The organism is Rhizobium ruizarguesonis (assembly GCF_017357285.1).
Lineage (GTDB): Bacteria > Pseudomonadota > Alphaproteobacteria > Rhizobiales > Rhizobiaceae > Rhizobium > Rhizobium ruizarguesonis.
The window spans coordinates 114307-171229 of the sequence record NZ_CP071679.1 but is presented as its reverse complement, the minus strand read 5'-3'; the positions used below and the strand labels follow the sequence as shown (position 1 = coordinate 171229).

At 60.2% G+C, this 56923-nt stretch carries 56 protein-coding genes (2 of these 56 running past the window's edge); 22 read left to right on the top strand and 34 right to left on the bottom strand.

Going from position 1 to position 56923, the window contains the following annotated elements; genetic code table 11:
* The 18 genes from J3P73_RS25370 to oiaX form a co-directional block, all read right to left on the bottom strand.
* Positions 1–101 carry the beginning of an IS66 family transposase gene (locus J3P73_RS25370; RefSeq protein WP_130761576.1) on the bottom strand. 1573 nt of this gene lie to the left of the window's left edge, so 101 of the gene's 1674 nt are visible here — the first part of the coding sequence; it begins with the start codon at positions 99–101; its stop codon lies beyond the left edge, outside the window.
* Positions 102–303: 202 nt separating this feature from the next.
* Positions 304–813: a GNAT family N-acetyltransferase gene (locus tag J3P73_RS25365; RefSeq protein ID WP_024322024.1), complete on the bottom strand. Its 510-nt coding sequence runs from the start codon at positions 811–813 to the stop codon at positions 304–306.
* Between the two features lie 121 nt (positions 814–934).
* On the bottom strand, positions 935–2005 hold the full coding sequence (locus tag J3P73_RS25360) for an ABC transporter ATP-binding protein (RefSeq protein WP_024322025.1): 1071 nt from the start codon (positions 2003–2005) through the stop codon (positions 935–937).
* Between the two features lie 20 nt (positions 2006–2025).
* The gene (locus J3P73_RS25355) at positions 2026–3546 is read right to left on the bottom strand and encodes a DUF5060 domain-containing protein (protein WP_130676669.1); all 1521 of its coding nucleotides are present in this window, start codon (positions 3544–3546) and stop codon (positions 2026–2028) included.
* Between the two features lie 34 nt (positions 3547–3580).
* Positions 3581–4465, bottom strand: a complete 885-nt coding sequence (locus J3P73_RS25350; RefSeq protein WP_197728889.1) for a carbohydrate ABC transporter permease — start codon at positions 4463–4465, stop codon at positions 3581–3583.
* Positions 4462–5361, bottom strand: a complete 900-nt coding sequence (locus J3P73_RS25345; RefSeq protein ID WP_130687383.1) for a carbohydrate ABC transporter permease — start codon at positions 5359–5361, stop codon at positions 4462–4464. The genes J3P73_RS25350 and J3P73_RS25345 overlap by 4 nt, the downstream gene beginning before the upstream one ends.
* Positions 5362–5454: 93 nt before the next feature.
* Positions 5455–6708, bottom strand: a complete 1254-nt coding sequence (locus J3P73_RS25340) for an ABC transporter substrate-binding protein (RefSeq protein WP_024322029.1) — start codon at positions 6706–6708, stop codon at positions 5455–5457.
* A 70-nt stretch (positions 6709–6778) separates the two neighbouring features.
* Positions 6779–7423 carry a dihydroxyacetone kinase subunit DhaL gene (gene dhaL / locus J3P73_RS25335; protein ID WP_024322030.1) on the bottom strand — a complete coding sequence of 215 codons (645 nt, stop codon included), beginning with the start codon at positions 7421–7423 and terminating at the stop codon, positions 6779–6781.
* Between the two features lie 3 nt (positions 7424–7426).
* Positions 7427–8431, bottom strand: coding sequence for a dihydroxyacetone kinase subunit DhaK (locus J3P73_RS25330; RefSeq protein ID WP_024322031.1), 1005 nt, complete (start codon positions 8429–8431; stop codon positions 7427–7429).
* 57 nt (positions 8432–8488) lie between these two features.
* Complete coding sequence (gene apnL / locus J3P73_RS25325; protein WP_130687384.1) at positions 8489–10372, bottom strand: D-apionate lactonase; 1884 nt, start codon at positions 10370–10372, stop codon at positions 8489–8491.
* Positions 10369–11403 carry a Gfo/Idh/MocA family protein gene (locus J3P73_RS25320; RefSeq protein ID WP_027688147.1) on the bottom strand — a complete coding sequence of 345 codons (1035 nt, stop codon included), beginning with the start codon at positions 11401–11403 and terminating at the stop codon, positions 10369–10371. Before J3P73_RS25320 ends, apnL begins: the two co-directional genes overlap by 4 nt.
* A 1-nt stretch (position 11404) precedes the next feature.
* The gene (locus tag J3P73_RS25315; RefSeq protein WP_207580025.1) at positions 11405–12469 is read right to left on the bottom strand and encodes an ABC transporter permease; all 1065 of its coding nucleotides are present in this window, start codon (positions 12467–12469) and stop codon (positions 11405–11407) included.
* Complete coding sequence (locus tag J3P73_RS25310) at positions 12466–14016, bottom strand: sugar ABC transporter ATP-binding protein (protein WP_024322034.1); 1551 nt, start codon at positions 14014–14016, stop codon at positions 12466–12468. Before J3P73_RS25310 ends, J3P73_RS25315 begins: the two co-directional genes overlap by 4 nt.
* The gene (locus J3P73_RS25305; protein ID WP_024322035.1) at positions 14013–14657 is read right to left on the bottom strand and encodes a DUF2291 family protein; all 645 of its coding nucleotides are present in this window, start codon (positions 14655–14657) and stop codon (positions 14013–14015) included. The genes J3P73_RS25310 and J3P73_RS25305 overlap by 4 nt, the downstream gene beginning before the upstream one ends.
* 73 nt (positions 14658–14730) lie before the next feature.
* Positions 14731–15672: a D-ribose ABC transporter substrate-binding protein gene (locus tag J3P73_RS25300; RefSeq protein WP_024322036.1), complete on the bottom strand. Its 942-nt coding sequence runs from the start codon at positions 15670–15672 to the stop codon at positions 14731–14733.
* Between the two features lie 100 nt (positions 15673–15772).
* Positions 15773–16600 carry a phosphogluconate dehydrogenase C-terminal domain-containing protein gene (locus J3P73_RS25295; protein ID WP_130673637.1) on the bottom strand — a complete coding sequence of 276 codons (828 nt, stop codon included), beginning with the start codon at positions 16598–16600 and terminating at the stop codon, positions 15773–15775.
* 132 nt (positions 16601–16732) lie between these two features.
* Positions 16733–18070: a four-carbon acid sugar kinase family protein gene (locus J3P73_RS25290; RefSeq protein WP_029768176.1), complete on the bottom strand. Its 1338-nt coding sequence runs from the start codon at positions 18068–18070 to the stop codon at positions 16733–16735.
* Between the two features lie 5 nt (positions 18071–18075).
* Positions 18076–19332 (bottom strand): 3-oxo-isoapionate-4-phosphate decarboxylase OiaX, encoded by a 1257-nt coding sequence (oiaX, locus tag J3P73_RS25285; RefSeq protein WP_042940911.1) that lies wholly within the window; start codon positions 19330–19332, stop codon positions 18076–18078.
* Positions 19333–19510: 178 nt separating this feature from the next.
* On the opposite strand from oiaX, the gene J3P73_RS25280 reads away from it, so the two are divergent.
* The gene (locus tag J3P73_RS25280) at positions 19511–20215 is read left to right on the top strand and encodes a transcriptional regulator NanR (RefSeq protein ID WP_018068270.1); all 705 of its coding nucleotides are present in this window, start codon (positions 19511–19513) and stop codon (positions 20213–20215) included.
* Between the two features lie 39 nt (positions 20216–20254).
* Here the strand turns inward: J3P73_RS25280 and J3P73_RS25275 are convergent, their stop codons facing one another.
* The 3 genes from J3P73_RS25275 to J3P73_RS25265 form a co-directional block, all read right to left on the bottom strand.
* Entirely contained in the window at positions 20255–20962 is a 708-nt protein-coding gene (locus J3P73_RS25275) for a helix-turn-helix transcriptional regulator (RefSeq protein WP_018068271.1), read from the bottom strand.
* A 58-nt stretch (positions 20963–21020) separates the two neighbouring features.
* A complete protein-coding gene (locus tag J3P73_RS25270; protein ID WP_130687385.1) occupies positions 21021–21953 on the bottom strand; it encodes an NAD(P)-dependent alcohol dehydrogenase in 933 nt (310 codons plus the stop codon).
* Positions 21954–22015: 62 nt separating this feature from the next.
* Positions 22016–22399, bottom strand: coding sequence for a nuclear transport factor 2 family protein (locus J3P73_RS25265; protein ID WP_018068273.1), 384 nt, complete (start codon positions 22397–22399; stop codon positions 22016–22018).
* 266 nt (positions 22400–22665) lie between these two features.
* On the opposite strand from J3P73_RS25265, the gene J3P73_RS25260 reads away from it, so the two are divergent.
* From J3P73_RS25260 to J3P73_RS25220, 9 genes are all read left to right on the top strand, one after another.
* Entirely contained in the window at positions 22666–22971 is a 306-nt protein-coding gene (locus J3P73_RS25260; RefSeq protein ID WP_024322042.1) for a hypothetical protein, read from the top strand.
* Positions 22972–23161: 190 nt separating this feature from the next.
* Complete coding sequence (locus tag J3P73_RS25255; RefSeq protein WP_024322043.1) at positions 23162–23920, top strand: FadR/GntR family transcriptional regulator; 759 nt, start codon at positions 23162–23164, stop codon at positions 23918–23920.
* Between the two features lie 23 nt (positions 23921–23943).
* Complete coding sequence (locus J3P73_RS25250) at positions 23944–24918, top strand: sialic acid TRAP transporter substrate-binding protein SiaP (RefSeq protein ID WP_018068276.1); 975 nt, start codon at positions 23944–23946, stop codon at positions 24916–24918.
* A gap of 117 nt (positions 24919–25035) precedes the next feature.
* Positions 25036–25608, top strand: a complete 573-nt coding sequence (locus J3P73_RS25245) for a TRAP transporter small permease (protein WP_018068277.1) — start codon at positions 25036–25038, stop codon at positions 25606–25608.
* A gap of 4 nt (positions 25609–25612) precedes the next feature.
* Entirely contained in the window at positions 25613–27019 is a 1407-nt protein-coding gene (locus J3P73_RS25240) for a TRAP transporter large permease (RefSeq protein ID WP_024322044.1), read from the top strand.
* 10 nt (positions 27020–27029) lie between these two features.
* Positions 27030–28064: an L-idonate 5-dehydrogenase gene (locus J3P73_RS25235; protein ID WP_130665711.1), complete on the top strand. Its 1035-nt coding sequence runs from the start codon at positions 27030–27032 to the stop codon at positions 28062–28064.
* A 215-nt stretch (positions 28065–28279) separates the two neighbouring features.
* Entirely contained in the window at positions 28280–28987 is a 708-nt protein-coding gene (locus J3P73_RS25230; RefSeq protein ID WP_130673635.1) for a GntR family transcriptional regulator, read from the top strand.
* Between the two features lie 48 nt (positions 28988–29035).
* Positions 29036–29923, top strand: coding sequence for a dihydrodipicolinate synthase family protein (locus J3P73_RS25225; RefSeq protein ID WP_130687386.1), 888 nt, complete (start codon positions 29036–29038; stop codon positions 29921–29923).
* A gap of 1 nt (position 29924) precedes the next feature.
* Positions 29925–31277, top strand: a complete 1353-nt coding sequence (locus J3P73_RS25220; protein ID WP_130687387.1) for an NAD(P)/FAD-dependent oxidoreductase — start codon at positions 29925–29927, stop codon at positions 31275–31277.
* A 251-nt stretch (positions 31278–31528) separates the two neighbouring features.
* On the opposite strand, the gene J3P73_RS25215 is transcribed toward J3P73_RS25220, so the two are convergent.
* The 9 genes from J3P73_RS25215 to J3P73_RS25175 all read right to left on the bottom strand — a co-directional run bounded on the left by J3P73_RS25215 (position 31529) and on the right by J3P73_RS25175 (position 42084).
* A complete protein-coding gene (locus tag J3P73_RS25215) occupies positions 31529–33184 on the bottom strand; it encodes an alpha-keto acid decarboxylase family protein (RefSeq protein WP_130665715.1) in 1656 nt (551 codons plus the stop codon).
* 36 nt (positions 33185–33220) lie between these two features.
* Complete coding sequence (locus tag J3P73_RS25210) at positions 33221–34045, bottom strand: MBL fold metallo-hydrolase (protein ID WP_024322050.1); 825 nt, start codon at positions 34043–34045, stop codon at positions 33221–33223.
* Positions 34046–34173: 128 nt separating this feature from the next.
* Positions 34174–35202 carry a sugar phosphate isomerase/epimerase family protein gene (locus tag J3P73_RS25205; RefSeq protein WP_029768183.1) on the bottom strand — a complete coding sequence of 343 codons (1029 nt, stop codon included), beginning with the start codon at positions 35200–35202 and terminating at the stop codon, positions 34174–34176.
* A gap of 128 nt (positions 35203–35330) precedes the next feature.
* Positions 35331–36269, bottom strand: coding sequence for a myo-inosose-2 dehydratase (iolE, locus tag J3P73_RS25200; protein ID WP_130673634.1), 939 nt, complete (start codon positions 36267–36269; stop codon positions 35331–35333).
* A 39-nt stretch (positions 36270–36308) separates the two neighbouring features.
* A complete protein-coding gene (locus J3P73_RS25195) occupies positions 36309–36791 on the bottom strand; it encodes a hypothetical protein (protein ID WP_027688157.1) in 483 nt (160 codons plus the stop codon).
* Positions 36788–37906 (bottom strand): ferritin-like domain-containing protein, encoded by a 1119-nt coding sequence (locus J3P73_RS25190; protein WP_027688158.1) that lies wholly within the window; start codon positions 37904–37906, stop codon positions 36788–36790. Before J3P73_RS25190 ends, J3P73_RS25195 begins: the two co-directional genes overlap by 4 nt.
* Before the next feature lie 100 nt (positions 37907–38006).
* Entirely contained in the window at positions 38007–39878 is a 1872-nt protein-coding gene (locus J3P73_RS25185; RefSeq protein WP_130673633.1) for a GMC oxidoreductase, read from the bottom strand.
* 95 nt (positions 39879–39973) lie between these two features.
* Positions 39974–41404, bottom strand: a complete 1431-nt coding sequence (locus J3P73_RS25180; RefSeq protein WP_130673632.1) for a glycoside hydrolase family 15 protein — start codon at positions 41402–41404, stop codon at positions 39974–39976.
* 335 nt (positions 41405–41739) lie between these two features.
* A complete protein-coding gene (locus J3P73_RS25175; RefSeq protein WP_018068506.1) occupies positions 41740–42084 on the bottom strand; it encodes a helix-turn-helix domain-containing protein in 345 nt (114 codons plus the stop codon).
* A 181-nt stretch (positions 42085–42265) separates the two neighbouring features.
* Between J3P73_RS25175 and J3P73_RS25170 the strand changes: the two genes are divergently transcribed.
* Together J3P73_RS25170 and J3P73_RS25165 are read left to right on the top strand one after the other, a co-directional pair.
* Positions 42266–42904 carry an acyl-homoserine-lactone synthase gene (locus tag J3P73_RS25170; RefSeq protein ID WP_018068507.1) on the top strand — a complete coding sequence of 213 codons (639 nt, stop codon included), beginning with the start codon at positions 42266–42268 and terminating at the stop codon, positions 42902–42904.
* 163 nt (positions 42905–43067) lie between these two features.
* A complete protein-coding gene (locus tag J3P73_RS25165; protein WP_130673631.1) occupies positions 43068–43793 on the top strand; it encodes a helix-turn-helix transcriptional regulator in 726 nt (241 codons plus the stop codon).
* A gap of 16 nt (positions 43794–43809) precedes the next feature.
* Here J3P73_RS25165 and J3P73_RS25160 read toward each other — a convergent pair whose 3' ends face one another.
* Positions 43810–44274: an Lrp/AsnC family transcriptional regulator gene (locus J3P73_RS25160; RefSeq protein ID WP_003550368.1), complete on the bottom strand. Its 465-nt coding sequence runs from the start codon at positions 44272–44274 to the stop codon at positions 43810–43812.
* A 127-nt stretch (positions 44275–44401) separates the two neighbouring features.
* Between J3P73_RS25160 and alr the strand changes: the two genes are divergently transcribed.
* The 3 genes from alr (at position 44402) to J3P73_RS25145 (ending at position 47923) form a co-directional block, all read left to right on the top strand.
* Complete coding sequence (gene alr / locus J3P73_RS25155) at positions 44402–45535, top strand: alanine racemase (protein ID WP_130673630.1); 1134 nt, start codon at positions 44402–44404, stop codon at positions 45533–45535.
* A gap of 29 nt (positions 45536–45564) precedes the next feature.
* Positions 45565–46815: a D-amino acid dehydrogenase gene (locus J3P73_RS25150; RefSeq protein WP_027688162.1), complete on the top strand. Its 1251-nt coding sequence runs from the start codon at positions 45565–45567 to the stop codon at positions 46813–46815.
* Between the two features lie 85 nt (positions 46816–46900).
* Positions 46901–47923, top strand: coding sequence for a helix-turn-helix transcriptional regulator (locus tag J3P73_RS25145; protein ID WP_027688163.1), 1023 nt, complete (start codon positions 46901–46903; stop codon positions 47921–47923).
* Positions 47924–48007: 84 nt separating this feature from the next.
* Here the strand turns inward: J3P73_RS25145 and aptA are convergent, their stop codons facing one another.
* A complete protein-coding gene (aptA, locus tag J3P73_RS25140; RefSeq protein ID WP_024319842.1) occupies positions 48008–49342 on the bottom strand; it encodes an omega-aminotransferase AptA in 1335 nt (444 codons plus the stop codon).
* Between the two features lie 143 nt (positions 49343–49485).
* Here aptA and J3P73_RS25135 point away from each other — a divergent pair, with 143 nt between their 5' ends.
* Entirely contained in the window at positions 49486–50034 is a 549-nt protein-coding gene (locus J3P73_RS25135) for a cupin domain-containing protein (RefSeq protein WP_018068513.1), read from the top strand.
* Here J3P73_RS25135 and J3P73_RS25130 read toward each other — a convergent pair.
* Together J3P73_RS25130 and J3P73_RS25125 are read right to left on the bottom strand one after the other, a co-directional pair.
* Positions 50031–50852, bottom strand: a complete 822-nt coding sequence (locus tag J3P73_RS25130; RefSeq protein WP_174826994.1) for a pyrroline-5-carboxylate reductase — start codon at positions 50850–50852, stop codon at positions 50031–50033. The two genes, J3P73_RS25135 and J3P73_RS25130, sit on opposite strands and share 4 nt — an antisense overlap.
* Positions 50818–51537: a GntR family transcriptional regulator gene (locus J3P73_RS25125; RefSeq protein ID WP_024319840.1), complete on the bottom strand. Its 720-nt coding sequence runs from the start codon at positions 51535–51537 to the stop codon at positions 50818–50820. The genes J3P73_RS25130 and J3P73_RS25125 overlap by 35 nt, the downstream gene beginning before the upstream one ends.
* A gap of 199 nt (positions 51538–51736) precedes the next feature.
* On the opposite strand from J3P73_RS25125, the gene J3P73_RS25120 reads away from it, so the two are divergent.
* The 6 genes from J3P73_RS25120 to J3P73_RS25095 form a co-directional block, all read left to right on the top strand.
* On the top strand, positions 51737–52570 hold the full coding sequence (locus J3P73_RS25120) for a substrate-binding periplasmic protein (RefSeq protein WP_024319839.1): 834 nt from the start codon (positions 51737–51739) through the stop codon (positions 52568–52570).
* Between the two features lie 62 nt (positions 52571–52632).
* Complete coding sequence (locus J3P73_RS25115) at positions 52633–53415, top strand: amino acid ABC transporter ATP-binding protein (RefSeq protein WP_024319838.1); 783 nt, start codon at positions 52633–52635, stop codon at positions 53413–53415.
* Positions 53416–53442: 27 nt separating this feature from the next.
* Positions 53443–54105, top strand: a complete 663-nt coding sequence (locus J3P73_RS25110; protein WP_024319837.1) for an amino acid ABC transporter permease — start codon at positions 53443–53445, stop codon at positions 54103–54105.
* A gap of 9 nt (positions 54106–54114) precedes the next feature.
* Positions 54115–54780 carry an amino acid ABC transporter permease gene (locus J3P73_RS25105; RefSeq protein ID WP_024319836.1) on the top strand — a complete coding sequence of 222 codons (666 nt, stop codon included), beginning with the start codon at positions 54115–54117 and terminating at the stop codon, positions 54778–54780.
* 31 nt (positions 54781–54811) lie between these two features.
* On the top strand, positions 54812–55690 hold the full coding sequence (dapA, locus tag J3P73_RS25100) for a 4-hydroxy-tetrahydrodipicolinate synthase (protein WP_024319835.1): 879 nt from the start codon (positions 54812–54814) through the stop codon (positions 55688–55690).
* Positions 55691–55760: 70 nt separating this feature from the next.
* A protein-coding gene (locus tag J3P73_RS25095) for an NAD(P)/FAD-dependent oxidoreductase (protein ID WP_027688166.1) crosses the window boundary here: on the top strand, positions 55761–56923 show its 5' portion. The gene runs 76 nt beyond the window's last position; only the first 1163 of its 1239 coding nucleotides appear in the window; it begins with the start codon at positions 55761–55763; its stop codon lies beyond the right edge, outside the window.

Sequence of the window (56923 nt, the reverse complement as noted above, 5' to 3'; positions counted from 1 at the left end):
GCCCGATCGGCCCGCGCCACAAGTCCCGTCACCAATTCCCGCAGCGCCTTCAGCGACAGCGTATCAGCATGCTCGACCATGGGGAGGCGGCGCTTCGTCATAAAGGAAGTGAATCATGATTCACAAAAAATCGGAATCCCCCGTGCCACCAGATCTGCTCCAGTTACGTCGCCGCATCAAAGTGCGGCCTGCAAAGAGGCAGTATCGGCCTATTGGTGTCCCCGACAACAGGCGACGCTGCAGACGGCTGAACCGGTCCGGCCCTTGGAGCCCAAGCACTCCCACAGCACCATCGAACACGTTTCAGGCGTCGGGTATCGTGTGGTGCTTGGCGTCTACCCTGAAACGCTTCTTGATCCTATCGACGGGCGTCCCGTCCTGAAGCGGAACCTGGATTAGCCGATCATAGGTCTTGAAGCCCATCTTTGTGTAATAGCCAAGGCCGCTGACGTTGTCGGCCCGAATGGTGGCATTAATGAATTCGAGCCCGAATTCTTCCGCTGCGGCTCGGGTTGCGGGGAAGAGAGCGGTGCCGACGCCTGGGGTCCTTGGGGTCATGCGGGCAAAGGTCGCGATGTCGGCGAAGCCTTTCGGCGGATCGCCGTATAAGCTCAGGGACTGAAAACCGACGAGCGACTGATCGTGCTCCGCAACATGGCAGGTAAGAGGAAACTCGCCATCGATGAACCAGTCCGCAAACTCGGCAGCCGAAAGCGGCGTCTCGAGTGCGGTTGTTCCGCCAGCCCGGATGATCTCGTTCAGGAGACTGCTCAGCTCCTCCGCGTCAGCAGAGCCGGCCCTTCGAATGCGCATGTCTTCGCTACCTCATCCTCAACCAAAACCGTTTTGGCGAGACTCGAGAGTACAAGTCACCACTTCGTCTGCCAGGGCAAATTCCGGTTCCGCGTTCGACGGATCTGCTGACGCGCCTTATTCAGGCGTTCAGGCGCTGCTGCGTCTGCCGGTCGAAGAAGTGAACCTTGGCCGTTTCGAAAGAAAGCTTCACCGGCTGTTCCGGCACTAGTTCGACACGTTCGCGAACGACCCATGTCAGCTCCCTGCCTTCGAGCTCCACGGCGACATGGGTTTCCGATCCCGTGGGTTCGACCACCTTGACCACGGCATCCACACCGTTTTCGCCACCTAAGGTGATGTCTTCGGGACGAATACCCAGCGTCAACGGTCTGTTGGCGGAATTGGCCGGAGCCCGCGAAAGTGCTACGCGTGATCCACCCGGCAGCGACAATGCGGGGATGCCTGCGCCCTCAAGGGTTCCCTCGAGAAAGTTCATAGCGGGGGAGCCGAGGAAACCTGCGACAAAGATGTTGCGCGGTCGGTCGTAGAGTTCGAGCGGACTGCCGATCTGTTCGACGCGACCGCCGTGGAGCACGACGATCTTGTCAGCCATGGTCATGGCCTCGATCTGGTCGTGGGTGACATAAACGATCGTGGTCTTCAGGCGCTGGTGCAGAGCCTTGATCTCCGCTCTCATCTTCACGCGCAGTTTCGCATCCAGATTGGAGAGCGGTTCGTCGAAGAGAAAGACTTTCGGATCTCGAACGATGGCGCGGCCCATCGCGACGCGCTGCCGCTGTCCGCCCGACAGCTGAGCCGGCTTTCGATCGAGAAGCGGCTGCAATCCGAGAATTGCCGCAGCCTCACCGACCTTCTGTTCGATTTCCGGCCGCTTGACCCCGGCGAGCTCGAGCGCAAATCCCATGTTCTGGGAGACCGTCATCTGCGGGTACAACGCATAGTTCTGGAAGACCATCGCGATATCGCGATCCTTCGGCTGCAGATTGTTCACGACCCGGCCGTCGATGCTGATTTGACCGGCGGTAATATCCTCGAGCCCCGCAATCATGCGCAGCAATGTCGACTTGCCGCAGCCGGAGGGGCCGACGAGAATGGTAAACTCACCATCGGCGATCTCGACGTCGACACCATGAATGATGTCGACCGTGCCGAAGGATTTCTTGACGTTTCTGATGCTCAAGCCAGACATTTCGTACCCCTTGCCATCTTCTAGCGCTTCCTGCGCACGCGCAGCGCCTGATATGGCTTACGCGGAATTTTGACGCCGAAGGCCGCGTCCGGCTTGCCGCCGCGCACGACCGAGCCATGGCGTGTCGGATGTGGAATGGGCGCCTCCACCTTCTCGACCGGCGTGATCGTCATCTCCCATGTGTCGATGAGATCGACATCATAATCGTCGCCGTCGACCGGCAGGCCGGTGGACCAGATCACCGGCTGATGCTCGCCAAAATAGATCAGACGAAAATCGCCGTCGCCGTCGCGGGCGCCCGACACGCGGGACCAGGGCCATTCGCCGATGATGCCGAGCGGCTCGAGGCCGTGCTTGACATCGGCTTCCAGGAGGTCCCGGAGGAAGCCGATGCGTTTCCACGCTTCGCCGCGCAGTTCCCCGCCTTTGGCCCACCAGATCAGGTCCTCGGGATGGGAATAGGTTTCGCCATGGCCGGCATAGCCGCCGCGCGCCATCGTGATCCAGAAGCGGTGCACGAGCTCCTGCGCATTGAGATTGCCCCATGATTGCAGGATGTCACCCTCATATTCCGGCTCGTCGTTGACGACAGGCTTGCCATAGGCATCGCGCCATTCCTGTGTCCGCTTGACGTCAGGGTTTTGAATGCAGGTGTGCGTGACCCACGGCTTGCGATGATCGAAATTCGCAGTCACGTCGCCATTATGGATGGAGCGCAGGTGCTGGTATGGGTCGTTTTCCTCCAGGATGTGGAAGTAGCGATCCCATTGCTCCATCGGCTTCGTATCGATGAGGAAATCATATTCATTGGCAAGCGACCACCAGACGTTCCGGTAGGCGGCGAGACGAGCGGCCAGATATTCGACATAGCGAAAATCCTGTTCGGCCGACATGTCGGCATAGCCCCACCGATCGTAGGGATGGAAGATGATGATATCCGCTTCGATCCCAAGTTGGCAGAGCGCTGCGACCTGCTTCTCGAAGTGCTGGAACGAGGCGGGGCTCGGGCGGTCGAAGTCTTCCTTCCCGTCCGCTCCGCGTTCGAAGCAGGCGTACAGCGGCTCGTTGACGTTATAGGGATAATCCTTCGGGAACACGCCCATCCGGAGCTTGTTGAAGCGGGCCTTCTTGAGGGTTTCGAGGGTCTGCTTCTGCATTTCGAGCGGCTGGTGCGTCCAGGCGTAGCAGGTCGTCCCGAAGGAGAGGAACGGGGTGCCGTCCGCATAGGCGAAGTGGAATTTGTTGCGCACGCGCACCGGGCCGTGATTGCCGGCCGAGGGTCTGGCCGCAATCAGTGCGCCAGTCTTGCCGTCGAGTGCAGCAGTCTTGGAACGCGTCAGAAACGACCATTCGCCTTCGATGTCCGGCATGAAGCGGATACGGTAGGTCCCGTTGCCGTCATAAAAGCCCGGCACGCGGACTTCGCGGCTCTTATGGGTGAACACGGCATCGAATGCCACGTCGAGATAGGGATTGCCGCCGGAGGGTCCATCAAAGGAGGCCTCGAACACGCCCCATTTTTCGACTGTTGCATCAGACATAGAATATTCTCCTCATGGAATAGCTTTGTGGTCGCTAGCCTTTGACAGCACCGGAGGTCAGGCCAGAGACGAAGTAACGCTGGAACATGAGATAAACGATCGTCGCCGGCAGGACGGTCATCACGATGGCCGCATTGAGCTGGCCGTAATTGCTGGAGAACTGCCCCTGAAACGACATCAGGCCGAGCGGCAAGGTCCACATGTGCTGATCCTGGAGCAGCACCAGCGCCATGGCGAATTCGTTCCAGGTGGAAACGAAGTCGAGGATGAGCAGTGCGGCGAGCACGGGCAGGCACACAGGCAGAAATATCCGCCTGAAGATGACGAAGTGGCTCGCACCGTCGATCAGCGCTGCTTCCGACAGCTCCTTGGGAATGCTCTTGAAGAAGCCATGCAGGATGAAAACCTGATAGGGAACGCCGAAGGCGATGTAGGGAAGGATGACGCCGGGGTAGGTGTCGATGAGGCCGAGTGAATTCACCAGGGTAAAGAGCGGCGCAAGCATCACCTGGAAGGGGATCATCGTGCCGAACACGACGAGCAGCAGCAGGGCCTTGGTGATCTTCAGCTTGATCTTGGCAAGGGCATAGGCGGCCATCGCCGAAAGGAACAGCCCGAGCGGCACCTTGATGACCGTTATGATGACGCTGTTGAAGAAGGAGCTTGCGAAGTTGCCGCGGCTCCATGCAGCGCTGTAGTTTTCGAAAGCGAGGTCGGTTGGCGGCACGAAGGCGCCGGTGCCTGTCACAGCCGCCGGCGTCTTCAACGAGGTGAAGACGATGAAGACGAACGGCGCGACCCAGACGAGCGCCACGATAACAAGCGTGATCCAGAGGCCGATCAGAATGGGATCCCGCTTCATCGACGATGGTTCGACCTGCAAATGCACCGCGGTCTGGTCGGTCGGCACTGCTGTCACGATTCAACCTCCTCGTGCTTCTGGGTCCATTTGAGATAGGGAATGACGACGGCCATGGTGATCAGCAGCAGCACGACCGAAATCGCCGCTCCCCGTCCGAAATCGAAGATCTGCATGGCCTGCGTGAACGCCCAGAGCGCCAGCATCTGGGTAGATTGCGCCGGACCGCCGCCCGTCAGGCCATAGACGATGTCGAAAGCCTTCAGGGACGAGATGACGGAAAGAACGAGGACGATCGTGATTGTCGGGCGCAATGCCGGCAATGTCACATGCTTGAACACCTTCCAGCGGCCGGCGCCATCGATGCGGGCGGCCTCTACGAGTGTCTGAGAGACGTTCTGCAGGCCCGCCAGGAACAGGACCATCGAGAAGCCGACTGTCTGCCAGAGATAGGCGACGAAGACGGAATAAAGGGCGATATCCCTGTTGCCCAGCCAGTCCTTGATCCAGCCCTGCATGCCCCACGAGGTGAGCAACTGGCTGAAAAGACCGAAGAATGGGTCGTACATCCATTTCCACATGGTGGCGACGGCAATCGGCGCGATGATGACTGGCAGATAGAAGATGGCCCTGAGGCCATTGCGGCCGAATATCTTCTGGTTGAGGCTGAGCGCCAGCAGCAGTCCGACCATCGGGGGGAAGATCAGGCTCATCACGGTCCAGATCACGGTATTGCGGAAGGCCACCCAGAAGACCGGATCTTTGGTGAAAATCGCCGAATAGTTCGCAACGCCGACAAATTGCCGATTGGGATCGAGCCCGTTCCACTTCTGGAAGCTCAGGATGACGACATTGAGCATCGGATAGAGGGCGAAGACGGCATAGATTGCCAGGGCCGGCACGAGCAGGATGAGCGCTTGCACGCGCGGATCATGTGACGATTGTCGAAGTGACATGTTTTCCTCCTGGCGGTGCATTTGCTGCCAGCTCACGAAAGAATGTGCCAGCCGCACGACCCTGAGGTCGATCGGCTGGCGCCTCGGGAGGAATCAGGTTCTGCTGGCGATGAAGCTCTGCAGCTGCTTGGCCGCCTCGGCCGGCTCGGTGCTACCGGAAGCGACGTCATTGATAACGCGGAAATATTCCGTCGTGACATCGAGCGGGAACGCCTGGTCGCCGTTCATGTAGACCTTGCCGTATTTCTGGAAGATCCCCAGCCATTCCGCTTCGAGCGGCTTCTGGTTGGCATATTGTACGTTCTTGTTGACGGAGGTCGAGCTCAGCTGGCCGAGCAGGTCCTGCTGCACCTTCGTCGAGAGGAAATAGTCGAGAAACTTCGCCGCTACGTCAGGGCTCTTGCTCTTGGTGCTGATGTAATTGTACTCGGCAAAGCCATAGAGCCGGTCGGTGTTGGTCGGGAAGGGGAAAATGCCGTAGTCATCGAGATTGGCACCGGAGCCGTCGAGCTGGCTAACCAGCCAGTCGCCTTCGAGCATCATCGCCGCACGACCGGCGGTGAAGAGGCTGTAGGACTGTTTGTTGTCGATGCCCATGAATGGCTGCAGCGTATAGTCCTTCGTCCACTTGGCGAACTCCGCAAAGGATTCCGTCGCGCAGGGTTCCTTGGTCCAGTCCAGCGTCATCGCCTTCAGCGCATCGTGCTTTTCAGCACCGCACTTCGTTTCGAGGATGACGTCCATGAGGCGCATGACGTGCCAGTTGACCGTGCCGCCGAAGGTGAAGGCCGGAATGCCTGCAGCCTTCAGCTTATCGGCTGCGGCAAGGAATTCCTCGTAGGTCTTCGGCTCTTCCTTGATGCCGGCCTGTTCGAAAAGCTTCTTGTTGTAGTAGACGGCCTCACCCTTGAAGGTGAAGGGGACACCGTGCTTGCCGCCGGGATAAAGGTCGGCAAAAGCCGCTGCCGAGGGCAGCAATTCGTCGTTCCACTTATACTCGGCATAGTACTTGTCGAGCGGCAGGGACAGGCCGGCCTTCACATATTCGCCGCCGAGGCCGAGGCCCGCCCAGCTGAAGTAAATGTCTGGCCCCTTGTCGGAGCCTGCAGCGACACGCAGGGCGGTCTTGTGCTCGTCGACGGCGCGCTGGACGATCTCGACATGCGTTCCAGGATTTGCGGCTTCGAAATCTGTCGCCACCTTTTTCAGGGCCGTATTGGCGGCATTATTGTCGAAGTTGAGGGTCCAGAGTGTGATGTCTTCAGCAAGAACCGGCGTTGCCGATAGCGACGCCATGGCGATCGCAACGAGGCTCGCAGTCTTCAATTTCGCGGAAAGGGTCAGCATTACCGTCCTCCTCTTGTAAGCCGGGCCCCTTGTTGCAGATAGTCATCGACATGTCAACTGGTATGACGAGCTAACCATTGCGACGTTGAGCAAATTTGGCCATGGCGGCGATGATGATGACGGCGGACGCGGCGCCGGGATCGATGTGCCCGATCACGCGGCTCCCCAATCGCGAAGCCCGTCCCTTGGCCGCCGTCATATTGCTGGTCGCTTCACAGCCTGCCCGCGCTGCCCTCTCCGCTGCCTCGAAACATTGGGGGAGGGGCTTTCCCGACTGCCAGGCATCGAGTGCCGCGTCAGCCGCGGGCTTCCAGGCGTCAACCATCGTCTTTTCCCCGGGTTCGGCTTTTCCGCGTTCCTGGATTCCCTGTGCCATTGCCGCAAAGACGCTGAGGAAGTCGTCATCGCTCAATGTCTGCTTGTCTTTGGCGGCGGCTCCGGCGCGCATCAAGGCCGTGGCATATAACGGGCCGGACGAAGCGCCGACCGCATTCAGGAATGCCTTTGCCGCGACGTTGAATGCGGTTGTCGGGGCAATTCCGGCGGCAAGTTCGCCGACCGCTTTCGCCGCGGCCTGGCAGCCTGCATCCATGGCAAGGCCGTGATCCCCATCGCCGATGGCGCCGTCCAACGCGCAGAGATGGTCGCTCTCTGCCGCAATATCCTCGGCAATCCCAGCAAACATGCGCTGCAGGTCTTCGGTCGTAAACGTCATCGATTACCTCGCAAACATCGCGCAATCACAGGGGTGGTCGATCAATCGCTGAAGCTCGTCGTCAAGATGCATGACCGTGATCGACGCGCCGGCCATTTCGAGCGAGGTGCAGTAATTCCCAACGAGCGACGTATGGAGGATGAGCCCGGCATCGTCGAGCCGGGACTTCACGCGCCGCATCATGATGTAGAGTTCCATCATCGGGGTCGAACCCAGCGAATTTACGAGCACGGCGACACGATCGCCCCGGTCTGCTTTCATTTCGCGAAGAATGCTGTCCAGGAGTTCGTCGGTCACCGCGTCGGCCGGCCTCAGCGGCTCGCGCGCCACGCCAGGCTCCCCATGGATGCCCATTCCGATCTCCATCTCGCCTTCGCCGATCAGGAAGTTCGGCCGGAGGGTCTGGGGCAGCGAACAGGGGGAAAGCGCGACACCCATCGTATAAGTTCGCGCATTGGCATGGCGGGCGACACGCTCGACATCGTCAAAGGAATAGAGAAGATCGCAGGCTGCGCCGGCGGCCTTGAAGATGAAGACGTTGCCCGCCACGCCCCGCCGCCTGTCCCGCTGATCGGGAGGAGCAGACGCCACGTCATCCGTGGTCAGGACGGTTCGTACCTCGATCTCGTCAAGCGCAAGCATCTCGGCAGCCATGTCGAAGTTCATCACGTCGCCGGCATAATTGCCATACATGAACAGGACACCGGCGCCGCCGTCGACCGCCATGGCGCAGGCGACAATCGGATCGGGCGGCGGCGACGCGAAGACGTTGCCGATTGCGGCGGCGTCCGCCAGCCCCTTGCCGACAAAGCCCAGAAATGTCGGTTCGTGCCCGGATCCACCACCGATGACCAGTCCGACCTTGCCCTTGCGTGGCCCGTTTCTGGCAATGATCGCGCGGGGCATGTCCTCTACCGCGTAGAGATGGCGCGGATGCGCCGCCAGGATCCCCTGCAGCATCTCATCGACGGCATCCGCACCGGCATTGATAAGTTTCTTCGTCTTCACATCGATCCTCCCGAGAGCCGAGTTCCGATCGCATAGATGCAGTTGCACCGCTGGAGGTCAATCCGCCAGCGCGTCGTGCTCCAGCGGCAAGACGGCGACAGCCAATGGGGCAAGCAGCAGATCCCCGCTTGAGTCTTTCCCGGTCGGCCCGCATGCGCCGCAATCGACCTTTCGTTCTTCGCTCGTCAGATTGACGATGTAAAGCCTGGCGCCTGTAGCATCCCTTGCAACGAAAGACAGGACCTCGGAGGGAGAGGAGGAGACGCATTCCCGCCAGGTTGCACCAGCCAATTGACACAGTGTCCGGACAGTGTCGAACAGCGGACGACGTCCACCCTGTTCGGTCGGTTCCCCCGAACCGGCGATCAGACCGAACGGACCTGATAAGGCTGATAGCGTCAGGCATTCCAGATCGGCACCCAGCACTCGTATCGCATAACCGAGCGCGAAGGCCTGTCCGAAGCGTGCATTGTGGCGCGGGTCGCGATTGGCCATGGGGATGCGCCCGCCAGCCGGATTGTCCATCGTGCGGCTACCATAGGGGTTCTGCCGCATCGGGATCGTCGATGGGCCGATCCGGTAGGGTTTGTCGCCATAAATCGCCCGAACGGATCGCGTGATGAAGGGCAGCGCTTCCAATGTCTGCATGACACTGAGGTCGTCGGCCGCATGCACGATCGGATTGGTGCAGTGGCTGACGAAGTCGAGCTGTCCATCGGGTACGCGCTTCCGGTTGAGCTCGGTGAAATAGCTCAGCATGCCGCCGCCGATGCGAATGCCGGGAAAGGCGGCGTGGGCGGCAGCATAGACCTCATCCAGGGGCGGGCAATCCGGCCATTTGCTGCCGGGCGGCGTCGACTGCCGGTCGACGGATGGCGATATCATGATCGCATCCGGCCTGAATTCCGCCAGCCGCATCTGGCGGGCAATCTCGGCCGCCTCGCTTGACGGGGACGACCTGGAGGGAAGGGCGATCTCCAGCATCGAGCGGCCGCGATGGGCCGCGGCGATCGCAGCAAACCGCCTGAGCGCTTCGACGTCGTGCCCGGCACCGGGGTCGAAATGGAAGAGGAGTTCCTGGGGAGCAATCTCCGACAGAACGGACTTTGCCGACAGTGTCGCATCGGCCTCCTCGGGTGTAACGATCACGCCGATATCAGGCATGGTGCCGGTGCGCGCACCGAGTTCGAGTTTTATGGCGCCGCTTGACACCCCAGCTGGAGGATGCCGTGTCGCACCGCTGATATCCCTGATAACAAGCGACGTCTTTTGTCGAATGGGCTGATTGGCGGCAATCTGGTAGGGCCAGGGCAGAGCGAGCGGTCTGACATAGGTCTTATAGGATGCGTCCGACCAGTTCCTTTGATCTTCCATTTCAAAGGTGTCGCCCTCCATCCGGCATTCCGCCTGAACGCCAGGCATGACCGCGTGGGTGATGGCGCGCATCTCCTTGAACGGCTGCCAGGGCTCGATGACATCGGGAAACCGTGTCGCCACGATCTGTCCGTCGACATGCTCGACCGTCGCCGGTGAACCCGCCACAATGACAATCGGATGCAGGATGCAGAAACCGCAGCGGTTGGTCTCGAAGCCGGTTGGCGCGATAGCTTCGGCCTCGAAGTCGAGCCGATCCGGGCTTCCGACGATGCGAACATCGATGATGAGCTTCGTATCATCCGGTCCCTCGCAGCGGGCGAGATAGGCGACCTCGAAACGATCGTCACTCTGCTCGATCCGGAGATCGGCGATATCAGGGCTGTACGTCCCCCAGTCCCGGTCGCGGACAAGATAGGAAATCGCCCTCAGCACCTCGGTTCCATCGTAGCGGATGGTGCGGAGGTTGCCGTTGGCGAGATCGGCTTCCAATTTTCCGGCTCTCAGGCGAACCGGTGGCGGATCGACGAGATGGGTGCCGTAGAGCTTGAACGCATCGATCGTCATCGCAGCATCGCTCCGACATCGATCGTCTGTCCCCCGGCAGCACTGTCATAGGCGGCCTCGACCAGGGCAAAGGTCTTCAGATTGTCCACCCCTGACGTCGAATGTTCGGCGCCGCGCTCCAACTGGTCGACCCAATGCTGCTGGATCGCATAGACGCTCTCCTGGATATTGTGCCAGGGCCGCGAGGCCCATGACAGCAGCTTCGGCGATACGTCAGTGGTGGTGGTGCCCTTGACGTTGGTAATTTCGAGGCCGTAACCCTGGGTCAGGCGGATCGTGCCCTCAGAACCGTCGAGCTCGATCAAAGTCTCGGGGAACGGCTCCCTGGAAAGCCTGGTGGCGTAGCTGACGTCGACGACGGACGTGGCGCCGTTTTCATGATCGAGCAGAATGGTCGCGACATCCTCGCCCTTGATGGCGGGATTGACCCGCTTGGTGCGGGCCGTGAGCGATCGAACGTCGCCTAGGATATAGCGGGCGATATCGAGCGTATGGATGCCGAGGTCTTCAATGATGAACCGCTTGCCCTCGGCCAGATAGGGTTGGCCCGAGAAGACGTCGTAGGCCGAACGGAAGGAGAAGCGGCCCCAGAAGGGCGTGCCGATGGCATCCGCCTCCAGCGCTTTGCGCACGGCCTGGATCGGCGTCTGCCAGCGAAAGTTCTCGTGCACCATCAGGGGGATGCCGGCATTGCGACACGCCTCGACCATCGCCTTCGCGTCCGACAAGGTCTTGGCGAACGGCTTCTGGCAGATGGCCGGCACCTTGTTCCGAGCCGCCATTTCGACGAGAAAGCGATGGCTTTGGACTGTTGTGGCAATGTCGACGAAATCAAAACCGCCATCGGCAAACAAAGCCTCGGCATCGCCATAGCGGCGATCGATGCCGAACTGATCGCCGACGATCTTCAGCCGCTCCGGGTCGCGGTCGCAGATCGCGACGATGCCGGCACCTCGAACATCGTTCCAGGCATGCAGCTGGTTGACCGCAAAGAAACCGCAACCGATCAAAGCCCCTTTCAATACCGTCATCTCAACCTGCCTTTGCCATCTGCATGAGGGTAACGCGCTGCTGCAGGCGGCGTTGCGCCTGGTCGACGACGACGGCAATGATGATGACGAGGCCCTTGATGACCATCTGCCAGAAAGAGGAAACGCCCATCATCACCAATCCGTCGGAGAGGATGCCGATGACGAAGGCGCCAATGATCGTGCCGCCGATCGTGCCGCGGCCGCCCGACATAGAGGTGCCGCCGAGCACGGCGGCGGCGATCGCATTGAGTTCGAAGCTTTCGCCGGTGGCCGGATGGGCTGCCATCAGTTCGGAGGAGATGACGACGCCGACGATGGCGGCGCACAGTCCGGAGAACATATAGACGAAGATCTTTACGACATCGACCCGGATACCGGACATGCGCGCGGCCCGCTCATTGCCGCCGACGGCGAAGATGTGACGACCGATCGGTGTCGAGCGGGCGACATAGGCCGCCAGCAGGGCAAGCACGATCAGAATCCAGATCGACACCGGCAGGCCGAGAATGCGCCCCGCGCCGAAGAAATCGAAGCCGGTCGTCGCGTATTCCGGCCGGCCGACAAGGTTCGGAAACGTCTGGCCGTCCGATGACAGCAAAGCGAGACCGCGGGCGACATAGAGCGTGCCGAGCGTGGCGATGAAGGGCGCGACGTTGAGCTTGGTGATCAGCAGACCGTTGATCAGACCGATGAGCAGGCCGATCGACAGGGTGATCAGCACGATCTCGAACAGGTTGAAAAAGATCGTGTAGCCGATCGGCAATTCGATGCCGTAAAGGATCAGGCCGCCGGCGACCATGCCGCAAAGCCCGACGATCGATCCGACCGAGAGATCGATGCCGCCGGTGATGATGACGAAGGTCATGCCCATCGCCAGGAAGGCGTTCAGCGCCACATGCTTCGACATCAGGATCATGTTCGCCGTCGAGGTGAAGTTCGGTGCGAAGATCGCAAAGAAGATGATGACGGCAAATAGCGCGATGAACGTCCTGAGCTTCATCAGCGTCAGAAGCGCCGAGCCGTTGGCGCCCTTCGGCGCGAGAGTGGTTGACGTAGCCGCCATCATGACGCGAGTTTCCCTTGATGTCCGTGTCCCTTGGCCGAAGCCGCAATTATGGCTTCTTCCGTGGCCTCGTTCCGGTCGAAGACGGCGACCAGTTGGCCGTTGCTCAAAACCGCGATGCGATCGGAAAGCGCCATGACCTCCTCGAGGTCGGAAGTCGAAAACAGAATAGCGAGCCCGTTTGCCGCCAGCCGCCGCATAGTGCGGAAGACGTCGGCCTTGGCGCCGACATCGATGCCGCGGCTCGGCTCGTCCATCAGAAGCACCTTCGGATTGGTCATCAATGCCTTACCGATGACGACCTTCTGCTGATTGCCGCCGGACATCGAGGTCACCTCGAAATCCGGGTTCGGCGCCTTGATAGAGAGGTCGCGGATCGCATCGCGAATAGCATTCTTCTCCGCGCCTCTGTCGATATGGAAGAGCCGGGTGAAGCGGCTAAGGCTCGCCAGCGTCAGGTTCGAGGCGATGGAAAGCACCGGGACCAGACCTTCGCGCTGCCGGTCTTCCGGAATGAGCGCAAGGCCGCGACGGATGCGCCGCGTGGTGTCGCGGGCGCGAACCTGCTTGCCGTCGATGAAGATCTTGCCGGTCGAGTGTGTGTGACGGCCGATGACGCATTCGAAGAATTCGCTGCGCCCGGCGCCCATCAGGCCGTAGATGCCGAGGATTTCGCCTGCCTTGACCGACAGGGAGACATTGTTGACCGAAAGCCCGCCTGTCGGCCGCGGCAGGCTGATATTTTCGGCGCGAAAGACCTCAGCTCCGACGGCGTGGTCCACGGATTTTGCAAAATCCTTGGCATCCGAGCCGATCATGGAGCGCACGATCCAGCGCGTGTCGATGTCGCGCACCATTGCCTCGCCGGTGACCTGGCCGTCACGCAGCACGGTGATGTAGTCGCCGATCCGCATCAGCTCCTCGAGCCGGTGCGAGATATAGACGATCGCCACACCTTGGGCTTTCAGTTCCGCGATCACCTTGAACAGGATCTCGACTTCGGCCGCCGAAAGCGCCGACGTCGGCTCGTCCATGATCAGGATGCGGGCATTCAACGACATCGCCTTGGCGATCTCGACGAGCTGCTGCTGGCCGATTGGCAAATCCTCGACCATCGTTTCGGCCTCAATGCCGGCATCCAGACGCTTCAAAAACGCATTGGCCTTTTGCACCTGTGCCTTGTGATCGATACCGAGGATGCCGCGCGTGATCTCGCGCCTGGCGAAGATGTTCTCGGCAACCGACATGTTGGCGAAGAGATTGAGCTCCTGAAAGATCATGCCGATGCCGTGCGCCTGCGCATCGGCAGGGCTGTCGAAGGATACGGGCTTGCCGTCCAGGATGATGCGGCCGAGCGTCGGACGCTCGACGCCGGCGATGATCTTCATCAGCGTCGACTTGCCTGCACCGTTTTCGCCGACGAGGACGTTCACCGCGCCACGGCGCAGCTCGAGATTGGCGCGCTTGACGGCGACGATACCCGAATAGACCTTCGACACCTCGTCGAGGCGCAGGATAATGTCGTCCTTTTGTGCCTCTCCTGTGGTCATGGGCCGACCTTCAGTTCCGAAGGTGTTACGAGCGGAAGCTCGCCGCTCTTCGGCAGCGGAAAGGCGCCGATCGCGGTCACCGTCTTGCCGACCAGGCCTTCGCGCGGGACGGCGGACAGAAAAGCCGTATTGGCCTTCTCGTTGAAGGCCTTGCCGAATTGCGCCCACTCGATCTGGTTCTTGAATTCATTGAAATTGACGAAATCCAGCGTGTCGCGCAGCGCCGTGCCGCGCAGCGCCGGCCCGATCTGCACCTTGGCATCGGCCTTGCCGTCGCCATCGGCGTCGACATCGAGCGTTGCCGCGCGCGACGCCGTATCGGCCGCAACGACCTTGCCGGTGATCTTCACCGCATAGGTCCATGGCGAGCTGCTCTGCTTGCGGGGATTGCCGTATTTCTCGCCGGCGGCGTCGGGGCTGGAGGCGGAAAGCTGCATGACGTCCTTCAGGTCGCCGGCGCGCTTTTCAAAATAGGGCACTGCCTCGGACTGCCAGATCGCCTCGACCTTTGCATTCGGGTCGAAGGCGGTCTTTGCCGCTGCCGCAGCCTTTTCCTCAGCCGTCGGCGTCTTGATGATCTTGCAACCGGGCAAGGCTGCCGCCACGACGGCAGCGAGCAGAGCGCCCTTCATTCTCAACATGCAGTAAACCTCGACGTCTTGCGAAATGCATTGCAGAGGGCACAGCGCTGCGCCCTCTGCAATTCGCGGCTGATCAGTTCGTCAGGGCGAAGGTCTCTAGCTTGCCGGCATTGTCAGCATTGACGAGGACGCAATCCATCAACTGCTTCTCTTCCTTCGGGGTCATCTTGTTCTTGATGTAGGCGTCTGCCTGTTCCACTGCCAGCTGAGCCTGCGCATAGGCGGGCTGCAGGACTGTTGCCTTGATGCCGCCCGACTTGATGGAGTCGCGCACGTCGTTGGAACCGTCGAAGCCGACGACGATCACGTCCTTGCGGCCGGCAGCCTGCAGCGCTGCGATCGCGCCCATGGCCATGGTGTCATTCCCTGAAATGACGCCCTTGATGTCGGGATTTGCCTGGAGGATGGTTTCCATCTTCGAATAGGCTTCCGTCTGGCTCCAATTGGCCGACTGCTTGGCGACGGACTTCAGGTCCGGATAGTCGTCGATGACGTCGTGATAGCCTTGCGAGCGGATACCGGCATTGGTGTCGGACTCCTTGCCCACCAGCTCGACGTAATTGCCTTTCTCGCCCATCAGCTTGACGAATTCCTGCGCCCCGAGCTGGGCGCCCTGGTAGTTGTTCGAGACGATCTGGGCGACGGCAACGCCCGTGGCGTTGATTTCGCGGTCGATCAGGAAGGAGGGAATGCCAGCATCCTTTGCCTTCTTGACGGCCGCGACGGAGGCGTCGGCTCCGGCATTGTCGAGGATGATCGCCTTGGCGCCGCGCCCGATCGCCGTGTCGATCATTTCGGACTGTTTGTTGGCGTCGTCGTCATGCGTCATGAGCAACGTCTCGTAGCCGAGTTCCTTCGCCTTGGCTTCGGCGCCGACGGCTTCGGCCTTGAAGAAGGGATTGTCATGCGCCGGCGTGATGATGGCGATGAGGTCGGCCGAAAAGGCCGGAAGAGCCGTTCCGAGCGCCAATGCGCCGGCAAAAGCTGCAAGTGTCAGTCTGCGCGTCAGTTTCATATTTTCCTCCCTGTTGTGAATGAAGCCCCTTCTCCCTGGGGCGGCTAGACCCCGTCTCCCCGGGGCAGTTGAGGGGGAGGGCTTACCTCCCCAGGCCGGTTCAGGTGATGCGCCGGATGCTTTCGGCGATCTCCTGCGGTTCGAATACTTTTTTCCAGTCGTCGCGCATCAGCGCCGGGATGCCGAACTCGATCGCCTTGTTGCAGGCATCCGAGAACACGCCGTCGACTTCCCTGAAGATGACCGCGCCGAGCACGTTCATATGGCCGAGCAGGAAGTCGCGGGCGGCCTGTTCCGGCACGCCGCGTGCCACGCATTCGTCCATGGCCTGTCGCATGACGACGAGCAGCGATGCGCAGACGGTTTCCGACAAGCCCGGTTCGAGCATGGCAAGCTGGTCGACTGTGACCCGATGCGAGCGCATGACCGGCGCCCAGATCAGCTTGGCGATTTCCTCACCAAGCGCATAAGCGCTTTCCGGGCCCTGCATCAGCGCCGAGACGATATGCTGCTTGGCGAAGAGGCCGCCGAAGTGGTCCTTTTTCGCCTGCATGTCCGTCTCGTCGTTGAAGATCGGCGGATGGCAGGGATGGGTGACGAAATAGGTAAGATCATCGCGCTTCGGCAGGTGGCCGGCAAAGGGAGCCGCAGCGTCCAGCGCGATCACCATGGTGCCTGATGGGAGCTTGTCGACAATGCCTGCCGCGACCTTGCCGATGGCCGTGTCCGGCACGGCAAGGATCACCACCTCAGCGCCGTCGAGTCCGATATCGACGGGCACGCAATCGACACCGAGATCATTCTTCAAACGGGCCTTGCCTGCGTCGCTCACCTCGACATGGCGGACCTCGAAACGCGAGCCTTTGAGATTTTTGGCAAGCCGGTATCCCATTTTCCCGCCTGCGCCGAAGAGGGCAATCTTAGTCATGTTTCCTCACCTTTTCCCGTTCTCGATAGGATCATATACTGGTATGATGAGTCAATCACCATATCACTAGTTAATTTGTTGGAGTCACGTTTTTCTGCGATCGCACGTTTCGGCCGATGCCGAAGGAAACCATCAGCGCTTCCTTCCCTCACGGATCTGGACGAAATAGCCGTCCGTCCCGACCTGGCCGCCTTTGAGCGCGATCTGCAGGCCGTTGGTCGGCTGATAGTCGCCATGCGCAAGGCAAAGCGGAGAACCAGGCGTCTGCGGCAGCGGAAGAAGCGTCGTCAGCGCGTCGATCTTCAACTGCCTGAGCGCATGACTTGATGTGTCGCCGCCGGCGACGACGGCACGTGAAAGCCCTTCGTTCTCGATCAGGCGGCGCAAGATCGTGCCGAGCGCGCTGCCGAGCCGGTGACGAGCGCCCGGAAGCCTGTCGATGTCGGCGCCGCGGTCGGCAGACGGACCAAGCGCGGTGTAGAGAATGACGCTCTTGCCTTGCCTGAGCTTCTGGGTGCCTGCCTCAACCGCTGCATCCACCGTCTGTTCGCCATTCTCCGAGACCAGTGCAAGCGGATCGAGCGCGATACTCTCGAAGCCGCTCTCGACAGCCGTTCGGATCTGGCGCTCGGTCGTCGGCGATACGCTGCCTGACACGACGGCGAGGCGGTCGACCGGGCCGATATCAGGAAACTCGGCGCCGCTGTTGCCGATGAAACCGCTCCGCCGCCATGCGCTAAGCAGGGCATATTCGACACCCGAGGAGCCGGCGACAAAACTTCCGGAGCGGCCAGTGACACGAAGCAGCTGCCGACCGGCAACCTCCTGCGTCGCCTCGGAGTCGACATCGATGAGCAGGATCCCTTCTGAAGCCGACGCCAGTTCGTCGATCCGCGCATCGGCGTCCGTCGCGGTGATGGCGACAAGATCGGCGACCAGGACGGGAAGCCGGGTCTGCTTCGACAGGTGGATCGCAAGGTCCGCCTCGTCCATCGGGGTGACCGGATGGCGGCTCATGACGGGATGGCGATCGATGCGAAAGACCCGGCCCTGGTAAGCGGCAAAGAGGTTGCCGAAAGCCGTGTAGCGCTTCAATTGCGGCGCGCCGACGATGACGGGCACGATGGATTGCCCGAACACCGTGCGGCCGATTTCGATCGCCTTGCCGATATTGCCGATCTCGGGACTGGAATCGAAGGTCGAGCAGACCTTGTAGTGGCAGATATCAGCGCCGAGCGAATTCAGCCATTCGAAAGCGCGCGTAAGGTGCTCTCCCATCCATGCGGGCGTCTCGCTACGGCTTGTCCCGGCAATGCCGATTGCCCGGCAATCCCTGAAGCGCGCGAGCAGTTCCGGCGTTGGAACGTCGAGGAAGAGCACGGTCGAGACACCGTTCGAGGCCAGAGCCTCCATGACATCGGTGGAGCCGGTGAAGTCGTCCCCGTAATAGCTGACGAGAGGTTCATCCATCGCGATCACGCGCCCTTGCCGTCGCTGAACTTTGCAATCGAAGCGGCGAGCTCCGGATGATCTTTCGCGTAGGTCTCCAACGGGATGTCCGCGACCGCGGCCTGCCAGGCCTGCTGCACGGCCCGAACCCCGGCCGCCGGGCCGCTGGGATGGCTGACGATGCCTCCGCCGCAGAGATAGAGAAGATCGACGGTGCGACCGGTCCGTTGATAGGTCTCGGGCGCCTGTCCTCCCCACTGGCCCGAACCGGCAACCGGAAGCGGGCAATCGGAGGCATTAAACAGCGGCGTGCTGACGGCCTTGAAGGACGAGACGAAGCTGTCGTCCGGCTCCCAATACTTGACCCTGATACCGTTGATCTGGAATTGGTCGACGCCCAGCAGCCGCCAGAATTGCTGGTAGACCTTGAAATCCATGCCGGCGCCGGGGCCGCGCGTCAGCACGTCCCAACCGTTTCGATGCGCGTGCAGCACCAGATTGGAGCGCTTGCGCAGAAAGCTCATGCCGCCGAAGCCGATCGAGTTGATATTGACGACAGCGCAGTTGCCGCCGGCCTTGGCGACGACATCGTGGTTGCGCATCATCTCGTCGGGGTCGGCATGCGAGATGCCGAAGGCATACATGACCTTCTTGCCGGTCTTCTGCTCGTGATCGAGAATGCGCGGCATGATCGCCGCAACGCGGTCCTTGAGCGGCGAATAGGCCGGGCTCATCAGTTTTTCGTCATCCTTGATGAAGTCGACGCCGGATGAGATCAGCTCGCCGACGAGTTCCGCCGTTTCGTGCGGCCTGAGGCCAAGCGCCGGCTTGACGATCGTTCCGATGATGGGGCGACCTTCGACGCCGGTGAGGCGGCGGCTTCCAGGAATGCCGAATTGCGGTCCCGGATGCGCGCTCCCGAAGGCGTCGGGCAGCGTCATGTCGACGATGCGGATGCCGGTCATGCCCTTGATGGAATAGACGCCGCCGATCGCAATGGTCATCAATGCCGAAAGGTCGGTGCCGATCGCGTCCAGCGGAAAGGCGATGTCGACATCGGCACGATTGAGCAGTGTGCCGGGGGCGACCTCGGGCCAGGTTGGATGGCGCGCATCTTCGAGTGAGCGGATCGCCAGCACGCGGGCGGCGACACGCGACTTCAGCTCTTCGGTTTCGCCCGGGACGGGCACGAAGGTGCCGGTCGACTGGTCGCTCGCGATCTTTTCCGCCATCGCCTCGACGCTGCCGGGCGTTTCGATACGATAGGTCAGGGTAATCATCATGGAACGGACGGTTGCTCCTCTCGCCCGGCAGATTGCCATGGCGTCAACTCATGATCTGGTATAATGAGTATTCCAACTTATGAAAAGTAGAATCTTCGGATCCGCAAATTTTCGCTGACAGCTTTGTTCTCGACCCGGAAAACTGTTAGGAGGAAACATTTTGAGCCAGCGAGATGTGATGACCCAGCCCCTCGAACAAATCGTCCGCCGGAAACTCTCTGACGAAGTGTTTGATCGACTTGAGCGAATGATCACCTCGGGCGAGCTTCAGCCCGGCGACGAAATGCCCTCCGAGCGCGTGCTGATGGAACGCTTCGGCGTCGGCCGGCCGGCGATCAGGGAGGCCATGCAGTCCCTTGCCAACAAGGGTCTGGTCAGCATTTCGCACGGTGAGCGGGCGAAGGTTCTCCGGCTGACGGCAAAATCGATATTCCGCCAGGTCGATCTCACCGCCAAGATCATGCTGTCGCAATCGTCGGACTCGCTGGAATATCTCAAGAGCGCCCGCATCTTCTTCGAGCGGGGCATGGCGCGAGAGGCCGCGCAGCGCGCCTCTGCAAGCGATATCGCCGATCTCAGGAACATCATCGAACGCCAGCGAATGTCGCTTGGGCGGGCCGAAGAGTTTATCGACGCGGACATGGAATTCCACACCCGCATCGCGCAGATATCAGGCAACCCGATCTACGTCGCCGTCAGCGAAGCGATGCTTGCCTGGCTGAAGGAATACCATACCGAGATGCTGATCTGGACCGGCAAGGAAAAATTCACGCTCGCCGAACACGACGAAATCGTCGATCGCCTTGAAGCAAACGACGTGGATGGCTCTGAAACAGCACTCCTCAAGCATCTCGAGCGGTCGCGAGCGCTTTACGCGAAGTAATTAACACGAACTCGGCGATCGCCGCTGGCCGACGCTGAATTAGCTGGTCTCCCGTGCCACCGCGCCGCGTGCTTCTTGCGCCTGCGCCCGCCATTGCTTGACCAATTCCCGCCTCTTTCCGGGATAGCGATCGGCCAGGAGTGCTGCTTCGAGGATACGGTCGGCGCGAAACATCCGGAAATCCTGTCGCAGTTCGCACCACCCGGCAATGATCCGCCTGGAATCGAAGAAGGCGACTGCAATCGGCCATATGATGCGGTGGCTGTCGGCATCTCCGGCATCTCTATAGATGATCCGCAGCTTCATCTGCTGCTGCATGGCCTGACGCAGGATCTTGAGGCTGATTGCGGGTGCCGGCAGCGAGGGGAGGCCGATATGGAAATCATTGTCGGTCAATCCATGACGGAGTTCCGACGGAAGCACGGCTTCGATCTTGGCAAGGGCGTCCTGAGCCGCCGCGCGTAGATCCTCGTCTGTCTGACGGGTGACCCATTGCACGCCTAGCGTGATCGCCTTGATTTCCGCTTCCGAGAACATGAGAGGCGGCAGTATGAAACCCGGCTTCAGCACATAGCCGAAACCGGGCTCCCCTTCGATCTCAGCGCCGATGGATTGCAGCAACGAGATGTCCCGGTAGATCGTCCGCAGGGAAACGCCCGTTTCTTGCGCGAGATAGTTCCCGGAGACCGCTTGGCGATGGCGGCGGAGAATCTGGAGAATTTCGAACAATCTCTGGCTTTGGGACATGACTATATCTTAGCACAGCCTCTACCGGTGCTGCCGAAGGGGCTCCGGAGTATCGGTTTCAATTCACACGGACTAGGACCTTTCCGTTGCTCTTGCGGCCATGTTCCAGAGCCGTCAGCGTCTCTATTCCATCGCTCAGCGGTACGATTTCGGAAACCGGAAGCTTCAGCCTACCCTCGTCTGCGGCACGGGCAAGCCCGTCCAGGATGTCGGCCCGCGCGGTGCAGATGATTGGCTTCAGCCTGCGGTCGACCATCGCGCGAATGAATTTGCTGGGCGTCGGATCAATGTCGAGGAAAACGCCGCGGCTGCGCAGCAGGCCGAGACCGATCTTGATCTTCATTGTGCCGGCTGTGTCGTAGACAACATCGAAGCGATCGCGGATCTTCGACAGGTCGGCAGTGCGATAATCGAAAAGAGAGTGCACGCCGCGGTCTCGGGCGCGCTGCATGGAGGCCGCGCCGCAGCTTCCCGAAACCGTCGCCCCGAACATCTGTGCGAGTTGAACGGTCGCCTCGCCGACAGCGCCGGCGCAGCCGTTGACGAACACATGTTTGCCCGCCGTCAGCTTTGCCTTGTCAACGAGGCCGTTCCATGCAGTGACTCCGGGTGTTGCGAGGCAGGCTGCATCTTCGAAGGAAACAGACCCAGGCTTGCTGGCGAGAAAGGCTTCCGGTGCGATCACAGCTTCGCCGAGCGCTCCGCCATCCCTGATATGTGCGAGGCCGAACACGGCATCGCCCGGTTTGAAGCGCGTCACGCCTGGGCCGACGGACGTTACCGTTCCGGAAAAATCGCTGCCTATGGCCCGCGGGAAGGTTTTCCCCGTCACCATTTTCAGATAGCCGTTGCGAACCTTCCAGTCGATGGGGTTGATTGCCGCGAAGGCGACCTTCACCACGACTTCGCCCTTGCCGGCTGCGCGAAGTTCACACTCTTCAAGCTGCATCAGCTCCGGCCCGCCATATCTGTGATATTGGATTCTCTTCATAGCAAGCCGTCTCTCTTGTTGCCGCAGTGATGGTGATCATTTGAAGAACTTCCGGGGCAAGTTCAGTGTGGCTTGACCGTCGCCATGTACTCGGCGAACGGCGCGGAGTCGTAGATCACGTCGGTGGATGCGATCTTCCCGCCGTTGACCGTGATGAGCTCGACGGTCAGGGCGCGCGGAACAGGATGGGTTTCGGCTTCATAGACGATGACGGCCTGATCATCATCGCCGTAGACAGCGAGAATGTTCACGCTTTTGATCATGCGCGCAAAGCCTTCGTGGAAGCCGCGAAATGCCTGCGTGCCGCTCAGCTTGCCGATCGGCGACGAGCAGACGACATCCTCGGCCGAGAGTTCAAGAATAGTGTCGATGTCTTTGCTGGAGATGGCTTCAATATAGGTGCAGGCAATTGCTGTCGCGCGTCCGGTGTGTTCAGCCATGGTCATGTCCTTTCGTTGGTGATGTTTAGCTGAAACGGTCTTACCGAGGGTTAGTGACACGATATGTCAGCATTAAGCGCCGTTTGATTGTTTTCGAGATATTTTACTATTAAAACGTGCAAAGCCATAAAGCTGCTGATGTGCCCGACACTCAGATTGCCGCTGGTGGCGGTTGCTGCCGCGTTTCGCGCATTTGTAAGCAGCAGTTGCGGAACAATGACGCGTTGGCGAGGTTCTGAATAATCACGCAAAGATCCCAAGGAGGACATCAGATGCGTATGAAACTCGTAGCAGCTTCGGTTCTCGCTATTGGCATGGCCACGTCTGCTTTCGCCCAATCCAATCCGGCGCCAGCCGGGGCCACGATCGACAAGAACCACGTCGATCAGGGTGGCGCGAAGGTCAAAACACCGATGGGAACCGACACCACCACGACAAACTCCACGACCGGCGGCACGATGAAGACAGGCAGGACCAAGTGCCCCAACCCGGTCAACAACTCCAGCAATCTTCAAACGCAAGGCGGCACCAGCAACGCCACGCCGATGGATGAGGCCTGCGCAGCGCATAACAATTGATCACCCTATTCGCAAAGAACCCCGCTTCGGCGGGGTTCTTTGCGCCGGGCTTCGGCCTATGGCCTGAACTCTCCTTCTGAGTTTATGCGGCGGATTGACGCACAACTCCAGCAATGCTATTCAAGTGGTAATTGGTCAGGCCAGTTGACCAGCTGCGGCTTGAGGAGAAGCTCGCCTAGGGAGGCCCACGATGTTTTCGCCTGTTGAATCACGCCGCCTTTATCGGCAGGTCGCGGATCAGATTCGCTTGATGATCGCCAGCGGCGAGCTTGCCGTTGGCCAGCGGCTGCCGGCCGAGCGCGACCTGGCGGAGCAACTGTCGGTTTCACGCCCGACCGTCCGCGAGGCGCTGATCGTCCTTGAGGTCGAGGGCCTCGTCAACATCCGCATGGGATCCGGCATCTATGTGGTGCGCCAGCATGCTGCGACCGTCACCGGGGCCGAGCGCGAGCCGGTGGAGGGGCCGTTCGAGCTGCTGCAGGCGCGCGCCATTATCGAATGCGCCATCGCCGAAGAAGCTGCCGGTCGCGCCAAACCGGACGATATCGCTCTGCTCGATGAAGCTCTGACGCGTATGGGTGGCGTGGTCAACGATGCAATCGCAGTGCTCGATGCCGATCGCGCCTTCCACACCGGCATTGCCGCCATCGTCGGGAATGCGACATTGATCCGCGTCACGGGCGAGATGTTCGACATGCGCATGACCCCCTATTTCGCAAGGCTCGCCAGCCACTTCGAGGGGCCAACGACATGGCGCAGCGCCCTGGACGAGCATCGGGCCATTCGCGACGCGATCGCTGCCGGCGATGCCGCTGGCGCCAAGGCGGCCATGCGCGCCCATCTCACAATGTCGCAGAAGAGGTTTTCCGAGAGCTTCGGGGAGGAGTTTTCGGGGGAAGAGGAGCGCGGACGCAACAAGCGGCCGCCGAAAGGAACTGCCAAGACTTAACCCAAGCTCGGGAGGAGAGAGCAATGAAAAGCAGACTGGCAACGATACTTTGCACTGCAGCCGCGATCATGGCGAGCAGCGCGATCGCGCATGCCCAGACAGTGCTGAAATGGGCGCATGTCTATGAAACGTCAGAGCCCTTCCACACGGATTCTGTCTGGGCCGCGGAAGAGATCAACAAGCGCACCGATGGGCGCTACAAGATCGAGGTCTATCCGGCATCGCAGCTCGGCAAGGAAGCCGACATCAACCAGGGCCTCAAGCTCGGGACCGTCGACATCATCATCTCGGGATCGAGCTTCGCGGCACGCGACTACAAGCCGATCGGCGTGACTTACTTCCCCTATATCTTCCGCGGTCCCGATCACTTGATCGCCTACACCAAGAGCGATGTCTTCAAGCGTCTTGCCAAAGGCTATGAAGACAAGACCGGCAACCACATCGCCGCCGTCAGCTATTACGGCACGCGCCATACGACATCAAACAAGCCGATTGCCAAATGCGCCGATATGCAGGGCTTGAAGATCCGGGTGCCTGACGTTCCGGCCTATCTCGCCATGCCGCGCGCCTGCGGCGCCAACACCACGCCGATCGCCTTTGCCGAGGTCTATCTCGCCTTGCAGAACGGCACGGTCGAGGCACAGGAAAATCCGCTGACGACAATCGAGGCGAAGAAGTTCTACGAAGTCCAGAAGAACATCATCCTCACCGGCCACATCGTCGATCACCTCAACACCGTGATCTCGAAGACGCGGTGGGCGAGCCTTTCCGACGAGGACAAGAAGATCTTCGGCGAGGTTATGCAGGAGGCGGCCGAGCGCACCAGCAAGACGATCGCCGGCAAGGAAAATAACCTCATCGCGACCTTCAAGGAAAAGGGCCTGAATGTCACCGAGGTCGACAAAGCCGATTTCGAAAAGACCGTGATGGAAAAGGTCAAATTCGAGGATTTCGGTTACGAGAAGGCCGATTGGGAAGCAATCCGCGCGATCCAGTAAACTACGCGGCGCGGCGCCTTACAGCGCCGCGCGTCTTTCAGACGCGCAAGGACGCTGTAACACTTTGGTTGCTGCAGACGCCGCGCTCCTTCATTCCGATCTGGAACAGGGCCGATCATGTCGCAAGAAATTCATACGCAAATCACGGCCGAAGAAATCGGTCACGAGTTCGAAGGGCACGCGCCGACCGCAAACGTCTCGGACTATGCCATCGAGGACTGGATCACGCTGCTCGTCTTCTGGCTGATGGCCGGTTGCGTGTTCCTGCAGTTCTTCACGCGCTATGTGCTGAACGACAGCTACGCATGGACCGAGGAGATCGCGATCAATTGTCTGATCGGTGTCGTCTTTCTCGGTTCCGTCATGTGCGTGCGCACGTCGCGGCATATCCAGGTGGACGTGTTCTATCACTATATGCCAGCAGGCCTGGCACGCGTGCTCGCCACTTTCGTCGATATCGTCCGCATCGGCTTCTTCGCCTATGGCTGCCATCTGATGTGGCGTTACGTCGACATCGTGGCGGACGAGCAGATGGTCACCATCGATCTGCCGCGCAACATCGTCTTCTACAGCGTTCTCATCGCCTTCGTGTTGATGCTGATCCGCGCGATCGTCGTCTTCATCGCCAACATGCGCCGCGGCTACTCCGTTCTGGAGCGCCCCGAAGAATTCCAGACCGTCGAGGATTGATCCGATGCTGCTGCTTCTTGGCTCGTTTCTGGTGCTGATGCTGGTCGGGGTGCCCGTTGCCATCTCTATGGCCGTCGCATCCGTGCTTTACATCGTCCTTTATGGCGTCGCGCCCGACATCATCGTCGCCCAGCGCATGATCGCCGGCGTCGAAAGCTTCCCGCTGCTCGCCGTGCCCTTCTTCATCCTCGCGGGCAACCTGATGAACTCAGCCGGTGTCACCGGCCGCATCTATTCCTTTGCCGTCGCTCTTGTCGGCTGGATGAAGGGCGGTCTCGCGCAAGTCAACATCATCGGTTCAGTGATCTTCTCCGGCATGTCGGGCACAGCGCTCGCCGACGCAGCGGGTATCGGCACGATCGAGATCAAGGCGATGAAAGATCACGGCTATCCGGTCGAGGCCGCGGTCGGCGTGACGGCGGCTTCGGCAACGCTCGGCCCGATCTTCCCGCCGTCGCTGCCTTTCGTGATCTACGGCATGATGGCGAACGTATCGATCGGCGCTCTTTTCATGGCGGGCATCCTGCCCGGCATTGTCATGACGCTCCTGATGATGATAACCGTCGCCGCCTTTGCCTATTGGAAGCGCTGGGGCTCCGATGCGCCGTTCGATGTGAGGCAGCTGCTGTCGGCGGGGATGGAAATCGTCGTCGTCCTGGCAGTGCCGCTGGCCATCTATCTGCTGATGCAGGCGGGCGTATCGATGAATGTTGCGGCGGGCATTGCCCTTGCCCTGCTTCTTGCCCTCGACTGGTATTTCCGCTTCTCCGCCGTCATGGCGCTGATGACGCCTGTCATCCTCATCGGCGGCATGACGATGGGCTGGTTCACGCCGACGGAGGCCGCCGTCGCAGCCGTCCTCTGGTCCCTGTTCCTCGGTCTGGTGCGTTACCGCACGATGACGCCCTCGACGCTCGCCAAGGCAAGTTTCGATACGATCGAGACGACGGCATCCGTTCTCTTCATCGTCACCGCGGCATCGGTCTTTGCCTGGCTGCTGACGGTGAGCCAGGCGGCCCAGTTGCTCTCCGATGCGATCCTGTCGATCACCGACAATAAATGGGTTTTCCTGATCCTCGTGAACCTGCTGATGCTCTTCGTCGGCTGCTTCCTGGATACGATCGCAGCCATTACCATCCTCGTGCCGATCCTTCTGCCGATCGTCCTGAAATTCGGGATCGATCCGGTCCAGTTCGGCCTCATCATGACGCTGAACCTGATGATCGGCCTGTTGCACCCGCCGCTCGGCATGGTGCTTTTCGTGCTGTCGAGGGTCGCGAAACTCTCCGTCGAACGCACGACCATGGCGATCCTGCCCTGGCTGGTGCCGCTCTTCCTGGCGCTGATCCTGATCACCTTCGTGCCCGCCATATCGCTGTGGCTGCCGCAGCAGCTTGGACTGTTGAGATAGGATGGACACGATGCGGACACGTGTGGCACGGCTTTACCAAAAGGGTGATCTCAGGATCGAGACCGCCGCGGTTGCGGCCCCTGGTCCCGGCGAGGTGCTTCTCAAAATGGCAGCCGCAGGGATTTGCGGCTCCGACCTGCATTATTATCAGGACGGCGGTTTCGGCCCAGTCCGGGTTCGCGAGCCGATCATACCCGGCCACGAGGCCTCGGGGACGGTGAGCCAAGCGGGCGAGGGGGTCGACCTGAAGACCGGTACGCTGGTGGCGGTCAGTCCCAGCCAACCCTGCGGGCATTGCGAATATTGCCAGAAAAACATGCCGATCCACTGCCTGGACATGCGCTTCATGGGCAGTGCGATGCGCCTGCCGCATGAGCAGGGCATGTTCCGGGAATGGCTGGTGGTGCCGGCCAAGCAATGCTTTGCAGTCGGAGTTGCGACAACTGCTGCAGAAGCGGCCTGCAGCGAGCCGCTCTCCGTCTGCCTGCACGCGGCATCGCGCGCAGGAGATATCACAGGCAAACGCGTGCTGGTCACCGGAGCCGGCCCGATCGGCGCCCTGATGGTCGCCGTCGCCTCCTATCACGGCGCAAGCGAGATCGTGGTGACCGATCTCGCGGATGCGGCTCTGGACAGGGCCAAAGCGATGGGCGCCAGCCGCACGATCAATGTTTCCAAGGATGTTCCGGCGCTTGCAGAATACGAGGCGGGAAAGGGCTATTTCGATCTCGTTATCGAATGCTCGGCCGCCGCTCCGGCCATCCGCGGCGCGATTGCCGCCATCAGGCCGCGCGGAACGATCGTGCAGGTCGGCGTCACGGGAGACGTCTCGATCCCTCTCAACGCCATCGTCGGCAAGGAGCTTCAGCTCCACGGAACGCAGCGCTTCCATGAGGAGTTCGATACCGCCGTCGAGCTGATCTCCAGCCGCAAGATCGATGTGCGGCCGATCATCAGCCACAGCCTGCCGCTCGAAGAAGCCACCGCAGCCTTCACCCTCGCGGGCGACCGTACGGCGGCCTGCAAGGTGCAACTGACCTTTTAAAGCGCGTCGCGGAACTCACACCTGTGCTCGGTGGGGCGATGAGCATCGAAGGCCGCTAGGCCGACGCAGCATTCGCTTCACCACGAAGGCAGCAACCTTCCCCTGACCCGACACTGCCCTATCGCTGAGCCGGCGAGCGGATTCGATTCCAGAGTCTCAGGAAATTCTTGACGTCTATCTTATGTCTACATAATGTCTTTCAAAAGGATTATGAGATGGACGATGACATTATCTCCGAGATCGGCAGCCCCGATCGCAAAGTGAATCTGAGCCTGACGCTCCGCAGACGCATCCTGACGATGGAGCTGCCGCCGGGTGCGGTGTTGGACGAAGTGGCGCTGAGCGAGGAGTTCGGCCTATCCCGCCCGCCGGTTCGCGAGCTGATGCGACAGATGGCTGGCGAAGGCTATATCGAGCTGGAAGCCAACCGGGCGGCGCGCGTCAGTTCGATGAGCTACCAGTCCTTGCATGACTTCTTCCTTCTTGCACCGATGATCTACATCACCGCCAACAAGCTGGCGGCCGAGAATGGAACGCGCGGGCAGCTCGACCTGCTCAAGCAGATGCAGCAGTCATTTCGAAAGGCCGTCGACAATTGCGACGTCGAGGGGCGCGTCTTCTACAACGACCAGTTCCACCGACAGATCGGCGAGATGGCACACAACGTCTATCTCGTTCCGAGCCTGCGGCGACTGCAGATCGACCATGCGCGCATCGGCAAGGTCTTCTACAAGCACCCGAACACGCCTCGCATGCAGGAAGAGCTCGAACTCGCCACGCAACAACATGACGAGATGATCGAAGCGATCGGGAAACGCGATCCCGACGCAGCCGGAGAACTGGCGCGGCTTCACCTCGAGCTTTCACGACGAAACATGGCCATGTACGCGGCCCCAGAGGGTCTGGAGACCCCGACCCTCTAGGACCATTTGGCTTGACCCTTCGGCAGCCTAACGCGAGACACAAAACGAATGTCTAACTTCCAGTTTCGAGGCCTGAATCTTGCCATTACGACGCCGTTCGACCATGCCGGACGCATCGACTACGGCAGGCTCGAATATAATGTCGAGCGCTACCTCGCAGCAGGCGTCAAGAGCTTCCTGTTCAGCTCCGGCACCGGCATGCACGTCTACCTTTCCAAGGAGGAATCCGAGGAGTTGATCCGGCGCGGAGCGCGGATCGTCAACGGACGGGCAAAGGTGATTGCGCAGACCTCCGCTCTCCTCGTGGAAGACGTCATCGAGCGTACTATCCGCGCGCGCGACGCTGGCGCCGAAGGCGTCATGGTTCTTCCGCCCTTCTTCGAGGGACCGACCGACGACCAAGGCATCGTCGATTTCTACAGCGAGGTTGCGACGGCCGGTCTTCCGGTGATTGGCTACAACGTTCCCCAAGCGGTCGGCGTCGCCGTCACGCCCGAACTTCTCGACAAGCTGAGCGAAATCCCCGGCTTTTGTGCCGTCAAGGACAGCAGCGGCGATCTTGGAAAGCAGGCAGCACTTATCCGCACCGGCCGTTTCGTCATGAATGGCGCTGACCCTCTCGTTCCCTACGCGCTCTATGCCGGATGCAACGGCCTGATCTGGGGTGGGGCGAACTTCGCTCCGAGAATCTGCATCGCCCTCGTCGAGGCCGCCGCTGAGCACAAGTGGGACGAGGTTCGCGCCCTTTGGAAAATCTTGGAGCCGTCGATGGGGCTGATCTGGGAAGGCGACTACGTGCAGTCCGTCTATGCGGCGGCAGATCTGGTGGGCTACGGCGCCGGCGTTCCACGAAAGCCGCTGCGCGGGCTTGCCCCAGAAAAGCTTCCGGCCGTCCGGCGCGCGCTCGAAACGCTCATGGAGCGGGAAGCAATCTGACGTGACCCAGTCCGCAAGGAACGTCTTCGTTGCATCCAGGCTTCCGAAACGCGCAGGCGTTTCGGGCTGGGTGGCCACGCTTGCGCCGCGCACGCCACAGTCCACGCTGAATGGTTCGGTCATTGCGGATGTCGCAATCATAGGCGGCGGTTTCGCAGGGCTTTCCGCGGCCCGGCGCATCTCACGCCTGGACCCGACCGCGCGGGTCGCCGTGCTGGAAGCGGGTATTGTCGGCGAGGGGCCGGCGGGCGCGAATTCGGGCTTCATCATCGACCTGCCCCACGAGGTCTCGTCCGATGGTTTCAGCGGAGAGTCGGCGGCCAGGTTCAGACAGTCCGTGCTCATACAGCGCTCGGCTATTGCTCTGGCGACCGAGATGGCGACCGAAAACGGTTGGGGCAAGAACGTGTTCGATCCCTGTGGTCGATACAGCGTCGCCATCAGCGCGGAAGGCGACAAGCACCTCGAGGACTATGCGCAGCAGCTCTCGAAAATGGGCGAAGACCATCGGCTCCTGAGGACCAGGGAGATCGGAGCGGTCACGGGATCGCCGGTCTACACCTCTGGTCTGTTCACGCCCGGTACGGTCATCGTGCAGCCCGCCGCCTACATTCGCGGGGTCGCCGACTGCCTGAAGAAGCCGGTCACCCTTTACGAGCGGACGCCGGCGCTCTCGTTCGAACGCCTCGGTACGGGCTGGCTCGTCAAGACGCCGCAGGGTTCGGTGCAGGCGCCGAAGATCATCATGGCAAACAATGGACATGCGGAGAGCTTCGGCTTCTTCCGTGGACGCCTGCTTCACGTCTTCACCTACGCCTCCCTCACCGAGGCGTTCGACCCCTCGCGCCTCAGTGGAGAACGGAAGTGGGCCGCCACTCCCGCCCTGCCGATGGGAACGACCGTCCGCCGCATCAGCACCGGCACCGGCACCGGCGACCGAATCCTGGTGCGCTCCCGCTACAGCTATAATCCGAGCATCGCAGTCAGCGACGCCGCGATCCAGCGAGCCGGCCGCCTCCACGACGGCAAGTTCTCCAAACGCTTTCCCACCCTTAGCGGCGTCGGGATGCAGTATCGCTGGGCCGGTGCGATGGCGCTCACACGCAATCATGTGCCGGCATTCGGTGAGATCGAGCGTGGCGTATTCGCGGCATGCGGCTGCAACGGCCTTGGAGCATCGAACTCGACGGCATCAGGGATCGCGGCTGCGGAGCTGACGCTCGGACATGATTCCGAACTCGGCCGCGTCTACGCGCGCCTGGCTGCCCCGACGGCATTGCCGCCGCAGCCTTTCACGACGATCGGAGCAAAGATCCACCTCGCCTATCGCGAGTGGAGTGCAGGATCCGAGTGACGAGGGACGACATCACCATTGTATCACCCGGCGGTTCGTCCTGCCGGACGGTGAGCCGTTCCGGCAATGCCGAATCGATCGGTTCGCTATAAATAAACGCTATAGCGGCAGAGTGGAGCTGTGTTGGCCAGCGACGCTTCCCTGAACCTACTGTGATGGTGTCAGCGCTGGGCTGAGGCTATAAGAACCGCGGTGTTGGGTAGCGGTCCAGCAAGGACTGAAGCCCCAGAATTTCTGCGGCATCGGCCATTCTAGTTTGCTTTCCAGTTCGCATTATCGGGGATCGACCGCTGAGGCACGACGACCTGGATGATGGACGGACTGTTCAGGTTTTCTTTCGCGCCATTTATGGCTTCCTCGAGTTCGCCATAGGTGTCCACTTTCCAGCCTTGGCAGCCAAAGACCTCTGCCAACTTGCTGTAATTCCATCGGTGCAGGATGCATGAATTGTAAAACGGCTTGTTACCATGGAAAACCGATGCATCGGCAAGCCATTGCTCCACGCCATAGATGCCGTTGTCCATCACGAAGATGATCGGGTTGAGATTGAAGCGGGTTTGTGTCGAGAGGCATTGAGCGGTCATCTGAAACCCGCCATCCCCCGCAAAGACCAGTAGCCTCTGTTTATCTTGCTTCGCCAGCGAAACCCCGGTCGCGGCGGGACCGATATAACCGATCGCCGAATAGGATGATTGTACGATGAAACCGCGGCGAGCACCCACTTCAAGAAGCAAGCTCCCGAAATAATTCAAACTCGCGTCGGCACCAACGATAGTATTTCCGTCGATCTGCTGCTGAATGAAATGGTAGAAGCCCTGATAGGTAATTTCGCCTGCCGGATTCACGGCCGGCGCTTGCCGGGCTGTTTTCGCCGGAAGACTTTGGGCCTTGCACGTCAGCCTTTTGTCAATCAAGCCGTTGACGAGGTCCGCCAGCGAAACCTCTGCGTTGAAGATCGTGCCATATTTCACTGTATCCCAGGAGGCGAATGCGGTTTTATCGAGATCGATAGGCCAGCCCAAATCATTGATATCAGTCAACCAGACGCCCAGCGCCAATACGAAGTCGGAGTCTTTGACCAACGACTGGACATAGGGTGACGACGATTCGCCATCAAATACCCCGGCAAATTGGACATCGTCTTCCGATAGGATGGCCTTGCTCAAAAGCTCGGTCACGTAGGGAATCTTGAGGTCTCGAATGAGCCGCTCCGCCTGGTCGTGAAGGCCAAACCGGTCGATCTCGACACCGATCCAGATCAGGGGTTTGGTGGCATTTTGCAATCTTTCGCTGATTTGCGCGATCGACTGATTGAGACTGTCCTCGTCGGATATGTCCGGCGCCGCTTTTAATGCATTCGACGGGCGCGTGCATTCCAGGTCCACCATATCCTCCAGCAACTCGATATAGACTGGACGTCTTTCGGTGATGCACTGCGTCAGCGCATAATCTATGAGCATTGGCGCAAGATGAGGGCTATCGATGCGGACGGCAGCGGCCGTTATATATTCGAACACCTGAAGATCCGTTTCCCGCCCGCTGATGAAGTGATGCGCACTGTAGCCGGTTTGTTCGAATGTGAGCGTCTTCTTGATGCTTGGCGCACCGTTGATCAGAACGACCGGCACTTTCTCGACGTAAGATCCGGCGATCGCATTTGTTGTACAAAGCGAGCCTGCGGAATAAGTAACGCAAAGCGCACCAATGCCTTTCAGTCTCGCATAGCCGTCAGCCGCATAACCGGCATTCAGTTCATTCACCTCCTCGATGACCTGAATACCGCTTTTCTCGACATAACTGTTCACCCATTCGATCGAATAATCGCCCGCTACGGAAAACAGGTGTCCCAGGCCCAGTTCGCGAAGTCTGTCGACCAGATATTGTCCAACCGTGTATGTCTCGCCCATGTTCCAACGGATCCCCTGTTGACGACAATTGACGTATTAAAACTCGCTCGCGTTATCGAATAAGCGCGGTATGTATATGTCGAATATGCCGGGGCATTTTCGTTCGGGAAATCTTTCCAGCAGGAAGCGCTTGAAAGCATCATTGGTGAGTCCGTTGCCGGCGGCCTCCATGGCAACGGACAAATACTCTATATTTTTGGCAACCTCGTTTTTGTCGGCCGGAAAGCCGTGGCCGGGAAGGAACAGGTCGTAGTCGGACAGCAGCATACCCTGCAAAATCCCAATCCAATGCTCCATGTATTTCGTCAGATAAAGGTGCGTTCCGCTGTAGATCAGGTCTTGCGCAATAAAAACGCCCACGTCCGGAAGACCTATGGTGAGGAGAAAATCGATCTCCGTATCAACGACTTCATCAAAGACGTATTTGACTCCGTCGATGACTTCCGCGCCGGCGCGGACAGTTTTTTCGGGAATTATCAGGCTCTTCGGAGCGAGATTGCCCATTTTCCAATGGTCATTCAGGGAATCTTGCCCGTGCTGCTTCAGGAACTCTTTCGTTTCCGGCAATGCATAAATCGGAATGTCGCTGAATGCGGCTCCCAGGCCAAACCAGTGGTCGGGGTGCCTGTGCGACAGGTAAATCCGGTCGATCTCCTTGCCGATACTGTTGGCATATTCCCTGAATTGCAGCGCATAGGGAACGAGGAATTGGCCATCGACAAGAACAAGCTTGTTCCTGCTTTCGATTATGTGCGTTGCATTGGCGATGTTGTCATCCGTGAAAGCTGAAATGAAAGTATGAATACGGACATCGCCTGCTCGCCTGACGATTTTAATGGGATCCGGCAATTGCGTGACCATAGGTATCTCCCTGATTGAAGGTCGTTTGCTGAGGTTTGACGTTCACCCGGGCACGGCGGAGATGAGGGCTCCCCAACATTCCTGGCCAGCATTCCCGGGTTGTTTCCAGCATGTGCGCCCGAGCGCCATCACGGATGAGATCGACGGCCGTGGGACGCGATCTTTTCCTCCAATGTCTCTAGGGCGGCGCGCGCAACCTCGTAGGCGCTGTCGACTCCCGCCTCCGGCGCGTCCTCACCGGGCCGCCAGAAGCGTCTGCGCGTCATTCTCATCGAGCTCTCGAAGGGTGGAATTGCATTAAAGACTTCAACGAGATAGGGGCCGGAATAGACCGGCTCGATTTCGTCCAGCATAATCTCCCAGGGAATCCAGCTATCTCTAACAGCGCCCCGGTCCGGCGCTGAGATATGAACGTAATTCAGTCGGCTCTGCTGTATGGCTCGGGCGACATTTTTCTTGAAGATTGCCGGGCCCTGGCTTTCCATCACGACCTGGGCTGTATCGATCGTGACGCCACAGACCGCAATGTCGGCGCTTTCGAGAAAATCCAGCGCTTCAGAGACCATGGTCGGCCCGGGCGTTTCCCAATTCTTGACGGGTTCGATGGCGAGCTTCACACTCTTCTCTGTAGAATATTGCGCCAGTTCCCGGAAGATGGAGGCCGCCGCCGCGTATCGTGGCTTCATCCAATCCTGAAGCGCGTCGCTCCAGATTCCTTCACCGTCATCCGTCAGCGGAAAGATACCGTAGGGGTACAGGAACGGCCCTGACATGATCGTATTCTCCCCGCCCAGCACCGAGGTGATGTCGACGCGGGATTTGAGATAGGACAACGCCTGCTTGCGCTGTTCCTCGTAGGGCGAGGTCGGATCGAAGGTTCGCGTGGTCCCCACATTGGTTGTGAACTTCACATCCCGGAAGCCCGCCTGATCGAACGCCCTCTTGAGGCTGATATAGCTTTCGACCTCGGTGTGATGACCGACATGGGCCGGTCCTGGGGCGATATGCACATCGAAGCCGGTGTAGCCGATCTCGGTAAGAGCTTTCAGATGCCTGACGAGAACCTGGGTATAGCCCGCGTCATTCGGCCTCAAATCCGCTGTAAACATAAAGAAGCTGAAATATATATCCCGTCTGCGTGCCTCTTCCATCTTCATCGCTCCAGCTGTCGCTATCCAGTCATGCGTGGTTCAGGATGATGTCTCGCCCGACATTGTCATGAGGCGAGATCCGTCCCCACCTCCTGCGCATCGCTATCGGGCTGAAACAAACGGTTCGTGCAGGGCTACCATCCAAGCAGCTTGCGCAGATATTCGCGGCCCATTTTCGCGTATTGCAGCGGATTGGCCTTGGCCGGGTCCTGCTCTGCTTCGACGCAGATCCAACCGGCGAAATCGGCCTCGGCCAAAGCATCGAGGATTTCCGGAAAGGTCTCTATGGAGCCGTCACCCGGGACGGTGAAGATCCCCGCCTCGATCCCTTGCTGGAAGGACAATCCTTCTTTGTGAATCTTCGTAACCACCTCGGCGCGAAAGTCCTTCAGGTGAACATGCTTGATGCGGTGGGCGTATTTTCTGGCCAGTGCCAATGGATCGACACCGGCAGCCGCCTGGTGCGCGGTATCGAGAAGCATGTTGACCAGGCCAGGATCCGTCTCGTCCATGAGCCGGTGGATCGCTTCCGTCTTCATCACCCCGGTTCCGAGATGCGGGTGATAGCAGAGCCGGCGGTTACGGGCCTTGGCTTTCTCTCCCGCCGCATGCAAGCCTTCGATCAGGTGTTTCCACTGTTCCTCGGAGAAATCGGGGCAATTCGGAAACAGGGCGACCGGAAGCGGATTGACCGCCCCGCCAAACTCGGAGACGACCAGATCGGCCCTGCGCGGATCGTCGCTGCCGCCTTCCATGGCTTCGAGGAAGTCGAGCTGAGCATCGACGTTTTCAAGCGTATGACGATTCATCGCCTTGATGGTGAAGTAAGTGCTCACCCAAGGCTCGGAAATCCGCAATCCCCTGAGTTCGAGGACAGGCCGCAATATTTTCGGGTCAGTCGGATACTTATGGCCGACGCCACATCCGACATAGCCGGCGAGCGCCATTTCACTCAGAGCCTGCTCGTAGGGGATGCCGATGTCGATGTTGATGAAATCGTCATTCCACCAGAGCGTGGGGATGACACCGAGCCAGACCTTGGCGGGCGTCAGTCGATGCAGATATGTCGTCATGGCAATGATCCAGTTCTTTGAAGACAAACGGAAGTGACGTCAAGTTTGGGAATCGAGACCCGGAATAGCCGGAATCTTCGGCGGAAAGGCCCAGGAGCCGAAACCGGGACCCTTGGCGCCTGCGGGGTGGGCTCCGATCGCCTTCCAGAGCAAACCCTCGACATAAGCATCGGGAGAAACGACGAAGGTGATATTCGCAGGCCTGGGGCCAAAGCGCTCCGTCCAGGCGGAGGACAGCTCGAACCAGGTGCCGGAATACCAGAGCTTGATCAGCGCGCGGGCCACGTCTCCCAGCAATTCATTGCCCAGAATGGTCGTGCGCACCGCCTGGATACGGGCCTCACCTTCCGGCGGTGGCAGGCCGGCGAAGGCGGCCAGCAGCGCGTCGGCGATCTCGCTGCCGACCACCTTGTCGAGCGTGGCGAGATAGCGTTCCGCCAGGCCCGTTCCCAGAAGATCGAACTGGGAGAAGGCCGTCAATTCGACGGAGAGACTCAGAAATGCCTCGAAACGGCGGCTCATGCGTTCGCCTCCGCCCGCCGGGTGACGGCTGGCTGTTTGATATTGCCGGGGATCTCATAGGTGGGGCTGCCGTTCTTACCGGGATGCCTCGGCAGGGGATTGCGGATGAGTTCGAGGATCATGTTGCGGAATTCGAACATCATCGGAACGGCTTCCAGCAGCAAGTTCGGCTGGCCGTTATAGGCACGCGTCAAGAGCTGGAGAAATTCGCCGTAGCGCGTGTTGAAGGCGATCGCCGCCTCACGCAGTTCCGAGCCTTCGTGTATGTGCGCCACTTTCAGGTTCTCTTTTATCGGATAGGCGCCTTCCCAATCGACCTGCAACTGCGGACCTGAGGGGTGGCCGGGCTGGTCGCCCTTCTGGTAGTAGCGGCCTTTGACCAGTTCCTCGAAACGGTAGTAATGGGCCAGTTCGTGGTCGTCATCGTCGTAGATACCGCCACCGTCGCCCTCGCCCTGTTCGATGATCAGATCGATGGCTTCCAAGGCGCTTTTCAGATCGGTCACGGGAAACAGCTCGCCGCCGCCGGAGTAATAATATTCCGAGGTGATCTGGCGCGACCTGTCGCCGGTAAAGATGGTTGTGCCCGCCCCATGCGCTTCGGCCTCCAGGTATTTGATGCCTTCCGAGATGGTCGAGTAGAACTCGCCGATACTGAAGAAATGGAGGTCCTCATGCCTCGGATCGCTGGCAAGCGCGGTGATATCAGGGGGAGTTTTGCGATGTATCAGGCCCTTGCCGACGAGGTGTTCAGGACGCTGGGCCGGACGCTCGATTTTCAGGAAAGTCGCCAGCGCCTCACGGCCGAAAGCCTGGATGCTGACCTTGAAATCGGTCTCACCGTCCGGCAGGGCGGCGGGATAGCGGGCTACGAAGTCCGGCCTGACAAGATCCGGTGTGCCGCCGATGGCATTGAGAATATTGGCCGCGATGGTCAGATGCAGCATTTCTTCCACGACGATCACGCGCAGAACCTGGGTCGCATCCTGGTTGACGCCGGGCTTGATCGAGTAAAGCGCCGTCAGATACGGCGGAATCGTCGCATGTTCGAGCTGCATCGCCCGGTAGAGAAACTCTTTCAGCTCATCGAGCGTCTTAATACTGGAGGAATCCATGCTCAGGCTCCATGAAAGATAAGTTGGGTGCACAGGTCGGCTTCGTGTCGCTTGCATCGAGCCAATCGGTTCGTTCCGCGCAGCGGATGCCGGTCTTCGTTCAATGCAGAGACTTCAGAATGTCGCGGCCGCTTCGGAAGCACATGGCGGCCAGCGTCAAGGTGACATTGGCCGTGCCGATCGTCGGCATGCTGCCGCCGCCCACCAGATAGAGGTTTTCGTGGTCCCAGCTGCGCTGGTTCTTGTCCACGACGGAATTGGTCTTCGTCGTTCCCATGATGTGGGTGCCGGCCAGATGATTGCCGCCGCGGATCGCATAGCCTTGCCCCTCATAGGCCACATAGCCGAAATCGCTGGGGTCGTAATGGGTATGATCCTGCGCGCCCAGACGCGTAAAGACGGTGCGCGCAAACTGGCGGCCATAGGCGGCACCCTTCATGGTATATTCCGGAACCGTGAAGGACAGGATGGGCCGCATGTTGCCCAGAGCATCGGTATATTGCGGATCCACCGCGATGCGGTTGCTTTCGACGGGCATGACCTCGATCATGAATGCCAGCAGCAACTGCCGCGAAACCTGGTCGATCATGCCGCGCCGAAGATCCGCCCCGTAGAGGTTGCGATCATCCACCAGTTCGAGAAGGTCGGTGGTCGGCGCACCCGTGGCCCAACCCCAGCCGTCGTTATGGATATCGATGGCGAAGGCGGCCTGCCTTTCCCGGAAAGGGCCGTCCCGCAGGTCCACGATACCGCCCGTCGAACTGGTTCCGCGCATCGTGCCGCAGATTTCCGGCATCAGCGCCCAGTTCAGCAGATAGGCGTGGTCCATCAGATTGCGCCCGACAAGACCGCTGGTGCTGCGCAGGCCGGAGGCCAGCATAAGACGCGCCGTTTCGATGGCGCCTGCCGCAAGCACGAAAACCTTGCCCTTCACGGTGATGGTCTCGTGGGCCGGTGAGGCCGGGTCCTTGTAAATCTTGACCTCGAGAGAGCGGACTTTCCCGCTATCCGGATCGATGTTGACCTTCGATGCGACCGCCTGCGGCAACAGTTCGACAAGCCGCTCGCCCCTTTTTCCGTTTACCGCGAACGCCTTGGCAAGCGTTTTGCCGGAGTGGTAGCGCGCTTGCACGGGACAGAGCGGTACGCAATTGGTGTTGCCCTGGCAGCGACCGCCCTCTTCGACCTGATGCGTATCGACGGCGCCGATGGGACGGTAGCCCTTCCCACCGTCATAGGCCGGGTTTGGTATGCTGTTGCGCCCCTGCGGATAGGGCCTGACCTTCAGGGGATAGGTCTTGTCGTAAAGTTCGACACTGGTGCCTTCGATGCCCTTGTTGACCTGCTGATCCAGATAGGAAAGCGGCAGGCCGCGCATGGGAAAGACATAGTCGCCCGGGAAGGTCTGCCCCAGATATTGCTGATCTTCGACATTGGCCGATACGCCGATTTCCCGCTCGGCCAGGCGGTAATCATCCTCGATTTCCTCAAAGCTCAGCGGCCAGTCCAACCCTTGGCCGAAAATGGTGCGCGTCTTGAAATCCGAGCGAAGCAGGCGGGGCGTTTTCGCCTCCCAGTGCATGGTCGTTCCGCCGAAAATACGGGTATATGTCGTATCGCTGACATAAGGGCCGGATTGAACGATATAGGTCGAGCTATCGGTTTCCCCCGCCCGCAGCTTGCGAAGCTGCGGGCTGCGGGGCATGGCCGCGTTCGCATTCAGCGGAAAGGGCGACTGGTTGTCCTTGGAGGCTGCCGAATAGAAAGTCGTCAGCAGATCGTCATAGCCTGCCAACGTGCTGTTGGCACCGGTTCCAGCTTCAACGATAAGGACACGCTTGCCCGCCTCCGCAGCCTGCTTGGCAATGATTGCTCCGGAAATGCCGCTGCCGACGATCACGATATCGTAGTCGTCAGACGCTGCGACGGTTTCGGCATCGGCTTTTATCGCGGATTCGAGGGGAAAAAGCACTTTGGTCCTCCATTATTCCCGGAAAGCCGCATCAGGCTTTGCGGATCATGCGGTTCTGGACTCAATCGAGATTTCAGGCCGTCCGGCCTGAATCGTCATGATTTCGGGCCGCGGGAGTTTCGGGGTTTGGACTTGGCGGCCGGGGCGGCGGCGGAGCGGGCTCTGACTGCCGAGAGAAAGGAGGCGTAGCTCCAGGTCAGATTCCGGACGCTTTTCTCATAGCCAACGGTTCCATCGAACTGTTCGCTCAGTTCATAGTGATCGCTGTGATAGACGATGGCGCGCAGCATGACGTCAGACGAAGCCCGCAAGGCAGCTGACGCGTCTGCGGTGCTGCTGGATGCACCAAGTCCCAGTTCCGCGAAGAAGGGTTCGGAGAACTGATCGAGGGGGATGGCGCCGTTGGCCTCGATGGCATTGGCAAGCCGATATTGAAACTCGGCGAAGTTGGCAGTGCATAGAGCCCAGGGATGCCCGCCGACCACCGGAGCCGCCACGTCGCCATCGTAATGGTCGCCTGGATAGCGCCCGAAGAGTGGTCCGAGCCCTTCGGCCGCGTCGGCGCCATTGATCGGGTAATAGTTCGAAGACGAAGGATCGGCCCACTGGTGCCGCAGGATGGCGGCCGTTGCCAGAAGCTTGGTATCGGTCGGCTCGATCCCGCCATAGCAGACCGAAGAGACGATATCGATGTTCGCGTCGTAACCGGCTTGCTCCGCGGCATCCAGAATGCTCACATAGAGCTGCCCGTTCCAGTGTGTGGCCAGCTGGCTTTCCAGCCAGGAGATGGCATCGGCCACCCCGGCAGGCACCGCAATACCGATCGTGTTTGTGGAAATTTCCCGGAAAAAGCGCAGCTGTACGGCTCTTGCGAAAAAGGAATAGCCCTCATATTCCTCCCAGAGATTTGTGGTCTTGTTCTGGTAAACTTCGAGAAGATAAGAGAGGTTGGCCTCGACCAATTGTTTGGCGATCGTCTGCGTGGCACCATCCAACTGATCGAACAAGGTCAAGATCGCAATCGACTGAATGGCCGGCCCGTCGTTCTGCTCAGACCACGGACGAACCTCGCCAGTGATGGTGAAGCAGGCGTGGCCAAGTGTGACGGTCGCGGAATTCTTGGCATTCCCCTGACAGAGCGCGGCGAAGTTCACGTAGTCGACCAGGCTCGGCAAAACCCCGCCCGGAACAGGCAGCAAGCCGGCGAGTGCGATCTCGATGGCCGTAATGGCTCCATCGCGAACCCAGTTGAAAACATAGTCTTGGTCGACACCCGGCGTGTTCGCTGGATAGGAGGGTGCGGCGATGACGCAGCCCGGGGCCGAAAACACGCCGGGCGATGCCGGATCCTCGATGACATAGCCATCGCTTGTGATGTTGCGCATCATCAGAAGAGAAAAATAGCGCGACAATGCGACCAGGTCGGTCTGCGCGAAGGCAGGCCGCGGTTTGACTGCAGGCGTATTGGCGCCGATATGGGCGGGGTTCGCACCTGTTATTGACTGACTCCAAAGCGCAACTGTCATTGGCTGACTCCAAAATCGGTTGAGACTTGCCGGGACCAGATCGAGAAAATATTCCGGACCCGGATGGGAGAAATATTGCGGCCGAATGGGTGGCGATGCGTTTTTCGACAATTTCCGCGCAGCGTATTTATAGTTTCACGTCAAAAGCCGACGCCAACGAGCCTTCTTCGTCGAGAGTGAAAACAAGGTCTCTGCGGCGGCGAGGGCAGGGCGGGCTGGCCTCCCTGTTGTGCCGCCGTTGAAGCTTTAACTAGAAAGATCGTCGACGATCAGATTTTTATCAACCTAAAGATGTTGATCTCAGGTCAAAAAATCTCACCGAATTGCGCTTGGCGTTACGGGTGCTCCGGAGGGATGGATTCGACCAGCCCAACGAGATTGGACCGTGTTGCCGCAGACCGGTTGCGCAACGCCAGAACCATTTGCAATTCCGTGGCGGAGATCGCGCTGTTCCTATGCCAGTCCATGGTGCCTCGCCCGAGCAGCAGCCAGTCGAGGGAGACATCCAGCAGGTCGGCGAGCGCGCAGGCGCTTTCCAGCGAGGTATGACCGCCATTCTGCCAGCGTGAGACGGCGGCGACGGACACCTCTAGTTCGGCCGCCAGAGCGTGAACTTTCCGGAACTTGCCCCGGGATATCGCCTCTCGAATACGTTTGCCGCGTGCCATGTCGTGGGTCATCAAGAATCCTCCCGTTGGTTGCGTTAAAATTGGCAATTACCAAGAGCTTTCGATCGACGAACATCAGAACCTTCTTATGAAAGGGAAGGCAAAGCGAAGCACCGGTCAACCTGGTGAAATATCCAGATTGCTCCCGGTCGACCTCTTGTTGTGAAACGTCAGCACATCAGGAGGGACGGATATGTTGCGGATACTCACCAAAGACATGCTCGAGACCGATCGACGTGCTTTCGATGAAATGTTTCGAGCCCGCGCCGCCGTTTTTCGCGATCGGCTGGGATGGCAGGTCGATGTCCGGGATCAATGGGAGAGGGACAGATACGACGAGGCTGAAGATCCCGTATATCTCGTCACGCAACGACCTTCCGGCACGCTGACGGGTTCGCTGCGCCTGCTGCCGACCACAGGAGCGACGATGCTCAAAAGCGAGTTCCGGCATTTCTTTGATCAGCCTATCGACGTCGATAGCCCGACGACCTGGGAATGTACCCGCTTTTGCCTTCATCCGCTTGCCGGACACATAGACCAATCGCGCACAGTCGCCACCGAGCTGCTCTCAGGGCTTTGTGATCTTGCGCTCGACACCGGTATCGAAAGCATCGTCGGCGTCTATGATGTCGCGATGGTCGGGGTGTACCGCAGGATCGGCTGGAGGCCGACACCGCTTGCCCGATCCCGGCCCGAGATCGGCAAGCTGTATGTTGGCTTATGGGATGTCACGGCGGACAATTGTCGAACACTTCGGGCCAACCTGTCCCGACTTCTGGAGCAAGCCTCTCCCTATCCTGCCAGAGCCCTTGTCGATGGCGGCATGCGGTAAGCGCAGTCGCTGTCCCACCGCCCAGCAGTGGGATAGGTCTCGCCAGCTCTTTAACCTGTTCTTCATATCGCGCCATGGTTGCCATAAAATATGCTGTTCTCGGCAATCGCGAAATGTTACCACTGCGAGCAGTCAGGAAAACACACAACCACGAGTCCATCTCATGCTGAGCAGTTCTCGTTTTTTCTACTGTCTGGACCGAATCTCCGCATCGCCGACATTGCGGGATCTCGAAACGACGCTGGACGAAGTCCGCCACATCTATGCGATATCACACATGGTTCTGCATGTAACACGCTCCTCGGGGGCGGCGGCCAGCAATCCATTGCTGATGCTGACCTACCCGCCCGAGTGGGTGAAGCAATATCTTGACCGGGACTACTTCAGCATCGATCCCGTCGTGCGCCTCGGCCTGCGCGGCTTCCTGCCCGTGGAATGGTCTGCGTCTAAATGGGATTCAGGCCAGGCCTATGGCTTCTTTAAGGAGGCGATGGCCTTCGGTGTCGGCCGGCAAGGCGTTACCCTGCCGGTGCGGGGACCTCACGGGGAGCGATCGCTGTTTACGGTGACCTCCAATCATCCCGACGCCTACTGGCGACAGTTTCGCATGGACAGCATGCGCGACCTCCAGTTTCTTGCCCACCATCTCCACGACAGGGCGATGGTTCTGTCGGGGATGAGAAAAATAACGGACTTTCCGCAATTGTCGCGCCGCGAACTGCAATGTCTTGAAATGACGGCCAACGGCCTTCTGGCGAAGCAGATTTGCGCCCGCCTGTGCATTTCGACAAGCGCGGTGCAGCTCTATCTCGCCTCGGCACGGCGGAAGCTGACCGTCGCCACGACGAGCGAAGCGGTCGCCAAGGCCACGGCACTCGAATTGATATAAACGTGGTGAGCGTGATTCAGCGCCTGCCCCTCGTGCGCGTCGCCAGAACATTGCGGATCGAGAAGCTGGAATGAATCCTGAGAACGCCGGGCAAGGTCGACAGTATCTCTTTGTGGATCCGCTCGAACTCACCAGCATTGGCAACCTCCACGCGCAGCAGGTAGTCCGAACCGCCCGTCATCAGAAAACATTCCCGGATCTCTGGATGCCGGCGGACCGCCGCCTCGAGGCGGTCGAGATAGTCCTCCGTTTGTCGTTCGAGGGTGATGTTGATGATCACGGCGATCATCTCATCCGCATTGCCGGTGTCGACCAACACCGTATAGCCGCGGATCACGCCTGATTTTTCCATGATTTTAATGCGCCTGAGACAGGCCGATGGAGAGAGACCGATCTCCGCGGCAAGCTTGGCATTGCTCATGCGGGCATCGAGGCGCAGCAGTCTCAGGATATTGCGATCGATCGCGTCGAGAGCAGGCATGAGAGATCGTTCCAAATTTTCGTTGATTATGCGGTTAATGAGCAAATCAAACAATAATCAACTGCTAAATGATAGGCAATTTCGCTCATTATTTCATAAACTCCCTGAGATCAAAAAGGGGATGGACATGGATAGCGATATTTTGGTTTCCCGCACACGCACCGCTACGACCGCGCAGGGAGCCACGGGCTATCTGACGATCGATCTTGGCGCCCTCGGCCGCAACTTTCGCAAGCTCGTCTCAACGGTGGCACCGGTCCGCGCGGGGGCCGTCGTCAAGGCCAATGCCTATGGCCTTGGCGCCGAGCGGGTTGCGAGAACGCTTTACAGGGAAGGTTGCAGGCATTTCTTCGTCGCCCAATTTGTCGAGGCCGTGAGGCTCCGGCCGGCCCTTGCGCAGGACGCTCAGATTTTCGTGCTGAACGGTTTGCAGCCGGGCAACGAAACCGCCTGTGCTGAGATGGGCATCGTCCCGGTTCTCAATTCGCTGGCGCAATGGCAGCAATGGTCAGCGGCCGCGCGCATTCTGAAGCGCTGCCTACCTGCCGTCCTGCAATTCGACACTGGCATGTCGCGGCTCGGCTTTCCCCGGGAGGAGCGAGCGGAGCTGGCGGCAGCCCTTCGGGACGGCACCAATGTCGAAATCCTGTTCATCATGAGCCATCTGGCTTCGGCCGATGACATGGACAGCGAGCAGAACGGCGAACAGTTTACCGAGATGTCCCGCATCGCCGACGAATTTTCCGGCTTCGACATTTCCTTCGCCAATTCCGGCGGCGTTTTCTTGGGCGACGCCTATCACGGCGTACTCGCCCGCCCCGGCATCGCGCTTTATGGCGGCGCTCCGAACGCCGGCGAGAAGAACCCGATGGAGCCGGTCGTCAGCCTCAATGTCGCCGTCGTGCAGACGCGCACCGTAGCGGCGGGTGCGAAAGTCGGTTATGGCGGCGCGCATGTCACGCAACGGGAAACACGTCTCGCCACCATTGCCGCCGGCTATGCCGATGGCCTGCCGCGATGCCTGAGCGATCGCGGCGCCGTCTATTTCAAGGGCATCCGCCTGCCGATCGTCGGCCGCGTGTCGATGGACAGTGCGACCGTCGACATATCAGCACTGCCCGAAGGGGCGCTGACCTTCGGCAGCCTTGTCGAAGTGCTTGGCCGCCATCAGACGCTCGAGGACATTGCCCGCGACGCCGACACCATTTCTTACGAAATCCTAACCGGCCTGGGCGATCGTTACGACAGGCAATATCGCTAAGAGCCGGCGGCTCCATCATTGGGAACATCATGAAAGTCATCGTTCTAGGAGCCGGCATCGTCGGCGTCACATCCGCTTATCAACTGGCCAAGGCCGGCCATGACGTCACCGTCGTCGACCGGCAGCCGGGTCCGGCGCTGGAAACCAGCTTTGCCAATGCCGGCGAAGTCTCCTTCGGCTATTGCTCGCCATGGGCCGCGCCCGGCATCCCTATGAAGGCCATGAAGTGGCTGTTCATGAAGCACGCGCCGCTCATCCTGCGCCCGAAACTCGACATGGCCATGCTCTCCTGGATGGCGAGGATGCTGTCGAACTGCACCTCTGAGCGCTACGCGATCAACAAGAGCCGCATGCTGCGCCTTGCCGATTACAGCCGCATCGCGTTGGCCGACCTTCGCGCCGAGACCGGCATCGCCTATGACGAACGCATGCAGGGAACCCTGCAGCTGTTCCGCACGCAGCAGCAGCTCGATGCCTCGGCAAAGGATGTCAAGGCGCTGGCCGCCGACGGCATTCCCTATGAGGTGCTGGACCGGGACGGCTGTGTCCGCTTCGAACCGGCGCTCAGCCACGTGCGCGACAAGATCGTCGGCGGTCTGCTGACGCCGAAGGACGAAACCGGCGACTGCTTCAAGTTCACCAATGCGCTGGCGGCCAAAGCCGAGGCGCTCGGTGTCCGTTTTGCTTACGGGACGACGATCAAGGCGCTGGATGTCGAGGCCGGCCGCGTGCGGGGGGTCATCACCGACCGTGAGCGGATGAGTGCGGAGGCGGTGGTGGTCGCGCTCGGCAGCTATTCGCCGCTGCTGCTCAAGCCGCTCGGCATCCGGCCGCCGGTCTATCCTGTCAAGGGCTATTCGCTCACCATCCCGATCACCGATGCGTCACGCGCCCCGGAATCGACCGTCATGGACGAGACCTACAAGATCGCGATCACCCGGCTCGGTGACCGCATTCGCGTCGGCGGCATGGCTGAAATATCAGGCTATACCAACGATCTCGGCCTGGCCCGCCGCAGCACGCTGGAACATTCGGTCACCGATCTCTTCCCCGGCGGCGATATTTCCAAGGCCTCCTTCTGGTCCGGCCTGCGCCCGATGACGCCTGATGGCACGCCGGTCATCGGCCCGACAAAGGTCGCCGGTCTCTTCCTCAATACCGGCCACGGCACGCTCGGCTGGACGATGAGCACCGGTTCGGCGCGGCTCATCGGCGATCTCGTCGGCGGCCGCCAGCCGGAAATCGACGCGAGGGATCTCGCAATCAGCCGCTACGGCTGAAACCGCCCGGGGCAACACAAAAGAGGGATGAACATGATTGCACAAATCCGGTGTCACTTGTGCGCCTCGTCTATCGAGGTCCAAAATGTCCGTTAGTTCTCATATATATAACAATGGCGGCCTCACCCGGCAGTTGGCGACGCAGAGCATGTCGTTTCGGGAGACGGCGCATAGCGGAACAGACCCGGACGCGCTTTCGGAAATATTGTCGACGCCAAACTCCCCGATCAAGGTTGTGGCGGAGGGCAATATGCCCATTGCATACCGCTGCAATTTCGTCTCCGTGGGAGAAGAGGTGACCGTAGCCGACTGCACCTACGAAGGCACGATCCTGATCAGGCGGGAGGCGATCAACGACAGGATGATCGTTTTTCTGCCGATGGAGGGAAATGCATTCTTCGACGGCATGCGGGAGCAAATATACTCTGTTCCCGCGCGTGGTACGATTCTTGAGGCAGGTCGTGCCGCAGGCGCCCGCCTGTTTGGGCCTCGCCGTCATTTCGGCCTGTTCGTCGATCAGGCAAAGATCATCAGCCACCTCACGCAGATGTTCGAACGAACGATCAGCGGCGATATCGATTTTCATCCTCACATCGATCTGACGACCGGTCCGGGGCTTGTATTGCAGCAACTTGTCTCGAGCCTCCATCGCGGCCTCAGCGGCAACGGACCGCTGCAACGCTCGCCGCTGGCCGCCAGCTCGCTCTGCGACGCCGCGATCTATCTGCTTCTGGAGGCCTGCCCCAATCGCTATTCGAATGAGCTTGCGCTCACTGCTCCGACACCGGCCCCACGCCATGTGAAGTGGGCGATCGACTTCATGCAGGAACACATCGCCGAGCCGATTTCGCTCAACGATATCGCGATGGCCGCCAAGGTCAGCGTTCGGACTTTGCAACAGGGTTTCCGCCAGTTCAGGAATACGACCCCAATGGCCTATCTGCAGGAACTTCGGATGGCTGCCGCCCATCGCGATTTGCTCGAATCCGACGCCAAGCAAGGCATTGCCGACGTCGCGCTGAGATGGGGCTTTACGCATCTGGGGCGGTTTGCTGCCGAATACAGGAAACGTTTCGGCCAGTTGCCGTCACAGACCTTGAAGCGCTGAACTCCGTCTCTGTTTGCCGGATGGTTCCGTCGACGATGGACCAGAGATCCGATCGCCGACGGGAGCGGCACGCGGGATACGGATCTACGCCGCGCGCTTCAGGGCATCACCGAGTGTCGAAACGATCGTGTCGATCTGGATTTTCTCGATAATGAGCGGCGGGGAGAGGGCGATAATGTCGCCGGTCACCCGGATCAGCAGGCCCTTGTTGAAGCAGTCAACGAAGATTTCATAGGCGCGGCTTCCCGGTGACCCGTCACGAGGAGCCAGTTCGACCGCGCCGACCAGTCCGAGATTGCGGATGTCGACGACATGAGGCAGGCCTTTCAGTGAATGGAGGGCCTCCTGCCAGTACTCGGCCAAATCGGCTGCGCGGGTCAGCAGGCCTTCCTCCTCGTAGATCTCCAGAGTAGCGAGCCCGGCGGCGCAGGCGACCGGATGGCCGGAATAGGTGTAGCCATGGAAGAGTTCGATCGCGTTATCAGGTCCGACCATCAGGCCGTCATAGACCTTTCGGCTGGCAAAGACCGCGCCCATGGGGATCGTGCCGTTGGTGATGCCTTTTGCCGTAGTGATCAGGTCGGGCACGACGCCGAAGTAGTCGGTTGCGAAAGGGGTGCCGAGACGCCCGAAGCCGGTGATGACCTCGTCGAAGATCAGCAGGATTCCGTGCTTGTCGGCGGTTGCGCGCAGTTTCTCCAGATAGCCCTTCGCAGGCAGAACGACGCCTGCCGATCCCGACATCGGCTCGACGATGACGGCTGCGATGGTTTCGGCGCCGTGCAACTGCACCAGGCGCTCGAGATCGTCCGCCAGTTCCACGCCGTGAGGGGGAAGGCCCTTCGAAAACGCATTGCGCCCGATGTCGAGCGTATGGCGCATATGGTCGGCCGGTATTTGCGGGAAGACCCGCCGGTTGTTGACGAGGCCGCCAACGGAAATGCCGCCGAACCCGACGCCATGATATCCCTTCTCACGCCCGATGATCCGCGTGCGGGTGCCCTGGCCGATCGCCCGTTGATAGGCGATGGCGATCTTGAGCGCCGTATCGACCGATTCCGAGCCCGAGCCGGTGAAGAAGATCCTGTCGAGCTTGGCTTGCGGGCCGCCCGGCGCGTTCGCAGCCAATTTCGAGGCGAAGTCGAAGGCGATGGGATGTCCCATTTGAAAGGTCGGTGCATAGTCCAGCGTTGCAAGCTGTCGCTCGACGGCATGGGCGATCTTCTTGCGGCCGTGGCCGGCGTTGCAGCACCAGAGCCCGGCCGTGCCGTCAAGCACCTGATTTCCGTCGATGTCGGTGTAGTACATTCCCTCGGCTGCAGCGAGAAGCCGCGGCGTAGCCTTGAATTGCCGGTTCGCAGTGAACGGCATCCAGAAATTTTCGAGTACGGGTGCGTTCGTTTTGCTGAGTTGGTCCATCCTGGCCTCCTTTGGGGTGGCGCCGAGAATGGCAATTTCTCTCTTTCAAACAAGTCCTTTTCTTCGTCAGTGCAAGCCATTGAACTTAAACGGATGAGTGGGTATGATTTTCGATATTCTGGACAACATAAACGAACCGCATCATGTCAGTCGATATCGGCAGCCGTCTTCGCTATCTCCGCATCGCCCATAAGCTTTCCCAGCGTGAGCTCGCCAAGCGCACCGGAGTGCCCAATTCGACGATCTCGCTGATCGAATCGAACGCCTCCAACCCGTCGGTCGGGGCCTTGAAGCGAATTCTGGACGGCATCCCCATCGGCCTGGCGGAATTCTTTGCCTTCGAGCCCGAGCGTCCAAGGAAGGCCTTCTATGCGGCGGAGGAGCTGGTGGAGATCGGCAAGGGCGCCATCTCCTACAGACAGGTTGGGGAAAACCTGTTCGGGCGCAGCCTGCAAATCCTCAAGGAATGCTACCAGCCGGGCGCCGACACCGGAAAGGTTCCCCTTGTTCACGAGGGGGAAGAGGGCGGGATCGTGCTATCAGGAAGGCTCGAGGTGACGGTCGATGACGAGCGGCGTATCCTTGGAGCGGGCGACGCCTACTATTTCGAAAGCAGACGCCCGCACCGCTTCCGCTGCGTCGGACCGGTGCCCTGCGAGGTCATCAGCGCCTGCACGCCGCCGACTTTCTAGTTCTTGCCCTCAATGCGGGCAAGCACCCCGTCGAGTGCAGCGGTCAGCGCGGCAAGGCCGCCCTTCTTCTCGAAGTCGGAGAAAACCTGCTCGTTCAGTCCGCCCTTGGTCGCGAATTCGCGGCTCAGGGCGCTGAACGGTTCGTTGCCGGGGCTGTTCGCTTTCTGCGCGAGGCTTGCAAAGAGCGGGGCAATGTAGGCCTGTCCCTTCGCCTTTTCGAGGCCGCTTCTTTCCAGCCAGACGGCAACCTGCTCCATGATGCCGAAATAGGTCGACATCATTGCGCTCGCTGCTGCAAGAAGATCATATTCCTTCCTCGACTGGCATTGGACAGCCGTTCCGAGCGTATCGAAAAGCGCGGCGACAGTGGTATCCGGCGGATAGAGGGCGGTGACGCCTTGCCGGCCGGCGACGAAGGGCAGGGGGATCGCCTGCACCAGATGCACGTCGGCGGCGATCCATTCGGAGAGGGCCTGGCGCTCCGTCGCCGCAACGAGGCTGACGACCATTTGGCTATCCCTGAACGATAGCGCGCGCACGACCTCCTCGGCGACCTGCGGCCGTATTGCCAGGAACACCATGTCGCTGCGCTCGACGACGTCCTGATTGTCCTTGGCAATTCTGACGGCGGCGAATTCGTCGGCCAGCGTCGCGGCGATGTGAGCGCTTCGTGGAGATACGTGAATCTCGGAGGCATAGGCCGGCTCAGTGAGAAGCCCGCGAACCATCGCTTCGGTAATCGCGCCGGTGCCGACGAATCCAATAGTCTTGACTGTCACGTGATTACTCCGCAGCCCGCAGCGGGCCCAACGCGACATCCGTCGTGTAGTTCTCGCGCATGAAATTGATGAAATTGTCTTGGAACTGGCGCGTATGGGCGTGGGCGAGTTCGTCGGCGAGTTCCACGTTCTTGTCCCTGACGGCATTGAGCATGAGCGTGTGCTCGTCGGTCAGGAGATAGCCTTCGTGGGTTCGCTCCAGATATTCGAAATGCAGGTGGAGCATGCGCTGTCCCTGTGACAGCAGCTTCTCGTAGAACGAGGCCAGGTATTGGTTTTTTCCGGCATGGGCGATTGCCATGTGGAATTCCTTGTTGGCTTCCGACATGGCCAGGTGATTGCCGGTTTTAACAGCCGCTTCGAACGACTTCAGCCGCTTGGTGATGATCTTCAGGTCATCCTCGGTTCTGAGCGCGGCGGCGAGCCGCGTATTCATGCGCTGCGCGATGTCGAGCGCCTCTACATATTTGGGAAACGTCGCCACTTCGATCGGCGCTACGATCGTGCTCCGGTTCGAAAGTGTGACGACCAGCTCATCGGCGCCGAGCCGGATCAAGGCCTCGCGCACCGGCGAGCGCGACATGTCGAAGCGTTCGGCAAGCGTCATCTCATCGAGAAGCTGACCGGGCGGCAGAGTGAGCGCCAGGATCTCGTTGCGAAGCGTTTCGTAGACGTTCTTCCAGCCAGTCCCGCGGATTCGTTTCACTTCCGATTCATCAGACACTTAGGTCCCTTTCTCTCGACGCGGGTCACATTGGGCCAGAAAAGCAGCGTGTCGGCAATGTAATTTTTCCGCTTGACTTTGTCGACACGCTGTTGACATATCTTTCTCAGTCGACACTAAGCCGACACGAAAATAACAGAAACGGCTACAGCCGACGAGTGGAACCGCGCACTTCGCGCACAGCAAAAGAGGAATGCCGATGCTTTCGAAGTTGATAACGTCCGCCCTGCGGGCGCTGCCCGCGCTCGCTCTCATGGGAGGTCTTTCCGCCACCGTCGCACGGGCTGAGACCGCTGAGGGATATTGGCAGGGTGTGCAGAAGGCGGGCGTGTTGCGCTGCGGCGCCGCCGTTGCTCCGCCCTATGTCATGCGCGATCCGGCGACCGGAGAATATTCCGGCTTCTTCGCCGATCTGTGCAAGGAATTTGCCGAAGTCCTGAAGGTGAAACCCGAATTCGTCGATACGACCTGGGACAATATCGTCGCCGGCCTGCAGGCCGGCAAATGGGACCTTTCGCTGGCGCTGAACCGGACGCCGACGCGCGCCATGGCCGTGCAGTTCTCGATCCCGGCGATGGAGTACCAGATCTCGCTCGCCTATAACAAAAACAACCCGAAAATTTCGGCCGGTGCCGCTTCGGTGGTGGATATCGACAAAGCAGGCGTGACGCTTGCCGTCATGTCCGGCACGGCGCAGGACAAGGCAATTTCCGCATCGGTGAAGAACGCCACGATCATGCGTCTTCCCGGCAACGACGAGACCCGCCTGGCGGTGACCTCGAAGCGTGCCGATATCCTGGTCGACGCCTCCGACACCAACCAGCTCTTCACCCAGTCGAACCCGGACTGGGCGGTGGCGATAAACCCGACGCCGGCGCTCGCCAAGCAGGGCGTCGCTTTCGGCATGCCGCACAATCTTTCGGCCGCTGACGTCGAAGTGGTCGATATCTTCCTCGAAGAGAAGGTCGCGACCGGTCACGTCGATGAGCTGATCAAGAAGGCGGTCGACGAAGTCCTCAAGGGCGCAAAGTAACCTCGCCGGGCCGGTGCGAGGATCGCGCCGGCCCTCTCCAGCTTCGATCATCGGAGATTGGCATGACCACGTCCTTCAGTCTTCCTCTCGTGAAAATGCAGGCGCTCCACAAAAGCTATGGCAACGGAGCCATTCAGGTGCTGAAAGGCATCGATATCGAAATGAAGCCCGGCGAACGCGTCGTCGTCATCGGTCCGAGCGGCGGCGGCAAGAGCACGCTGCTCAGGGTGATGATGGGGCTGGAGCAGATCGACAGCGGGTCGGTCAATTTCGACGGGAAGGCGTATATTTCTTCCGAAGGCGTGGGCCGGAAGACCCAGATCGACACCAATGTCCGCCGTTCGATCGGCATGGTCTTTCAGCACTACACGCTGTTTCCGCATCTCAACGTTATTCAGAACCTGGTTCTCGCTCCCTGCAAGGTGCGTGGAGAAACCAAGGCAAAGGCTACGGCCCGAGCCCAGGCGCTGCTCGAGCGGTTCGGGCTCGGCGCCAAGTCCAATGCCTATCCGGCCCAGCTTTCCGGCGGACAGAAGCAGCGCGTCGCGATCGCCCGCGCGCTGATGCTCGACCCGAAGCTGATGCTGTTCGACGAGGTCACTTCGGCGCTGGACCCGGAACTCGTCAGCGAGGTGGAGCAGGTCATCCTGCAGCTCGCCGCCCAGGACATGCCGATGATGATCGTGACGCATGACATGTGGTTCGCCAAGAACATCGCCTCTCGCGTCATCTTCTGCGCTGGCGGCGTGGTCGTCGAGGACGGCCCTCCCGAGCAGGTGCTCGGCGCCCCACGCGAGGAGCGGACGAAAGAATTCATCGACCGCGTCTTCCACATCAAGCAGTAGGCCACATCAAGCAGTAGGGAGAGCATCGTGAACTATACGTTCGACTTCAATGCAGTATCCATCGCTCCGCTTCTGCAGGGGCTGTGGGTTTCGCTGGAGCTGACGGCTGCAGCGAACGTCATCGGCATCGTGCTCGGCTTCGCGCTCGCCCTTCTGATCATGAGCCCCTACCGGTTGGTGCGGTTGCCGTTCATGCTGTTCGTCGAATTCTTCCGCTGCACGCCGGCCATCGTCCAGATCGTCTGGATATTCTACTGCGTGCCGATGCTGTTCGACGTCTTCCTCGACCCGGTGACGATGGGCATCCTGGCGCTTGGGCTCAATCTGATGGCGTTCAACGCCGAGGCCTACCGGGCGTCCATCCAGGCGGTTCCGCGCGAACAGCTCGACGCCGGCATCGCGCTCGGCCTCAATCCGCTGCAGCGGGTGCTCTACATCGTCTTCCCGACGGCGTTCCGCGCGTCGATCCCGGTGCTTCTGACCAACGGTATCGTCATCTTCCAGCAGAGCGCGCTGGTCGCGATCGTGGCCATCCAGGACCTGATGTACCAAGGCAAGACGCTGGCCACCGAGACCTACCGCCCGATCGAAACCTTCACGGTCGTCGCTCTCATCTATTTCGCTGTGTCCTTCCCGATAACCCAGATCGTCGGCCTGCTTGAGCGCCGCCGCCAGATCCTTGTCAGCTAGGAGGCCAGAATGACGCTCGACTTCTCGATCCTGCTGCGTTTCGAACACGCACTCCTGCTCGGCCTGTGGATGACGATCAAACTGACGGTCATCTGCGTCGTGCTCGGATGCACTCTCGGCTTTCTCGTCGGTCTCCTCAGAACGTCGCGCAACCTCGCGCTTCGCGCAATCTCCAGCATATATGTTGAGTTCTTCCGCGGCACGCCGGTGCTTATCCAGCTCTTCTGGATCTTCTTCTGCCTGCCGCTGCTGCTCGGCGTGGAACTCTCGAACCTGGCGTCGGGTGTCATCGCGCTGACGCTCTATATGGGGGCGATCACCAGCGAGACCTTCCGGGCAAGCCTCAAGTCCATCGGCCAGGAACAACTGGACGCCTGCGTCGCCCTCGGCCTGCCGCGCAGGAGCCAGGTGATGGACGTCGTGCTGCCGCAGGCCGTGCTGCGCGCAATCCCGACGCTGCTGTCGAACTGCGTCAGTCTCTTCAAGGAGAGCGCCCTGGTCTCCGCCGTCGGCATGGCGGATCTGATGTTCGTCGGTCAGAACATCTCCAACAACACTGCCCGTCCCGTCGAAGTGCTGACGGTCGTTGCCCTCATTTACTTCGCGATCGCCTTTCCTCTGACCCGGGCCGTCTCGCTCGTCGAAGGCCGGATCCTGAAGAAACTCGCAATCTGAAGATAGTCGTTCCCAGACAGGAGAATTCCCCATGAAACTTTCCGGCGTCATGCCCGCGCTTATCACTCCCTTCGACGCGAACAACAAGATCGACTTCAAGGCGTTCGAAAAGCACCTGACGGCGCTGCGCGCGGCCGGCGTCACGGGCTGGGTGCCGATGGGTTCGACCGGCGAATACTTCTCCCTCTCGAACGAGGAGCGCGAAGAGGTGCTCAAGTTCGTCAAGGACTTCGCCAATGACGACGAGATACTGATCGCCGGCACCAACGCGCCGGCCACCCGCGAGGTCATCGAGAACACGGCGCGCGCCAGGGAGATCGGCTATGACACGGTTCTGCTCGCCACACCCTTCTACACACGTCCGACGCAGGACGAACTGCTCGCGCATTACCGTGCCGTGCTCGACGCCACTGATGTCAATCTCATCCTCTACAACTATCCCCCGAAGGACGGCATTGAGATCTCCTTCGACTTGATGGATGCGCTCGCCGACGATCGCCGGGTGATCGGCATCAAGGAGAGCTCGGGCGTTCTGCAGCGCGCCGTCGACATCCATTCGCGCTATAAGGGTCGCATCGACCTCGTCTCGGGTTCCGACGATATCGCCCTCGACTTCATGTTCTGGGGCGCGGATTCCTGGATCTGCGGTCCGGCCAACTGCATGGCGAAAGCGTGCTGCGACCTCGACCGGACGTTCCGTTCCGGCGACCTCGAAAAGGCCCGCGAGATGATGACGGTTCTCTACAGAGCGCTGAACATCCTCGAGAGCGGCAAGTTCGTCCAGAAGATCAAATATGGCTGCGAGCTCCAGGGCACGCCGGTCGGTGTCTGCCGCGCGCCGCTTGGCGAACTGACCGAGCAGGAGAAGGCCGAATTCAAAGCGGCGATGCAGCCGATCCTCAATTGGTAGCAGCACTCGACTGGTAACAGTTCCGGGGCGACCAAGCCGCACCGAAACCACTGAAATTGTGAGGTTCTCCGTGTCATCCATCGTGGTCGTCGGCGCCGGCATTATCGGCACCACAATCGCCTATGAACTGCAGCGCCGGGGAAAGACCGTCACCTTGCTCGACAAGGCGGCGCCGGGCCGCGGCGCTTCCTATGGCAATATGGCGAGCATCGCCGTCACCGAATTCATGCCGGCCTCGCGTCCCGGTATCTGGGCGCAGATGCCGAAATGGCTGCTCGATCCGGAGGGTCCGGTCCGCATCCGCCCCGGCTACCTGCCGAAACTGGTGCCCTGGTTCCTGCGGTTCCTGGCTGCGAGCCGCCCCTCGAAGCTGCGGGAACTGGAGGCAGCCGGCGCCGTGCTGTGCCGACGCGTCTACGAAGACCTGGACGCGCTCCTGAAGGAGACCGGACTCGGGCACATGCTGACCGCCGAGGGGTGCCTCAGCCTCTATACCGATGACGCCGAGTTCAAAGCCGATCGGGAGCATATCGAAATCCTGGAGCGCTTCGGCTTCAGGCACGAGATCCTTGGCGGCAACGCCATCCGAGATCTCGAGCCTGTTTTGACGACGAAGATCGGCAAGGCGGTCCTTTTTCCCGACAACCGGTCGATTGCGGATCCCTACAGGCTTGTCTTCGCGCTGTCCGAAAGGTTCGGGCGGCTCGGCGGCAGAATCGTTCAGGGTGATGTCGTCGATTTCGAGCAGGGCGACGCCGGCATCTCCGCGCTTCGATTGGCAGATGGGCGCACGATTGCGGCCGACAGGGTGGTGCTCGCGGCCGGCGCCTTCACCGCCCGGCTTTCCGCCCTGCTGCGGGAGCATATCCCGCTCGAAACCGAGCGAGGCTACCACACGCAGATCATGGAGCCTGGCATCTCGATGCGCCATTCGATCATCTGGCCGGCGCGCGCCTTCATGGTCACGCCGACGGCGGGCGGCATCCGCGTCGGCGGCACGGTCGAGATGGCCGGTCTCGACGCGCCACCCGATTATCGGCGCGCGAAGATCCTGGTGAAGCGGGCTCAGGAGGCATTGCCGGATCTGAAGGTCCGGCAGACGACGGAGTGGATGGGGCATCGCCCGGCGCTGCCCGACACCGTCCCGGTGATGGGCCGATCCGCCAAGCGGCGCAACGTCTGGTACGCGACCGGCCACGGACATCTTGGTCTCACATATGCGGCGACGACCGG

Coding starts and splice junctions, on each gene's coding strand:
- J3P73_RS25365 (WP_024322024.1), bottom strand. CDS start 813: ATGCGCATTCGAAGGGCCGGCTCTGCTGACGCGGAGGAGCTGAGCAGT.
- J3P73_RS25360 (WP_024322025.1), bottom strand. CDS start 2,005: ATGTCTGGCTTGAGCATCAGAAACGTCAAGAAATCCTTCGGCACGGTC.
- J3P73_RS25355 (WP_130676669.1), bottom strand. CDS start 3,546: ATGTCTGATGCAACAGTCGAAAAATGGGGCGTGTTCGAGGCCTCCTTT.
- J3P73_RS25345 (WP_130687383.1), bottom strand. CDS start 5,361: ATGTCACTTCGACAATCGTCACATGATCCGCGCGTGCAAGCGCTCATC.
- J3P73_RS25340 (WP_024322029.1), bottom strand. CDS start 6,708: ATGCTGACCCTTTCCGCGAAATTGAAGACTGCGAGCCTCGTTGCGATC.
- dhaL (WP_024322030.1), bottom strand. CDS start 7,423: ATGACGTTTACGACCGAAGACCTGCAGCGCATGTTTGCTGGGATTGCC.
- apnL (WP_130687384.1), bottom strand. CDS start 10,372: ATGACGATCGATGCGTTCAAGCTCTACGGCACCCATCTCGTCGATCCG.
- J3P73_RS25320 (WP_027688147.1), bottom strand. CDS start 11,403: ATGACGGTATTGAAAGGGGCTTTGATCGGTTGCGGTTTCTTTGCGGTC.
- J3P73_RS25315 (WP_207580025.1), bottom strand. CDS start 12,469: ATGATGGCGGCTACGTCAACCACTCTCGCGCCGAAGGGCGCCAACGGC.
- J3P73_RS25310 (WP_024322034.1), bottom strand. CDS start 14,016: ATGACCACAGGAGAGGCACAAAAGGACGACATTATCCTGCGCCTCGAC.
- J3P73_RS25305 (WP_024322035.1), bottom strand. CDS start 14,657: ATGTTGAGAATGAAGGGCGCTCTGCTCGCTGCCGTCGTGGCGGCAGCC.
- J3P73_RS25300 (WP_024322036.1), bottom strand. CDS start 15,672: ATGAAACTGACGCGCAGACTGACACTTGCAGCTTTTGCCGGCGCATTG.
- J3P73_RS25295 (WP_130673637.1), bottom strand. CDS start 16,600: ATGACTAAGATTGCCCTCTTCGGCGCAGGCGGGAAAATGGGATACCGG.
- J3P73_RS25290 (WP_029768176.1), bottom strand. CDS start 18,070: ATGGATGAACCTCTCGTCAGCTATTACGGGGACGACTTCACCGGCTCC.
- oiaX (WP_042940911.1), bottom strand. CDS start 19,332: ATGATGATTACCCTGACCTATCGTATCGAAACGCCCGGCAGCGTCGAG.
- J3P73_RS25280 (WP_018068270.1), top strand. CDS start 19,511: ATGACCCAGCCCCTCGAACAAATCGTCCGCCGGAAACTCTCTGACGAA.
- J3P73_RS25275 (WP_018068271.1), bottom strand. CDS start 20,962: ATGTCCCAAAGCCAGAGATTGTTCGAAATTCTCCAGATTCTCCGCCGC.
- J3P73_RS25270 (WP_130687385.1), bottom strand. CDS start 21,953: ATGAAGAGAATCCAATATCACAGATATGGCGGGCCGGAGCTGATGCAG.
- J3P73_RS25265 (WP_018068273.1), bottom strand. CDS start 22,399: ATGACCATGGCTGAACACACCGGACGCGCGACAGCAATTGCCTGCACC.
- J3P73_RS25260 (WP_024322042.1), top strand. CDS start 22,666: ATGCGTATGAAACTCGTAGCAGCTTCGGTTCTCGCTATTGGCATGGCC.
- J3P73_RS25255 (WP_024322043.1), top strand. CDS start 23,162: ATGTTTTCGCCTGTTGAATCACGCCGCCTTTATCGGCAGGTCGCGGAT.
- J3P73_RS25250 (WP_018068276.1), top strand. CDS start 23,944: ATGAAAAGCAGACTGGCAACGATACTTTGCACTGCAGCCGCGATCATG.
- J3P73_RS25245 (WP_018068277.1), top strand. CDS start 25,036: ATGTCGCAAGAAATTCATACGCAAATCACGGCCGAAGAAATCGGTCAC.
- J3P73_RS25240 (WP_024322044.1), top strand. CDS start 25,613: ATGCTGCTGCTTCTTGGCTCGTTTCTGGTGCTGATGCTGGTCGGGGTG.
- J3P73_RS25235 (WP_130665711.1), top strand. CDS start 27,030: ATGCGGACACGTGTGGCACGGCTTTACCAAAAGGGTGATCTCAGGATC.
- J3P73_RS25230 (WP_130673635.1), top strand. CDS start 28,280: ATGGACGATGACATTATCTCCGAGATCGGCAGCCCCGATCGCAAAGTG.
- J3P73_RS25225 (WP_130687386.1), top strand. CDS start 29,036: ATGTCTAACTTCCAGTTTCGAGGCCTGAATCTTGCCATTACGACGCCG.
- J3P73_RS25215 (WP_130665715.1), bottom strand. CDS start 33,184: ATGGGCGAGACATACACGGTTGGACAATATCTGGTCGACAGACTTCGC.
- J3P73_RS25210 (WP_024322050.1), bottom strand. CDS start 34,045: ATGGTCACGCAATTGCCGGATCCCATTAAAATCGTCAGGCGAGCAGGC.
- J3P73_RS25205 (WP_029768183.1), bottom strand. CDS start 35,202: ATGAAGATGGAAGAGGCACGCAGACGGGATATATATTTCAGCTTCTTT.
- iolE (WP_130673634.1), bottom strand. CDS start 36,269: ATGACGACATATCTGCATCGACTGACGCCCGCCAAGGTCTGGCTCGGT.
- J3P73_RS25195 (WP_027688157.1), bottom strand. CDS start 36,791: ATGAGCCGCCGTTTCGAGGCATTTCTGAGTCTCTCCGTCGAATTGACG.
- J3P73_RS25190 (WP_027688158.1), bottom strand. CDS start 37,906: ATGGATTCCTCCAGTATTAAGACGCTCGATGAGCTGAAAGAGTTTCTC.
- J3P73_RS25180 (WP_130673632.1), bottom strand. CDS start 41,404: ATGACAGTTGCGCTTTGGAGTCAGTCAATAACAGGTGCGAACCCCGCC.
- J3P73_RS25175 (WP_018068506.1), bottom strand. CDS start 42,084: ATGACCCACGACATGGCACGCGGCAAACGTATTCGAGAGGCGATATCC.
- J3P73_RS25170 (WP_018068507.1), top strand. CDS start 42,266: ATGTTGCGGATACTCACCAAAGACATGCTCGAGACCGATCGACGTGCT.
- J3P73_RS25165 (WP_130673631.1), top strand. CDS start 43,068: ATGCTGAGCAGTTCTCGTTTTTTCTACTGTCTGGACCGAATCTCCGCA.
- J3P73_RS25160 (WP_003550368.1), bottom strand. CDS start 44,274: ATGCCTGCTCTCGACGCGATCGATCGCAATATCCTGAGACTGCTGCGC.
- alr (WP_130673630.1), top strand. CDS start 44,402: ATGGATAGCGATATTTTGGTTTCCCGCACACGCACCGCTACGACCGCG.
- J3P73_RS25150 (WP_027688162.1), top strand. CDS start 45,565: ATGAAAGTCATCGTTCTAGGAGCCGGCATCGTCGGCGTCACATCCGCT.
- J3P73_RS25145 (WP_027688163.1), top strand. CDS start 46,901: ATGTCCGTTAGTTCTCATATATATAACAATGGCGGCCTCACCCGGCAG.
- aptA (WP_024319842.1), bottom strand. CDS start 49,342: ATGGACCAACTCAGCAAAACGAACGCACCCGTACTCGAAAATTTCTGG.
- J3P73_RS25135 (WP_018068513.1), top strand. CDS start 49,486: ATGTCAGTCGATATCGGCAGCCGTCTTCGCTATCTCCGCATCGCCCAT.
- J3P73_RS25130 (WP_174826994.1), bottom strand. CDS start 50,852: ATGTCGCGTTGGGCCCGCTGCGGGCTGCGGAGTAATCACGTGACAGTC.
- J3P73_RS25120 (WP_024319839.1), top strand. CDS start 51,737: ATGCTTTCGAAGTTGATAACGTCCGCCCTGCGGGCGCTGCCCGCGCTC.
- J3P73_RS25115 (WP_024319838.1), top strand. CDS start 52,633: ATGACCACGTCCTTCAGTCTTCCTCTCGTGAAAATGCAGGCGCTCCAC.
- J3P73_RS25105 (WP_024319836.1), top strand. CDS start 54,115: ATGACGCTCGACTTCTCGATCCTGCTGCGTTTCGAACACGCACTCCTG.
- dapA (WP_024319835.1), top strand. CDS start 54,812: ATGAAACTTTCCGGCGTCATGCCCGCGCTTATCACTCCCTTCGACGCG.